The sequence below is a fragment of the Ectobacillus sp. OTK genome (genome assembly GCF_059698935.1).
The window spans coordinates 4,026,798-4,083,701 of sequence record NZ_AP048547.1 but is presented as its reverse complement, the minus strand read 5'-3'; the positions used below and the strand labels follow the sequence as shown (position 1 = coordinate 4,083,701).

63 protein-coding genes and 2 pseudogenes (1 of these 65 cut by a window edge) are annotated in these 56,904 nt (G+C 43.0%); 48 read left to right on the top strand and 17 right to left on the bottom strand.

What is annotated here, in order from left to right; translation table 11 throughout:
• Positions 1-50 precede the first annotated feature (50 nt).
• A complete protein-coding gene (locus AC6HZ4_RS20220; RefSeq protein WP_497491499.1) occupies positions 51-281 on the bottom strand; it encodes a hypothetical protein in 231 nt (76 codons plus the stop codon).
• Positions 282-524: 243 nt separating this feature from the next.
• Here AC6HZ4_RS20220 and AC6HZ4_RS20215 point away from each other — a divergent pair, with 243 nt between their 5' ends.
• The 9 genes and pseudogenes from AC6HZ4_RS20215 to AC6HZ4_RS20175 all read left to right on the top strand — a co-directional run.
• Entirely contained in the window at positions 525-980 is a 456-nt protein-coding gene (locus tag AC6HZ4_RS20215; RefSeq protein ID WP_497491497.1) for a ribbon-helix-helix domain-containing protein, read from the top strand.
• Positions 981-1,079: 99 nt separating this feature from the next.
• A complete protein-coding gene (locus AC6HZ4_RS20210; RefSeq protein ID WP_497491496.1) occupies positions 1,080-1,352 on the top strand; it encodes a YqkE family protein in 273 nt (90 codons plus the stop codon).
• A gap of 205 nt (positions 1,353-1,557) precedes the next feature.
• The gene (locus AC6HZ4_RS20205) at positions 1,558-2,379 is read left to right on the top strand and encodes an aldo/keto reductase (RefSeq protein ID WP_497491495.1); all 822 of its coding nucleotides are present in this window, start codon (positions 1,558-1,560) and stop codon (positions 2,377-2,379) included.
• A 77-nt stretch (positions 2,380-2,456) separates the two neighbouring features.
• Positions 2,457-2,609: pseudogene (locus AC6HZ4_RS20200) on the top strand (aldo/keto reductase); the annotation flags it as partial.
• Positions 2,610-2,884: 275 nt separating this feature from the next.
• Entirely contained in the window at positions 2,885-3,346 is a 462-nt protein-coding gene (locus tag AC6HZ4_RS20195; protein ID WP_497491494.1) for a MarR family winged helix-turn-helix transcriptional regulator, read from the top strand.
• 1 nt (position 3,347) lies between these two features.
• Entirely contained in the window at positions 3,348-4,967 is a 1,620-nt protein-coding gene (locus AC6HZ4_RS20190) for an MDR family MFS transporter (RefSeq protein ID WP_497491493.1), read from the top strand.
• A 468-nt stretch (positions 4,968-5,435) separates the two neighbouring features.
• On the top strand, positions 5,436-5,603 hold the full coding sequence (locus AC6HZ4_RS20185) for an FG-GAP repeat domain-containing protein (protein WP_497491492.1): 168 nt from the start codon (positions 5,436-5,438) through the stop codon (positions 5,601-5,603).
• Between the two features lie 87 nt (positions 5,604-5,690).
• Positions 5,691-7,847 (top strand): HYR domain-containing protein, encoded by a 2,157-nt coding sequence (locus tag AC6HZ4_RS20180; protein ID WP_497491491.1) that lies wholly within the window; start codon positions 5,691-5,693, stop codon positions 7,845-7,847.
• A gap of 235 nt (positions 7,848-8,082) precedes the next feature.
• A pseudogene (locus AC6HZ4_RS20175) lies at positions 8,083-8,478 on the top strand (MFS transporter); the annotation flags it as partial.
• Positions 8,479-8,737: 259 nt separating this feature from the next.
• On the opposite strand, the gene AC6HZ4_RS20170 reads toward AC6HZ4_RS20175, so the two are convergent.
• Entirely contained in the window at positions 8,738-9,106 is a 369-nt protein-coding gene (locus tag AC6HZ4_RS20170) for a hypothetical protein (protein ID WP_497491490.1), read from the bottom strand.
• 575 nt (positions 9,107-9,681) lie between these two features.
• Here AC6HZ4_RS20170 and AC6HZ4_RS20165 point away from each other — a divergent pair.
• The gene (locus AC6HZ4_RS20165; RefSeq protein ID WP_497491489.1) at positions 9,682-10,542 is read left to right on the top strand and encodes a sulfotransferase; all 861 of its coding nucleotides are present in this window, start codon (positions 9,682-9,684) and stop codon (positions 10,540-10,542) included.
• Positions 10,543-10,927: 385 nt separating this feature from the next.
• Here AC6HZ4_RS20165 and AC6HZ4_RS20160 read toward each other — a convergent pair whose 3' ends face one another.
• A complete protein-coding gene (locus AC6HZ4_RS20160) occupies positions 10,928-11,842 on the bottom strand; it encodes an aldo/keto reductase (protein ID WP_497491488.1) in 915 nt (304 codons plus the stop codon).
• A gap of 55 nt (positions 11,843-11,897) precedes the next feature.
• On the bottom strand, positions 11,898-12,026 hold the full coding sequence (gene mciZ, locus AC6HZ4_RS20155) for a Z-ring formation inhibitor MciZ (RefSeq protein ID WP_497491487.1): 129 nt from the start codon (positions 12,024-12,026) through the stop codon (positions 11,898-11,900).
• A 71-nt stretch (positions 12,027-12,097) separates the two neighbouring features.
• On the opposite strand from mciZ, the gene AC6HZ4_RS20150 reads away from it, so the two are divergent.
• The 11 genes from AC6HZ4_RS20150 (at position 12,098) to corA (ending at position 21,613) form a co-directional block, all read left to right on the top strand.
• Complete coding sequence (locus AC6HZ4_RS20150; protein WP_497491486.1) at positions 12,098-12,637, top strand: NUDIX domain-containing protein; 540 nt, start codon at positions 12,098-12,100, stop codon at positions 12,635-12,637.
• 107 nt (positions 12,638-12,744) lie between these two features.
• Complete coding sequence (gene spoIIM / locus AC6HZ4_RS20145) at positions 12,745-13,395, top strand: stage II sporulation protein M (RefSeq protein ID WP_497491485.1); 651 nt, start codon at positions 12,745-12,747, stop codon at positions 13,393-13,395.
• A 106-nt stretch (positions 13,396-13,501) separates the two neighbouring features.
• Positions 13,502-13,960, top strand: coding sequence for a ferric iron uptake transcriptional regulator (fur, locus tag AC6HZ4_RS20140; protein ID WP_497491484.1), 459 nt, complete (start codon positions 13,502-13,504; stop codon positions 13,958-13,960).
• Positions 13,961-14,221: 261 nt separating this feature from the next.
• Positions 14,222-14,452, top strand: coding sequence for a YqzK family protein (locus AC6HZ4_RS20135; protein ID WP_497491483.1), 231 nt, complete (start codon positions 14,222-14,224; stop codon positions 14,450-14,452).
• A gap of 6 nt (positions 14,453-14,458) precedes the next feature.
• Positions 14,459-15,349: a site-specific tyrosine recombinase XerD gene (xerD, locus tag AC6HZ4_RS20130; RefSeq protein ID WP_497491482.1), complete on the top strand. Its 891-nt coding sequence runs from the start codon at positions 14,459-14,461 to the stop codon at positions 15,347-15,349.
• A gap of 159 nt (positions 15,350-15,508) precedes the next feature.
• Positions 15,509-16,234 carry a FixH family protein gene (locus AC6HZ4_RS20125; protein WP_497491480.1) on the top strand — a complete coding sequence of 242 codons (726 nt, stop codon included), beginning with the start codon at positions 15,509-15,511 and terminating at the stop codon, positions 16,232-16,234.
• 83 nt (positions 16,235-16,317) lie between these two features.
• Positions 16,318-16,974, top strand: coding sequence for an N-acetylmuramoyl-L-alanine amidase family protein (locus AC6HZ4_RS20120; protein ID WP_497491479.1), 657 nt, complete (start codon positions 16,318-16,320; stop codon positions 16,972-16,974).
• 199 nt (positions 16,975-17,173) lie between these two features.
• Positions 17,174-18,355: a phosphopentomutase gene (gene deoB, locus AC6HZ4_RS20115; RefSeq protein WP_497495788.1), complete on the top strand. Its 1,182-nt coding sequence runs from the start codon at positions 17,174-17,176 to the stop codon at positions 18,353-18,355.
• A gap of 13 nt (positions 18,356-18,368) precedes the next feature.
• On the top strand, positions 18,369-19,187 hold the full coding sequence (locus AC6HZ4_RS20110; RefSeq protein ID WP_497491477.1) for a purine-nucleoside phosphorylase: 819 nt from the start codon (positions 18,369-18,371) through the stop codon (positions 19,185-19,187).
• Between the two features lie 14 nt (positions 19,188-19,201).
• Entirely contained in the window at positions 19,202-20,506 is a 1,305-nt protein-coding gene (locus tag AC6HZ4_RS20105) for a pyrimidine-nucleoside phosphorylase (RefSeq protein WP_497491476.1), read from the top strand.
• A 156-nt stretch (positions 20,507-20,662) separates the two neighbouring features.
• Positions 20,663-21,613, top strand: a complete 951-nt coding sequence (gene corA / locus AC6HZ4_RS20100) for a magnesium/cobalt transporter CorA (protein WP_497491475.1) — start codon at positions 20,663-20,665, stop codon at positions 21,611-21,613.
• Between the two features lie 169 nt (positions 21,614-21,782).
• Here the strand turns inward: corA and AC6HZ4_RS20095 are convergent, their stop codons facing one another.
• Positions 21,783-22,445 (bottom strand): SIMPL domain-containing protein, encoded by a 663-nt coding sequence (locus tag AC6HZ4_RS20095; protein WP_497491474.1) that lies wholly within the window; start codon positions 22,443-22,445, stop codon positions 21,783-21,785.
• A gap of 271 nt (positions 22,446-22,716) precedes the next feature.
• On the opposite strand from AC6HZ4_RS20095, the gene AC6HZ4_RS20090 reads away from it, so the two are divergent.
• Positions 22,717-23,136: a MarR family winged helix-turn-helix transcriptional regulator gene (locus AC6HZ4_RS20090; RefSeq protein WP_497491473.1), complete on the top strand. Its 420-nt coding sequence runs from the start codon at positions 22,717-22,719 to the stop codon at positions 23,134-23,136.
• A gap of 52 nt (positions 23,137-23,188) precedes the next feature.
• On the opposite strand, the gene AC6HZ4_RS20085 is transcribed toward AC6HZ4_RS20090, so the two are convergent.
• Genes AC6HZ4_RS20085 through AC6HZ4_RS20075 form a run of 3 tightly spaced genes read right to left on the bottom strand, consistent with a single transcriptional unit; the run spans position 23,189 to position 25,518 of the window.
• On the bottom strand, positions 23,189-24,262 hold the full coding sequence (locus tag AC6HZ4_RS20085) for an ABC transporter permease (RefSeq protein ID WP_497491472.1): 1,074 nt from the start codon (positions 24,260-24,262) through the stop codon (positions 23,189-23,191).
• Positions 24,252-25,133, bottom strand: a complete 882-nt coding sequence (locus AC6HZ4_RS20080) for an ABC transporter ATP-binding protein (RefSeq protein ID WP_497491471.1) — start codon at positions 25,131-25,133, stop codon at positions 24,252-24,254. Before AC6HZ4_RS20080 ends, AC6HZ4_RS20085 begins: the two co-directional genes overlap by 11 nt.
• Positions 25,099-25,518 carry a GntR family transcriptional regulator gene (locus AC6HZ4_RS20075; RefSeq protein ID WP_497491470.1) on the bottom strand — a complete coding sequence of 140 codons (420 nt, stop codon included), beginning with the start codon at positions 25,516-25,518 and terminating at the stop codon, positions 25,099-25,101. Before AC6HZ4_RS20075 ends, AC6HZ4_RS20080 begins: the two co-directional genes overlap by 35 nt.
• Positions 25,519-25,819: 301 nt before the next feature.
• Between AC6HZ4_RS20075 and AC6HZ4_RS20070 the strand changes: the two genes are divergently transcribed.
• The 11 genes from AC6HZ4_RS20070 (at position 25,820) to AC6HZ4_RS20020 (ending at position 34,228) form a co-directional block, all read left to right on the top strand.
• Positions 25,820-27,022, top strand: a complete 1,203-nt coding sequence (locus AC6HZ4_RS20070; RefSeq protein WP_497491469.1) for a D-alanyl-D-alanine carboxypeptidase family protein — start codon at positions 25,820-25,822, stop codon at positions 27,020-27,022.
• A gap of 366 nt (positions 27,023-27,388) precedes the next feature.
• Entirely contained in the window at positions 27,389-27,739 is a 351-nt protein-coding gene (gene spoIIAA / locus AC6HZ4_RS20065) for an anti-sigma F factor antagonist (protein WP_497491468.1), read from the top strand.
• Positions 27,740-28,180, top strand: a complete 441-nt coding sequence (gene spoIIAB / locus AC6HZ4_RS20060) for an anti-sigma F factor (RefSeq protein ID WP_497491467.1) — start codon at positions 27,740-27,742, stop codon at positions 28,178-28,180.
• A gap of 12 nt (positions 28,181-28,192) precedes the next feature.
• Positions 28,193-28,951, top strand: a complete 759-nt coding sequence (sigF, locus tag AC6HZ4_RS20055; RefSeq protein ID WP_497491466.1) for an RNA polymerase sporulation sigma factor SigF — start codon at positions 28,193-28,195, stop codon at positions 28,949-28,951.
• Positions 28,952-29,304: 353 nt separating this feature from the next.
• Positions 29,305-29,925, top strand: a complete 621-nt coding sequence (locus AC6HZ4_RS20050; RefSeq protein ID WP_497491465.1) for a stage V sporulation protein AA — start codon at positions 29,305-29,307, stop codon at positions 29,923-29,925.
• Positions 29,918-30,334: a stage V sporulation protein AB gene (locus tag AC6HZ4_RS20045; RefSeq protein ID WP_497495787.1), complete on the top strand. Its 417-nt coding sequence runs from the start codon at positions 29,918-29,920 to the stop codon at positions 30,332-30,334. Before AC6HZ4_RS20050 ends, AC6HZ4_RS20045 begins: the two co-directional genes overlap by 8 nt.
• 11 nt (positions 30,335-30,345) lie before the next feature.
• Positions 30,346-30,801 carry a stage V sporulation protein AC gene (gene spoVAC, locus AC6HZ4_RS20040; protein ID WP_497491464.1) on the top strand — a complete coding sequence of 152 codons (456 nt, stop codon included), beginning with the start codon at positions 30,346-30,348 and terminating at the stop codon, positions 30,799-30,801.
• Positions 30,802-30,816: 15 nt separating this feature from the next.
• On the top strand, positions 30,817-31,830 hold the full coding sequence (gene spoVAD, locus AC6HZ4_RS20035; protein WP_497491463.1) for a stage V sporulation protein AD: 1,014 nt from the start codon (positions 30,817-30,819) through the stop codon (positions 31,828-31,830).
• A gap of 7 nt (positions 31,831-31,837) precedes the next feature.
• Complete coding sequence (spoVAE, locus tag AC6HZ4_RS20030; RefSeq protein WP_497491462.1) at positions 31,838-32,188, top strand: stage V sporulation protein AE; 351 nt, start codon at positions 31,838-31,840, stop codon at positions 32,186-32,188.
• A gap of 5 nt (positions 32,189-32,193) precedes the next feature.
• Positions 32,194-32,778 (top strand): stage V sporulation protein SpoVABEA, encoded by a 585-nt coding sequence (spoVAEA, locus tag AC6HZ4_RS20025; protein WP_497491461.1) that lies wholly within the window; start codon positions 32,194-32,196, stop codon positions 32,776-32,778.
• Positions 32,750-34,228, top strand: coding sequence for a spore germination protein (locus AC6HZ4_RS20020; protein ID WP_497491460.1), 1,479 nt, complete (start codon positions 32,750-32,752; stop codon positions 34,226-34,228). The genes spoVAEA and AC6HZ4_RS20020 overlap by 29 nt, the downstream gene beginning before the upstream one ends.
• Before the next feature lie 499 nt (positions 34,229-34,727).
• On the opposite strand, the gene AC6HZ4_RS20015 is transcribed toward AC6HZ4_RS20020, so the two are convergent.
• Positions 34,728-35,594, bottom strand: coding sequence for a DUF1002 domain-containing protein (locus AC6HZ4_RS20015; RefSeq protein WP_497491459.1), 867 nt, complete (start codon positions 35,592-35,594; stop codon positions 34,728-34,730).
• 289 nt (positions 35,595-35,883) lie between these two features.
• Here AC6HZ4_RS20015 and AC6HZ4_RS20010 point away from each other — a divergent pair, with 289 nt between their 5' ends.
• A complete protein-coding gene (locus AC6HZ4_RS20010; RefSeq protein WP_497491458.1) occupies positions 35,884-36,318 on the top strand; it encodes a peptidylprolyl isomerase in 435 nt (144 codons plus the stop codon).
• Positions 36,319-36,376: 58 nt separating this feature from the next.
• On the opposite strand, the gene AC6HZ4_RS20005 is transcribed toward AC6HZ4_RS20010, so the two are convergent.
• Positions 36,377-38,200, bottom strand: coding sequence for an APC family permease (locus tag AC6HZ4_RS20005; protein WP_497491457.1), 1,824 nt, complete (start codon positions 38,198-38,200; stop codon positions 36,377-36,379).
• Between the two features lie 357 nt (positions 38,201-38,557).
• Between AC6HZ4_RS20005 and AC6HZ4_RS20000 the strand changes: the two genes are divergently transcribed.
• Positions 38,558-38,926, top strand: a complete 369-nt coding sequence (locus AC6HZ4_RS20000) for a GNAT family N-acetyltransferase (protein WP_497491456.1) — start codon at positions 38,558-38,560, stop codon at positions 38,924-38,926.
• A gap of 72 nt (positions 38,927-38,998) precedes the next feature.
• Here the strand turns inward: AC6HZ4_RS20000 and AC6HZ4_RS19995 are convergent, their stop codons facing one another.
• The gene (locus AC6HZ4_RS19995) at positions 38,999-39,517 is read right to left on the bottom strand and encodes a DUF309 domain-containing protein (protein ID WP_497491455.1); all 519 of its coding nucleotides are present in this window, start codon (positions 39,515-39,517) and stop codon (positions 38,999-39,001) included.
• Between the two features lie 134 nt (positions 39,518-39,651).
• Positions 39,652-39,747: a YjcZ family sporulation protein gene (locus tag AC6HZ4_RS19990; RefSeq protein ID WP_497491454.1), complete on the bottom strand. Its 96-nt coding sequence runs from the start codon at positions 39,745-39,747 to the stop codon at positions 39,652-39,654.
• Positions 39,748-39,973: 226 nt separating this feature from the next.
• Here AC6HZ4_RS19990 and AC6HZ4_RS19985 point away from each other — a divergent pair, with 226 nt between their 5' ends.
• The 3 genes from AC6HZ4_RS19985 (at position 39,974) to AC6HZ4_RS19975 (ending at position 42,340) form a co-directional block, all read left to right on the top strand.
• Entirely contained in the window at positions 39,974-40,708 is a 735-nt protein-coding gene (locus AC6HZ4_RS19985) for a segregation/condensation protein A (protein WP_497491452.1), read from the top strand.
• 14 nt (positions 40,709-40,722) lie between these two features.
• Complete coding sequence (scpB, locus tag AC6HZ4_RS19980; RefSeq protein ID WP_497491450.1) at positions 40,723-41,307, top strand: SMC-Scp complex subunit ScpB; 585 nt, start codon at positions 40,723-40,725, stop codon at positions 41,305-41,307.
• 133 nt (positions 41,308-41,440) lie between these two features.
• Entirely contained in the window at positions 41,441-42,340 is a 900-nt protein-coding gene (locus tag AC6HZ4_RS19975) for a ComEC/Rec2 family competence protein (RefSeq protein WP_497491449.1), read from the top strand.
• A gap of 260 nt (positions 42,341-42,600) precedes the next feature.
• Here AC6HZ4_RS19975 and AC6HZ4_RS19970 read toward each other — a convergent pair whose 3' ends face one another.
• The gene (locus tag AC6HZ4_RS19970; protein ID WP_497491448.1) at positions 42,601-43,398 is read right to left on the bottom strand and encodes a Cof-type HAD-IIB family hydrolase; all 798 of its coding nucleotides are present in this window, start codon (positions 43,396-43,398) and stop codon (positions 42,601-42,603) included.
• Positions 43,399-43,597: 199 nt separating this feature from the next.
• Between AC6HZ4_RS19970 and glcT the strand changes: the two genes are divergently transcribed.
• The 7 genes from glcT (at position 43,598) to AC6HZ4_RS19935 (ending at position 51,863) form a co-directional block, all read left to right on the top strand.
• On the top strand, positions 43,598-44,449 hold the full coding sequence (gene glcT, locus AC6HZ4_RS19965) for a glucose PTS transporter transcription antiterminator GlcT (protein ID WP_497491446.1): 852 nt from the start codon (positions 43,598-43,600) through the stop codon (positions 44,447-44,449).
• Positions 44,450-44,790: 341 nt separating this feature from the next.
• Positions 44,791-46,815 (top strand): glucose-specific PTS transporter subunit IIBC, encoded by a 2,025-nt coding sequence (gene ptsG, locus AC6HZ4_RS19960; protein WP_497491445.1) that lies wholly within the window; start codon positions 44,791-44,793, stop codon positions 46,813-46,815.
• 98 nt (positions 46,816-46,913) lie between these two features.
• On the top strand, positions 46,914-47,177 hold the full coding sequence (locus AC6HZ4_RS19955; RefSeq protein ID WP_497491444.1) for a phosphocarrier protein HPr: 264 nt from the start codon (positions 46,914-46,916) through the stop codon (positions 47,175-47,177).
• Positions 47,177-48,886, top strand: a complete 1,710-nt coding sequence (ptsP, locus tag AC6HZ4_RS19950) for a phosphoenolpyruvate--protein phosphotransferase (RefSeq protein WP_497491443.1) — start codon at positions 47,177-47,179, stop codon at positions 48,884-48,886. The genes AC6HZ4_RS19955 and ptsP overlap by 1 nt, the downstream gene beginning before the upstream one ends.
• A 209-nt stretch (positions 48,887-49,095) precedes the next feature.
• Positions 49,096-50,643 carry a beta-galactosidase small subunit-related protein gene (locus tag AC6HZ4_RS19945; protein WP_497491442.1) on the top strand — a complete coding sequence of 516 codons (1,548 nt, stop codon included), beginning with the start codon at positions 49,096-49,098 and terminating at the stop codon, positions 50,641-50,643.
• 495 nt (positions 50,644-51,138) lie between these two features.
• Complete coding sequence (locus tag AC6HZ4_RS19940) at positions 51,139-51,510, top strand: hypothetical protein (RefSeq protein WP_497491441.1); 372 nt, start codon at positions 51,139-51,141, stop codon at positions 51,508-51,510.
• A 74-nt stretch (positions 51,511-51,584) separates the two neighbouring features.
• Positions 51,585-51,863 carry a hypothetical protein gene (locus tag AC6HZ4_RS19935; protein WP_497491440.1) on the top strand — a complete coding sequence of 93 codons (279 nt, stop codon included), beginning with the start codon at positions 51,585-51,587 and terminating at the stop codon, positions 51,861-51,863.
• A gap of 498 nt (positions 51,864-52,361) precedes the next feature.
• On the opposite strand, the gene AC6HZ4_RS19930 is transcribed toward AC6HZ4_RS19935, so the two are convergent.
• From AC6HZ4_RS19930 to AC6HZ4_RS19920, 3 genes are all read right to left on the bottom strand, one after another.
• Positions 52,362-52,604: a hypothetical protein gene (locus AC6HZ4_RS19930; protein WP_497491439.1), complete on the bottom strand. Its 243-nt coding sequence runs from the start codon at positions 52,602-52,604 to the stop codon at positions 52,362-52,364.
• A gap of 73 nt (positions 52,605-52,677) precedes the next feature.
• On the bottom strand, positions 52,678-52,881 hold the full coding sequence (locus tag AC6HZ4_RS19925) for a hypothetical protein (RefSeq protein WP_497491438.1): 204 nt from the start codon (positions 52,879-52,881) through the stop codon (positions 52,678-52,680).
• Positions 52,882-52,945: 64 nt separating this feature from the next.
• Positions 52,946-53,404 carry an RNA helicase gene (locus AC6HZ4_RS19920; RefSeq protein WP_497491437.1) on the bottom strand — a complete coding sequence of 153 codons (459 nt, stop codon included), beginning with the start codon at positions 53,402-53,404 and terminating at the stop codon, positions 52,946-52,948.
• A gap of 82 nt (positions 53,405-53,486) precedes the next feature.
• Here AC6HZ4_RS19920 and AC6HZ4_RS19915 point away from each other — a divergent pair, with 82 nt between their 5' ends.
• Complete coding sequence (locus tag AC6HZ4_RS19915; RefSeq protein ID WP_497491436.1) at positions 53,487-53,792, top strand: aminotransferase yhxA; 306 nt, start codon at positions 53,487-53,489, stop codon at positions 53,790-53,792.
• Positions 53,789-55,009, top strand: coding sequence for a glutathionylspermidine synthase family protein (locus AC6HZ4_RS19910; RefSeq protein ID WP_497491434.1), 1,221 nt, complete (start codon positions 53,789-53,791; stop codon positions 55,007-55,009). The genes AC6HZ4_RS19915 and AC6HZ4_RS19910 overlap by 4 nt, the downstream gene beginning before the upstream one ends.
• Positions 55,010-55,243: 234 nt before the next feature.
• Here the strand turns inward: AC6HZ4_RS19910 and AC6HZ4_RS19905 are convergent, their stop codons facing one another.
• Positions 55,244-55,861 carry a nitroreductase family protein gene (locus tag AC6HZ4_RS19905; RefSeq protein WP_497495786.1) on the bottom strand — a complete coding sequence of 206 codons (618 nt, stop codon included), beginning with the start codon at positions 55,859-55,861 and terminating at the stop codon, positions 55,244-55,246.
• Positions 55,862-56,271: 410 nt separating this feature from the next.
• Here AC6HZ4_RS19905 and AC6HZ4_RS19900 point away from each other — a divergent pair, with 410 nt between their 5' ends.
• Positions 56,272-56,904, top strand: the beginning of a protein-coding gene (locus AC6HZ4_RS19900) for a diguanylate cyclase (RefSeq protein ID WP_497495785.1). The gene runs 666 nt beyond the window's last position; the window shows 633 of its 1,299 coding nt (coding positions 1-633); the start codon lies at positions 56,272-56,274; its stop codon lies beyond the right edge, outside the window.

Here is a 56,904-nt window from a genome sequence, read left to right as displayed (position 1 = left end):
CAAAGGGTCTGCCTCACAAGCAGACCTTTTGCTATAGGAGAGAATGTAGTTTAATCTGTCTCCAAATCCATAATACCCATTCCCACAATCTCAATCGCGGCAATTTCACTTGAGCGGATGAGTCGGTGTCCGAAGCGGTTGAAGTTATATTCGGAAATCCGAAAATGCAAGTCACTTAAAGCCTCGTCCCAATCGGAATGGGAAGATGCCTCGTATACTTCAAACTCTTTTCCGCCTTTTAGTGTAATCAGGAGCTGGTACACATATTTAGCTTCTGTCATGGCCTTTTCCTCTGCTCTTTTTATTTTCTTTTATTGTACTGTGAAAATAGGAAATATGTCATCCATATTGGTTATGAAAAGGTCGGAATGATAAAGTAATCGGAACTGGAGTATGTATAGAAATAGAGAGCTGAACAGTTGATTTTATGTTATATAAAGTTTAAAAACAATAGCTGGCCTGATGCAGGTTTAGTATTGTCTGTTCCTTTCTTGCAAGCTCAATTGTGTTAGGGGGTGCGGGTCATGAAGGTAGGAGACATTATTGACCGTTTAAATAGGAGAGAATCGCTCGTCATATTGGCAAAGCAGCTTGGTATGATGCCGCACACATTATCAAAAAAGCTGCGGTTATTTGGATATGAGTATGATAGCAAAAAGAAAGAGAGAGTGTTTATCGGCGAGGGGGAGGAGCCCAGGGAGCAGAGTATTTTTGGAGAAGTGTCTCCGCCTGCAGTAAAGGAGGTATATGATTATCAAAAGCTTATGTACGAAGAATTACGTCATATTCGATCCTTGCTTGAAAACCGTCATATATACACCTCACTGCCCCAAGAGGAAGAACAACGGATGCGAAGAACCTTTACGCTTCCTGTATCACTGTTACATCATTTGGATGCAGCTTCTTCTAAACGGGGCGTTCAAAAATCAAGAATAGTAGAAGAGGCACTGCGGCTATTTTTTGGAGAGAATAAACAATGAGGGCCTCGCGGCCTGTATACTGGAAAGAAGGTAGGGCATTTGCTACAATAGTTAAAAAATAAAGCCGTAATTTAGGGGAACAACAAGGAGAGAGAGCGTATGGCGAAAAAACAAAACCAGCAAAGACAACCCGTTCGCAAAGCTGAAACTGAAAAGGAAAGCGTGCGCCTGGGAGATTTTTTAAATAACGATGTACTGCAGCAACTGAAACAAAAGCAAAAGGCGCTGCAGGAGGAGCAGGAAAAACAGCAGGAAAAGCAGCGTGCTGAGGAGTTGGAACGGAAAAAGCGCGAGCAGCGAGAACGCGAAAAAAATAAGACATTTGAAGATTTGCTTAAAGAAAGTAATTTATCTTGGAAGGATTTCAAATAGGCAAATATAAGCTATAGGAGCGGCCAAGCAAGCTGAATTTCTACAAATAGGTGCAGGGTAATAGCCCCGGAAGGATTTACTCCTTCTGGGGCTATTATTTCTATTGTTTATGTTCAAACTGTAGCTAAAAGCACTTTCATTGACAACTCCACTTCCGTATTGATTAAATGAAAAGGAAGAGATTTCTAAAACGGAGGGGAAACCTATGATTCCAACAAAAAAGCTTCATAATGGTGTGGACATGCCTGTTCTTGGTCTAGGCGTATGGCAAACAAAAGAAGGCGAAGAAGTACGAACAGCAGTGAAGGCAGCTTTATCTGCCGGCTACCGCAGCATTGACACAGCTGCTGTGTACGGCAACGAAGCAGGCGTTGGGGAAGCAATCCGTGAATCCGGTATAGCGCGTGAAGAGCTGTTTATTACAACAAAGGTGTGGAATAGCGACCAAGGCTATGAATCTACATTAAAAGCCTTTGAGACAAGCCTCGACAAGCTTGGCTTAGAGTATGTAGATTTATATTTAATCCACTGGCCTGTAAGCGGCAAATATGTTGATACATACCGTGCGTTAGAAACATTGTATGAGCAAGGAAAGGTGCGCGCAATCGGCGTATCGAACTTTCATATTCACCACCTAGAGGATGTGCTTGCAAGCTGTAAGATCAAGCCAATGGTGAACCAGATAGAGCTTCATCCGCGTCTGTCACAGGTAGAAATTCGTGAGTTTTGTAAAAAGCACGATATTGCTGTTGAGGCATGGAGCCCGCTTATGCAGGGCGGCGAGATTTTCGAAAACGAAACAATCGCGGAGCTTGCTGAAAAACATGGTAAAACACCAGCTCAAATCGTATTACGCTGGGACATTCAAAGCGATATCATAACAATTCCAAAGTCTATCACACCATCTCGCATTGAACAAAATGCGAATGTGTTTGATTTTGAATTGTCTCCTGAGGATATGGCTAAAATCGATGCATTAAATGAAAATCGCCGTCTCGGTCCAGATCCGGATAATTTTGATTTTTAATATGCGGATAAACAAAAAAACGAAAGTGCGGGATAAGCACTTTCGTTTTTTCTTATGTTATAAAAGAGGTGATGGATATGTATCATATTCGTTCTGCAGCAAAGCTTAGCAATGGAGTAGACATGCCATGGCTGGGTCTTGGCGTTTGGAAGGTTGAAGAAGGAGAGGAAGTCAAGCGTGCCGTACGAACGGCGTTAGAAACAGGCTATCGCAGTGTTGATACGGCTGCAATTCGGGGTTGGAAGCAATCCGGAGAAATTTGATACGATGTAATTATGATGTGCTCCTCGAGGATAGCAACGCTGCCGCCGAGGAGCATTTTTTTGTATGCCTGATGGTTATCTATTGAGCACGAAATACAAAAGATATGAAAGCTGCTATTCGGATTGCTTTTACGCGAAAAAAATAACAAAACTAATAGTTGCTTAAAGTAAATATTTAATGTATATTAAATATCGTTGTTGTTATATATTTATCCAGATTAAAAATTAAGGAGTGTTACACTTTGGGTGAGGCAGGATATTATATTGAACGAATTCAAACAGCAATGCATGCTGTTTTCCAAAAAATGCATCCTGAAATGCTAGAAAGCCTACAGAGCTATGAATTGACCCCGACACAATTTTTTGTACTGATGTATGTCAGTAAGCAGGGGAGCTGCAAGGTTTCACAGCTAGCCGAGCATCTGGATGTAAAGCCAAGTGCGGTAACGCTTATGATAGACCGTTTAGAGCAGAATGCGTTTGTGGAACGCGAGCATGACAAGAAGGATCGACGTGTTGTAAACATTCGTCTGACTGGGCTTGGAGAGGAAAAACTAAAGCAAGTGCTTCAGGCGAGAAAAGCTATTGTGCAGCGTTATTTATCGCATTTGACCGAGGAAGAGCTATCAGCAATGGCAGCAATTGCAGAGAAGCTCGCGCAGATAACGGTTTTTGATAAAAATAAAGAAAAAGAGGGGAAATAAGATGGCGAAACAAGAAAAGGATAGTAAACGCACCTTATTGCTGATTGGACTCATTATTGCGATGTTCTTTTCCGCGCTTGAAGGTACGATTGTCGGAACAGCAATGCCGCGAATTGTTGGGGATTTAGGCGGATTAAGCATGATGACATGGCTGACAACAGCTTACTTACTCACATCTACAACCGTTGTGCCGATTGCAGGAAAATTGGCGGATTTAGTAGGGCGCCGGGTTGTATACGTAACAGGGCTTATTGTTTTTATGGTTGCTTCCGCTTTATGCGGCATGGCTGAGAATATGACGCAGCTTATTATCTATCGCGGCATTCAAGGAATTGGCGGCGGCGTGATGATGCCAATGGCGATGATTGTTATTGGAGATCTATTTACAGGCGCGCAGCGTGCCAAATTTCAAGGTGTGTTTGGCGCGATTTTCGGTCTTGCGTCTGTCATCGGACCGCAAATCGGCGGCTGGATTGTTGATGCTTGGAATTGGAAATGGGTATTTTATATTAACCTCCCAGTTGGGATTATCGCAACGATTTTAATTGCATTGGGCCTACAGGGCCGCAAGCATACAGGGCCGATTCAGTTTGACTTTGCCGGCATGTTTACGATGATTGTTGGGGTTGTGAGCCTATTGCTTGCACTAAGCCTTGGCGGCAAGGACTATGCTTGGGATTCTTGGCAAATTATCGGCTTATTCGCACTTGCTCTTATTGGGCTGGCAAGCTTTGTCATTGCTGAGACAAAGGCACAAGAACCAATTTTGCCGATGTATCTATTTAAAAATAGAATCTTTACATCTTTGAACTTAATTGGCTTTTTCATGAGCATCGGGATGTTTGGTGCGATCACATTCGTACCGTTCTTTATGCAAGGCATTGTTGGCGTAAGTGCAACGGAATCTGGAGCGATTATGACACCGATGATGGTTTCCATGATCATTACAAGCATTGTTGGGGGTCAGCTTGTTTATAAAATTGGAGTTAAAATTCAAATCATTATTGGGATGCTTGTCATGGCAGGAGGCTTTGGGCTGCTCACAACGTTAGATATGGATACAACAAAGCTTGTTGCAACATCCTATATGGCGATTATCGGCTTCGGAATGGGCTTAGTCATGCCGCTGCTCACACTTGCACTGCAGGAGAGCTTTTCGAAGGAGGAGCTTGGCGTTGTTACATCCTCCAGTCAGTTCTTCCGCTCCATCGGCGGTACGTTTGGTATTACCATTTTGGGTGCGGTGATGAACAGCCGGGCAGGTACGGCGCTAAATGATAAGCTTGTACCGTTCTTAAATACATTACCAGCACAGGCTGGCGGAATGGTAACCAAGTTTAAAGAGATGATTGCAACAAATCCCGAGGGGCTATTGCAATCGTTGTTCAGTCCGGAAGCATTGAAGCAGCTGCCGGCAGCATTAGCTGAAAAGATGGTTCCGATTTTAAAAACATCGTTAATGGACTCACTGCATAGCGTATTCCTAGCGGGATTATTCATCATTGTCATCGGGGCAGTATTTACGCTGCTTCTGCCGCAAATTAAGCTGTCTGACAGAAAGGCAGGAAGAAAAACTGAGGAGGAAGAGGAAGGAGCAAAGACTTTCGCTTCGTCTCACTAAAGGAAAATAAGAAAGAGGCTGACTAAAAAGCAGCCTCTTTCTTATACTTTAAGAACTAATAGATCTCCAGCCGGGGCAGCAAGCTGCTGCTCCGGCTTTTTTGTATGAGTATAGTGTGGAAATCAGAAGCCGGCATGCAGGATCTTGTGCATTGTTAAGGCTGGCATAATATCCGGAAAATATTGTTGTATTAAAGATGTATATCGCAGAAAAGCAGCAAGAAAGAAGACTCCTTGCCTTTGCTGTATTTAGGAGGAATTAGCGCTCCCTTTTAATGAGATGCTATGCGAACCCCGCCTATATATGATAGACAAACTGCCCTTGGAGCGAATGTTTTTAGCTCGCATAAAATTCTATCGAACAACCAACGCGCAAGTTCCATATAATGGTATCGTGAACTTTAAAAGGGGGTAAGCGTACATGTCAATCGCAAAGGAAGTCTCAAAATAATAAAAGGGAGTTTTTATTTTGCCTTCTCCATCTTTTCAAACATCTGCGTTTTCTAGCGACGGTAATGACCCTCTCGATATTACTGTTGCAGATTTTAATGGAGATGGAAGAGCTGGCTTTGCTCATTGTTGGGAGAGGCAATGGCAGCCGCCTGCTAGATCGGAGAAAGCTTCTATACTAAAGTGAACTTTGTAAAAAGAAAGGACAAGAATCCCTAACGTTTACACAAACACAGGAACCCCCGTCCTGATTGGATAACACGTAAATAGAAAGGTGAAATATGAAACAATGTCTAAACCAGAGAGAAAAAGACTCATTAAAATGAAAATGCAATCAAAAAGTGAAGACATTACAGTAGAAAATGTAAACGCGCTCGCAAATGGAACTGATATACCACTCCCTGGCACTGATTTACCGGAGAATGAACCGAGTGTAGCAGTTAATCCAATGAATCCCTCAACCATTATCGCTGTTTCACATGATTATACAGTGGATGGATTCGCTCTTTTCCAATCTTTTGATGGGGGTGATACATTCGGTAGTTCGATTTTACCTGTTACTACCGGTTTTGATTTTTTGTCAGATCCGATTGTAGATTTCGGTTTAAACAACATATCCTTAATAGCGGGCATTGCGGTTAACGATACGGCAGGTGAGGCATCTATAATCGTCTTTCGTTCAGTAGATGGTGGACAAAACTACTCTAATTCGACCATAGTTTCTACTGAAATGGGTAATGGGATCTTTGATGACAAGGAATACCTGGCCATCGACAAGTTCCCTACAAGCCCTTTTGAGGGGAATGCTTATATTAGCTATACCCGGTTTACAAATGATGCGGCCAATTCACAAATTTTGCTTCAAAGATCAGTGGATGGCGGAGTAACATGGTTAGCACCAGTTCCCATCACCCCGGTACTCACTACATTTCCTTTTGCGCAGGGGTCAAATGTTCAGGTAGGTCCGAATGGAGAAGTGTATGTTGCTTGGATTGAGGGGAATTTTAGTAATGCCTTGTTTAAAATTCGCCGTTCGGATGATGGCGGGGTTACATTCGGGCCCACTATCACTGTGAGTAATATCGTTCGAGTTCCCTCTACTTTGAATTCCAGGGTCCCTCAATGGGGGTTTCGTACTCCTACCTTTGCGTTTCTTGCGGTAGATACTTCAGGGTGTTTTGGTTCTGCGGAGTTTGCAAGAGTTTATGCAGTATGGCAGGATTTCCGTTCTGGAAATGCCCACATCCTCTTGTCTTTTTCCGATGATGGCGGAGCCACCTGGTCTGCTCCTATACGAGTTGATAACAGTCCAGAGGGTACCCAAAACTTTTTCCCGTTTGTTACGGCTTCGCCGTGCAGTGGTACAGTAAACGTGATTTACTATACAAACCGGGTATCTACTGCTCTTCTAGATGTTTTTGTAGCAAGATCCACTGATGGAGGGCTTTCATTTACAAGCAATTCGCGAATCACAGACGTTTCTTCTAACCCTAATGCCGATCCTTCTTTTGGTGAACCGAGCTCCTTTGTCGGTGACTATATTTTTGCGGCCGTCATTCCACCGAATTTGCCAGAACCGGAAAAGTTGATCTCAGTATGGACGGACACTCGAACCGGAAGTCAAGATATCTTTGCTAATATCGATGAACAAACCAGCGCCCTTATCATCAGCTGCCCTGCCAACATCACTCAGAATAATGACCCCGGTGCATGCGGAGCGGTAGTGACCTTTCCACCGCCTACTGTAAGCAATAACTGTTCTGGCGCTACTGTTGTATGTACACCAGCATCGGGCTTTTTCTTTCCTGTTGGTACAACAACGGTCACCTGCACTGCTACCGACCCTTGTGGAGGATCGGCACAATGCTCTTTTACAGTTACAGTGAACGATATTGAACCCCCGATTATTAGCTGTCCTGCCAACATCACTCAGAATAATGACCCTGGTGCATGCGGGGCAGTAGTGACCTTTCCGCCGCCTGCTGTAAGCGATAACTGTCCTGGCGTTACTGCTGTCTGTACACCAGCATCAGGCTCTTTCTTTCCTATCGGGACGACGACGGTGACCTGTACAGCAACCGATGCTGCCGGAAATACAGCTTCGTGCTCATTTACCGTGACAGTCAATGATACAGAACCTCCTACTATTGCTTGCCCTGCCAATATTATTCGAGGGATTGACCCAGGTCAGCCTGGAGCTACTGTTAACTACCCATCGCCTATAGTTTCTGATAACTGTCCTGGCGCTACCGCTGTTTGTACACCAGCATCAGGCTCTTTCTTTCCTATTGGGACGACAACGGTGACTTGTACAGCAACCGATGCTGCCGGGAATACAGCTTCATGCTCATTTACTGTAACAGTTATTGAAGCAGCTGAACTTGAAATTAGTGTTGTATCGGCTTTTTTAACAATAAGAAAAATCCTTTGACGAAAGAAATGCATTATTGTATTTCTATTTTAAGAAAACATTTCGTACTGCTGATAAGCTTGATTATTGTAACTGATGCAGCCGTCTGTTCAACCAACAGACGGCTTTTTCGTGTACATGTAAACTTTTAGGTTATTCGTTTGCATTGACTTCTGCTTGGTATTTTTCCTTAGAACCCCAAGTAATCTTTCATTGCGAATCGCCTTTTTGACAATTTTTTCGTTTAAGCCGTAGTATTGCTGAAACAAAGACAAAAGAACCGATTTTGCCAGTGTATCTGTTTAAAAATAGAACCTTTACATCTTTGAACTTAATTGGCTTTTTCATGAGCATCGGGATGTTTGGCGCAATCACATTCGTACTGTTCTTTATGTAAGGCATTGTTGGTGTGAGTACAACGGAATCTGGAACGATTATGACACCAATGATGGTTTCCATGATTATTACGAGCGTGATCGGCGGCCAGCTTGTTTATAAAATTGGAGTTAAAATTCAAATCATTATTGGGATGCTTTTCATGGCAGGAGGCTTTGGGCTGCTCACAACGTTAGATATGGATACAACAAAGCTTGCTGCAACATCCTATATGGCGATAATCGATTTCGGAATGGGCTTAGTCATACCGTTGCTGCAGAAAACCTCCCGCGGCAACAATTTACTACTGTAATGACCACGAGAGGGCTTGACCAAAATTACGGGAGAACTATTTTACAATCGCTGATTACACTCGGACAATGGTATTGTATTAAGAGTGTATAAAACTGTGCATACCATTAGCAAATAAAAAGAGTAGTAATTATTTCTATTACTGTGTTTGAAGTATATATTTAATAATAAAGCGTCATGCTAATTTTTGTGTATATGGTATACAATACAAAGATCTAGGCTTGTCACAATGTTGTGCTTACTGAATCTATCATTCTAAAGAAATCACCAGATTTAAATGTTGCGTTAAGATCAAGAGTTCCTATAATACCAGCTGTTCCAGTCATAAATGGCACTATATTGGGAGTAAATGATCGTATTACAACTTCAAATTGACTAGGAAATACCAAAGGAGTAAAGGTCCGAAAAGCACCACTGGCTGCGGGAATTTCAAAAGTCTCATCAAATGCGATAACTTTTGGTGATACAGCTGTATTAAAAATTATAAGCCGAACCATTTGCGGCGCATCTGGGGTCTTATTCATAAGATCGATACGAAGGGTGCTAAGATTTAATAATCCACCTACTGCTCCTGTTGAAGTAATAAAAATCATAAGATATAAACCTCCTTTCTAAAATGTCATAAAATTATATTCGAATTCTTAGATTTTGATTGTGTACTTGTCCAACAATAATTTGTTATTAAATCACTCGTAACTCAAAATGGGCATTTTGAATCGAAAATATTACCAGTTAAATAGACGTGACAGGTATATCGCAAGCACGTATGTAAACTGAACAATTATCCAGCGGCATCGAATGGCTGTTTCACTTCGGATTTGGCAGCCTTGAAAACCGATCGTTCCCTTGACTTGTTTGAAGTACGTTCAATCCCAAAGTGTTAACTGTAATGGGACAGGATTTAATCTTAGACAAGCAGGCACGGGCTATTTTGTTTTGAGCATCCATAAGGCTAAGTAGCTACAAAATTTTCATATAACATTTCTAACAGATTTTAAAATGTATTGAAATTATAACAATCCTCAATCACTTCCTGTGTTTTATTCATATACATACATTATTATGACTATGCTATTTATTATTTATGGATGAATTACAAATAATCTGTACAAAAAACAACTTATAATAGGTTAGGTCATAAGATAATATCGAAGCAGGAGGAGAAATATTGAACCAATTCAAGAATAATGGTCCTATCGTTATAGGAGGAGTTGGCGGGAGTGGAACAAGAGTAATAGCAAAGATATTAAAGGACTTAGGCTTTTATCTTGGCAGTACATTGAATGATGCCTATGATAATTTGTTTTTTACTTTATTATTTAAAAGGCCGCAATGGTTTGTTGAAGTATCAAACAAAAACAAATATGAGATTTATAAAGGACTAGAAATTTTTGAAAAGAAGATGACAACACATTATAAACCTGAACCTAATGAGATTGAATTTATAATGAATGCTGCTCATAATTTTATTCATGGACAAGATTTAGCGGAAAATATAGCAGATGCTATGTTGAAAACCCAAACATTAGATTACTCTTCCTATATAGGTTGGGGATGGAAAGAACCAAATTCACATATTTATCTTCAATATATGGATAAGTATTTTAAAAACTTGAAATATATTCACGTAATACGTAATGGTTTAAGCATGGCCTATAGTAACAATCAACAACAAGTTCATAATTGGGGTCAATTATTTGATATACAAATACCAAATAACCCTGAAATACTTCCTAAAGCATCATTAAACTATTGGATTAAATCAAATGAAATAGTTCTTTTATATGGAAAACAAAATTTGAAGGATAAATTTTTAGCTATTAACTTTGATGAATTGTGTTTAAATCCACAAATAGAATTGACAAAACTAGCAAATTTTTTAAACATAGATCAATCTCAAATGAATGTATTTATTAAAGATATTATGCCACCTAAAACATTAACTAATTATAGGGATAAAGATTTAAGTATCTTTGATAAAGAAGAAATAAACTTTGTTAAAGCACTTGGTTTTCAAATCGAGGTTTAAAGTGCATAGCTCAGTTTGGCATAAAAATAATTCGCTAGAAACGATAGCGGTATCTTGTTAATTTAGAGCTTCGTTCATATATTATCTGAACATTAAACTAGACAGGTAAACAAAAAACGCTTACTTAGTTGTAAATTTGTTTAGTTGCATCAATTTCATAACCCAGCAATGGATTTTATTTGGTTGAAAGGCGTTCGTTTGAGTATTTTTGCGCATTTTTACGTTCACCAAAAAGCAGAACAGCAGATATGAATGCTTGTTCTTTTCATGTCGCTTTTAGAAATGAGGTTTTATGGAGCAAAAAAGGGATGACAGAAAAAGGATATGAGGTGTTTTTCTGTCATCCCTAGAATAAAGTAAAAAGAAATGGAAAACGTTAATTTTTTTAGCGATGCAGTTCGTACAAGTCTTGCTTTGCAGCTTTTTGAATGCGTTCATATTCCTCAGCTGTAAGAGGCGCAGCTTGTCCAGCCTTTGCGTTTGCACGGAGCTGCTCTATAGAGCTTGCACCAGGGATAATGGAAGCGACAACAGGATCGTGCAGGCAATATTGCACTGCAATTTCCTCAAGCGGGCGGTCTGATGCAGCAGCTTGCACCAACTGCAGCGTACGCTCAAGCTCTTCGTAGCTATAGGATAAATAGCCTTTTTCTCTTGCATTTTCAAGCTTGCCTGCGTTGTTTGCAGTAAGTAAGCCTTTGGCAACCGGACCGCGTGCGATGACGCTTATGTTATGCTCCTTTAGAAGAGGAAACCATTCCTCCGGGCGGCGGTTTAAGATGCTGTATTCCATTAAAATGCTGACAATGCGAGAATGTTTCACGTATTCTCGAATCACATTCGGGCGGATGGAGGAAATTCCGTAATAGCGAATGACGCCTTCCTTTTGCAGTTCATCAAATGCTTCAATCGTTTCCGCGATGTTATCCTCAGCGGTTCCGCCGTGAAGCTGATACAAATCGATATAGTCCGTACCCAGTCGGCGCAAGCTTTCCTTTACTTCTTCCTTTATGTACGCTTTGGACGGATCCCAAAACCAGCCGTTCTTCTCCTCCGTCCAGCGGTTGCCAACCTTTGTGGCAAGCACCACATCAGCTCGTCTATTGCGAATCGCCTTTCCGACAATTTCTTCGTTTAATCCGTAGTGATACAAATCCGCTGTGTCGAGAAAATTGATTCCTTCTGCAAAGGCAGCGTCAAGAATACGGAGCGCCTCCGCTTCGTTTGTACCGAGTGACATGCAGCCCAATCCTACCTCGCTGACAAATAAATCCGAATTTCCTAATTGACGTTTTTTCATATACACCCCTCCTTGCTTCTATTGTAAGCGAGGGGGGAATGCGGATACAAACAGTTTACCTTTTCATTTCGTCCAGCCATTCGGAAACAGTTGTATATTGCTTGCTATATTCCTTGAGCTTGTTGCGAATCTCCCATGCTTTGCCGACGAGCATAATTCTATTTTCTAATACATATACTTTCATTTTTTTCCTCCTTACTAGTTGTGATAGAATGTATGAAGAAAGCCTAGTGAATAGAACAAGGAGATGACACTGTGCACAAGTTTGAAGAAAAAACAACAGCAACCCAGCCAATTTATGATGGCCGCATTATTCAAGTACGTGTTGATGATGTAGTATTGCCAAATGGAGCCTCCAGTAAACGCGAGCTTATTAAGCATCCGGGAGCAGTTGCCGTCATTGCCGTGACAGATGAGGGGAAAATTGTTCTTGTTGAGCAATATAGAAAAGCGATGGAAAAGGCACTCGTAGAAATTCCTGCAGGCAAGCTGGAAAAAGGGGAAGCTCCGCTTGCAACAGCGATGCGGGAGCTGGAAGAGGAAACAGGCTACATATGTGAAGATATGAAGCTGCTTTATTCGTTTTACACATCACCGGGCTTTGCGGATGAAATCATCTATTTATACGAGGCGACAGGCTTAACGAAAAAGGAAGATAAAGCTGATTTGGATGAGGATGAATTTGTTGATTTGCTTGAGGTAACATTAGAAGAAGCATGGGAATTAATTCAGGAGCAGCGCATTCATGATGCGAAAACAATTCTTGCGATGCAATATTTGCAGCTAAAAAAATAAGACAGTAGAGAAGAGACAACCGATAAGGATGTCTCTTTTCCATTCTTATAGTCATACTCTCTCTTTTCTCTCATACAATCTACTAGAAGAGAAATGGAGGGAAAGAGATGGTCAGAAAGCAATCATGGCGGGAGAGTGTAATGTCTCATATACAAGCTCATTCCTCGCTTTATTTATTTGTCTCCGTCCTGCTGCTGATGGGCGTCATTTTCGGAGCAATTCTCGTAAACAGCTTGCAAGCGAGCCAAAAGCAGGATTTATACTTTTATTTAAACCGTTTTTTTGGACAAGTCTCGCAGGGGGAATTTGCGCAGCCGACCGAAATGTTTCAAGAAAGCTATTTTTCTCATTTGAAATATATCGGCTTTATTTGGCTGCTTGGCATTTCTATGATCGGTTTACCTCTTATTTTTGTGCTGCTGTTTTTAAAGGGGGTTGTTGTCGGATTTACAGTTGGCTTTCTCGTGAACCAACTTGGCTGGAGCGGTTTTTTATTATCAGCTGTCGCCATTATGCCGCAAAATTTTATTATAATTCCTACTTTTATCATAACGACAGTGATTGCGGTGAGCTTTTCGCTGCGGCTGATCCGCCATCAGTTCGTACGAAAGCTGCATGAGCCAATCCTTCCGTTATTTACGAAGTATACCGTGTTTTTTCTTATCATTGGCATCGTGCTTGCAGGTGCTTCTGCGGTGGAATCATATGTATCACCTGCCTTCATGAAAAGTGTCATTGAAACCATTAATAAAAAATAATTATTATATAATAACAAGCATTAGCTAATTTTTAGTATTTCCTTTTGACAGCATCCCTTCTTCTGATATAATGGTGTAAGAATGGCGAGGGAGGGAGTAGGCCAAAATGGAAGACAGAATCGAACGAATTAAGAAGCAATTGCATGCAGCAAGCTATAAATTGACACCACAGCGGGAAGCAACTGTGCGCGTTCTGCTTGAAAACGAAGAAGACCATTTGAGTGCGGAAGATGTGTACCTCCTCGTAAAAGAAAAATCGCCGGAAATCGGACTTGCGACTGTGTATCGCACTTTGGAATTATTAACAGAGTTAAAAATTGTTGATAAAATCAACTTTGGCGATGGTGTGTCACGCTATGACTTACGTCAAGAGGGTGCAACTCGTTTTCACCACCATCTGATTTGTACGGAATGCGGTGCTGTGGAAGAAATTCAAGAGGATCTGCTCGGCGAAGTAGAGAAACAAGTGGAAAAAACGTGGAACTTTAAGGTGAAGGATCACCGTTTAAGTTTTTATGGCATGTGTCATGCGTGTCAAGAAAAGAGCGTACAACAGGAAGCGTAACCTCTTCCCTTTTTGGGGAAGGGGTTTTTTTGCACTTTAAAAAATTATAAATTTCCAGCTAAAAGCAAATTCGACGCAGCAGGAAATTTTAGGAATAAAGTATACGCGCAGCTGCGCCTCTGTCTGCGCCTAACGGCTTGCCAATCGGCGAGTTTTCTTTATAGAAAACGTATAAATTTTTATAGGCTTGGCATATGTTGTAGTAAGGGTTCGTGCTAACCGCTTCAGGTTAGGGCCAAAACTTATCACTGGAGGAACAAAATGCGCCAAGCAATGAAGGTTATATTTGATGTTGTGAAAGTATTTGTATTGTTTGTAGGTTGTACGGTTTTGTTTTATTTCGCTATACTATGGGTAAATGAAGAATATCAAAACTATCATCGCTACGATAAGCCGACAGGAGAATCGGTAGAGGAAGTATCGGGCATGCATGATTCCGTTGCGGATAACTGGATGGACCGGGTGATTTTCTTCTATGAAAACGGGGAGTAGGAAAACGTGGAAGATCATTTGAAAGATTATATGCATTATATGATGGTAGAAAAGGGGCTTTCGCAAAATACGATTGTTTCGTATGAAAGGGACTTAAAAAGCTATATCAAGTATTTGCAAAAGGTAGAGCAGCTTTCATCGCTAGCTGAGGTTACACGTTTGCACATTCTTGGCTTTTTACAAGGCTTAAAGGATGCAAATAAATCGTCTAAAACGCTTGCTCGTCATATTGCATCAATCCGCTCATTTCATCAATTTTTGCTGCGCGAGCGCGTGCTAGAGCGGGATCCGTCGATACATATTGAGACGCCGCAGGGAGAGCGGAAGCTGCCGAAGGTGCTTTCCGTTGCCGAGGTAGAGGCGCTTCTTGATGCACCGAAGCTAGGCGGAGCATTTGGCCTGCGTGACAAGGCGATGCTGGAGCTTTTATATGCAACCGGCCTGCGCGTCTCAGAGCTTATTCAGCTTGATGTATCTGATGTTCATTTAACGATGGGCTTTGTACGCTGCCTTGGAAAAGGGAGGAAGGAGCGCATCATTCCTCTTGGCAATCTAGCAATTGAGGCAGTGCGGCGCTATATTGAGAGAGGGAGAAGAGAGCTGCTTGGAAAGAAATCGACAGATGCCCTATTTTTGAATCTCCGGGGGGAACGTCTGTCGCGGCAAGGCTTCTGGAAGATTTTAAAGGGGCTGGCTAAGGAAGCACGTATTGAGAAGGAGTTAACTCCTCATACACTGCGGCATTCGTTTGCGACGCATTTGCTAGAAAATGGGGCAGATTTGCGTGCAGTGCAGGAAATGCTTGGACATGCCGACATTTCTACCACGCAAATTTATACGCATGTGTCAAAAGCGAGATTGAAGGATGTATATAAGCAGTTTCATCCGAGGGCATAGCGATATGCCCTGTTTTTTTGCAGATGATGGGAATGCAGTGATATCCTTTATATCCCTCCTTTTCACAAATATTTCACAAATGTTTCTCATATTCTTTTCTACCCGTTCGGTGGACGCCTCAGCAGCGGTAGTCTATACTGAAACACAGAGGTGACAAGGATGAGAAAATATTGGATGATGATCGCTCTTTTCCTGCTTGTGCTGGCGGGCTGCAGCAGCGGACATGAAGATCATGAGAGCGAAACATCGAATAAATTGCCAAAAGAAGTGAAGGTCGAAGTGAAAACAAAGCCGGAAGCAGTAAAAGCGCATGAGCATACAGAAATACAAGCGATCGTAACGCAGGACGGAAAAGCGGTAAACGATGCGGATGATGTAAAGTTTGAAATTTGGAAGGACGGCGACGAGAAGCACGAAATGCTTACAGCAAAGGCAATGGGAGACGGCGTGTATGCAGTTGATAAAACGTTTCCTGAAGATGGCGTGTATCATATTACTGCGCATACGAACGCAAGGGAGATGCATGTCATGCCAACGGTGCAAATTACGGTCGGTACGGGCCAGGCAGCGGCGCATGTACAAGAAGAGCAGGAGCATCACCATAGCGATACTGCCATTCAGCTGGATGTCGATAAAGTTCATGCCGGTGGAACGTCTCCTGTACAGGCCCAGATACAGCAAAGCGGCGGGGCGCTTACAGGAGCGGAAGTAGAATTTGAAGTCTGGAAGGACGGCGCCAAGCACGAGTACGTTCCAGCCAAGGAAAGTGCAAACGGGCAATACGAGGCTTCGGCTGCTTTTGAAGCAGGGACGTATCATATAACAGTGCATGTGAGAAAGGGAGACCTTCACGAGCATAAGGAGCAAATAATAGAAGTCAAATGATAAAGCCTCTACTTTTATGGAGGTTTTTTCCATTTCTTCCCGAATAATTACATATATACAATCAGGAATAGGGACAGATGGCTATGAAAAAAATCTTGGTGACGCTCAGCGTCGTAATCGCCTGCTTGCTCGCGCTGCTATTTTGTTGGAATGTGTATGAGTTGAAAAAAAAGCAAGCGGAGAAGATTGTTGTTCTTGATCCGGGGCATGGCGGTAAATATCCTGGCTTTGAGTTGAACGGTCTTGTGGAAAAGGATATCGTGCTGCAGGTTTCTCGTTATACGAAGACGCTGCTTGAAGAAAAAGGCTACAAAGTCTATTTGACAAGGCAAAAGGACGAGGAGTGCAGCGAGGAAAGTTATATAAGAGATTTGAGCTGTCGTCCCGCTCTGGCAAATAAGGTGGATGCTGATTTATTCGTAAGCATTCACGCGAATGCATTTCCACAAAACTCAACGGTACGCGGTGTAGAAGCTTATTATTTTACACCGTTTCGAGATAAGGAGGCAGCTGAAGCGCTTGGTTCGGCGATTACAGCTGAAACAGGTTTGCCGCTTCGGTCCTCGAAATTTGGTAATTTTAAAGTGCTGCGCGATTCACACGTGCCTAGTACACTCGTTGAAGTTGGCTATTTAACGAATCAGGAGGATGCAAAGCTGCTCGCATCCGCTGAATTTCAGAAAAAGCTGGCAGCAGGCATCGTGAACGGAATTATGAATTATTTTGCGGTAAACAGCTAACGGCAGGGCTGTTTACTGCAAAATAGGAATTGTCCACTTATTATTCTTATAGAAGGAGTATATTTTTTATGTAAATACGAAAAAACATGGTATGATATTCGTATAAGACGTCTGACATCTGACTAAGAGAGAGGATGCGGCGTTTTCCACATTTTCGTACATACTAAGAACAGCATACATACAGATTTGGGAGGGAAGCATTGTGAAATATAAACGGATCTTTCTTATCGTCATGGACTCAGTCGGCATCGGTGAAGCACCTGATGCAGAAAAGTATGACGATATAGGAGCAGATACGCTTGGACATATCGCAGAGCATATGAATGGGCTTCATATGCCGAATATGCAAAGTCTTGGGCTCGGTAACATACGCGAGATAAAGGGAATACAAAAAGTAGAAACGCCGCTTGCCTACTATACAAAAATGCAGGAGCAGTCTGCTGGTAAGGATACGATGACAGGCCACTGGGAGATTATGGGCCTTTACATCGATAAGCCCTTTCGCGTATTTCCAGATGGGTTTCCGAAAGAGCTGTTAGATGAATTACAGCAACGCACAGGCAGGGCTATTATTGGAAATAAGCCAGCGTCCGGAACAGCCATTTTAGATGAGCTTGGCAAGGAGCATATGGAGACCGGTGCTTTGATTGTATATACATCAGCTGACAGCGTGCTGCAAATTGCGGCGCATGAAGAGGTTGTGCCGCTTGATGAGCTGTATAGTATTTGTAAGATTGCGCGCGAGCTGACCTTAGATGATCCGTATATGATTGGCCGCATCATTGCTCGTCCGTTTGTCGGACAGCCGGGCAGTTTCAAGCGGACGCCGAATCGTCATGACTATGCGCTTAAGCCGTTTGGACGCACTGTTATGAATGAATTAAAGGATAGTGGATTAGACGTGATTGCCATTGGGAAAATTGCGGATATTTATGATGGGGAAGGAGTCACACAGTCGCTGCGCACAGCTTCAAACATGGATGGTATGGATAAGCTAATAGACACGACCGGTATGTCTTTTACGGGGCTTAGCTTTGTGAATCTTGTCGATTTCGATGCGTTATATGGTCATAGACGTGATCCAAAAGGTTACGGTCAAGCGTTAGAGGAATATGATGCGCGTTTGACAGAGCTTCTCCCTATGCTAAAGGAGGATGATTTGCTTATTATTACAGCGGATCATGGCAATGATCCTGTTCATCATGGGACAGATCATACGCGTGAATATGTTCCTCTGTTAGTCTATAGCAAGGGCATGAAGAACGGCGGACAGGAGCTTCCGCTTCGCCAAACGTTTGCAGATATTGGGGCGACGGTTGCCGAAAACTTCGGTGTGAAGCTGCCGCAGCACGGTACGAGTTTTTTAAAAGAGCTACAATAAGGAGAGAACATAAATGAATCGTGAATCTATTCAAAAAGCAGCATCCTATTTACAAAGCAAGTTTGCAGTTACTCCAAAAATCGGACTCATTCTCGGCTCCGGACTTGGCATATTAGCTGATGAAATTGAACAGGCGGTAAAGGTTCCATACAATGAAATTCCAGAGTTCCCGGTATCGACGGTGGAAGGGCATGCTGGACAGCTTGTGTTCGGAACGCTTCATGGCGTTCCAGTTGCAGCGATGCAGGGGCGTTTTCATTATTATGAAGGCTATGACATGCAGAAGGTAACGTTTCCTGTGCGCGTGATGAAGGAGCTTGGTATTGAAACGGTGATCGTAACAAATGCAGCCGGAGGTGTAAACATGTCCTTTGAGCCCGGTGATTTAATGCTGATTTCCGATCACATTAATTTTATTGGAAATAACCCGCTTATCGGTCCGAACGATGCTGAGCTTGGCGTTCGTTTTCCGGATATGTCTGAAGCATATTGCAAGCAGCTGCGCCGCATGGCAAAGGATGTTGCGGAGCGATTGAATATTAAAGTGCAGGAGGGCATCTATGTTGCCATGTCAGGACCGACATACGAAACGCCGGCTGAAATTCGGATGCTGCGTACACTCGGCGGAGACGCGGTCGGCATGTCTACTGTTCCAGAGGTCATTGTGGCCCGTCATGCTGGTTTAAAGGTTCTCGGTATTTCCTGCATTTCGAATATGGCCGCCGGTATTCTTGATCAGCCTTTGAACCATGAGGAGGTTATCGAAACAACAGAGCGCGTGAAAGCAAATTTCTTATCTCTTGTAAAAGAAATTGTAAATGAAATGAGATAAAAGGGTGATATGCGATGAGAATGGTTGATTTGATTGCGAAAAAACGAGACGGACAAGCATTATCTACAGAGGAAATTCAATTCATTATTAATGGATACACAGATGGGACGATTCCTGATTATCAAATGAGTGCTTTTGCAATGGCGGTATTTTTCCGCGATATGAATGATGGGGAGCGCGCAGATTTAACAATGGCGATGGTACATAGCGGAGATACGATTGATTTATCAGCCATTGAAGGCATCAAGGTTGATAAGCACTCTACAGGAGGCGTAGGCGACACAACAACGCTTGTGCTGGGACCCCTCGTCGCATCCCTCGGCGTACCAGTTGCAAAAATGTCAGGCCGCGGCTTAGGTCACACGGGAGGTACGATTGATAAGCTAGAAGCGGTTCCCGGCTTTCACGTTGAGATTGAAAATGAAGAGTTTACTCGTCTCGTGAATACAAATAAGATTGCGGTAATCGGGCAGAGCGGCAATTTAACGCCAGCTGATAAAAAGCTCTATGCACTTCGTGACGTAACTGCAACTGTAAATTCCATTCCTCTCATCGCCAGTTCGATTATGAGCAAAAAAATCGCTGCAGGTGCTGATGCGATTGTGCTTGATGTGAAAACAGGTGCAGGTGCGTTTATGAAAACCGTAGAGGAGGCGCGTGCGTTAGCAGAGGCAATGGTGCGCATCGGGAATAATGTCGGACGAAAAACGATGGCAGTGATCTCTGACATGAGCCAGCCGCTTGGCTTTGCGATTGGCAACGCACTTGAGGTGCAGGAGGCAATCGATACATTACGGGGACAGGGGCCAAAGGATTTAGAGGAGCTCTGCTTAACGCTTGGCAGTCAAATGGTCTATTTAGCAGGAAAAGCGCCGTCTATAGAAGAAGCTCGTACGAAGCTGCAGGAAGCTATTCAGAACGGAACGGCACTTGAGACATTTAAGGTATTCCTTGCTGCGCAGGGCGGTGATGCTTCAGTTGTCGACGATCCGTCCAAGCTGCCGCAGGCGAAATATGTCTTCGACTTGGAAGCGCAGCAGGATGGACATGTTGTGGAAATCGTTGCTGATGAAATCGGCACAGCGGCGATGCTGCTCGGGGCAGGGCGTGCAACGAAGGAATCGGCCATTGACTTGGCTGTCGGTTTGATGCTGCGCAAAAAGGTGGGAGACAGCGTCAAAAAAGGCGAGCCGCTCGTTACGGTGTATGCAAACAGTGAACGGGTGGAAGAAGTGAAGCGGAAAATCTACGAAAGTATTCGCATTTCCAAAGAGGATGTTGCCGCTCCGGTGCTTGTCTATGACGTTGTAGGAAAATAGAGAGGCGTTTGAAGAGATGTAAAAGCTAAGGAGGTCTTCCTTAGCTTTTTTACTGAGTCATACAGCATAGCTTTTAGACGGAAAACCTAACCAGCACGGTTTCATTACTTACATAATTTGTTTTTACTACGTTGTAATAGGATGGGGTGATTAGTTATGATTCGAATTTGCGCAATCTATCATACGGGAGAAGTTGTATATGATGTGACACTGGAGGAAGCAAGGCAAGAGAACGTTGCGTGGTATTGGGTTGATTTGTCAGAGCCGACAGAGGAAGAATATACATATATGCTCCGGGATACCTTCCGCTTCCATCCTTTAGCGATTGAAGATTGCTTAGAGTACGTGCAGCGCCCGAAGGTTGATTTCTATGAAGGCTATCACTTTCTTGTACTGCATTCGCTGTCAAGAGAGGACCTGGACCCTCGCGAAATTGACTTGTTTATTAGTGAGAACTATGTTGTGTCATTTCATTTTCATGAAGATAAAGCGTTGCAGCGCGCGTGGGAAAAGCTATCAGATCGAACGCGCATGCAGCAAAGCCCGCTTCATTTAACACATATGATTATTGACCAAATAGTTGATAATTATTTTTCACCGGTTTACTTTTTGGAGGATCGGTTAAATGATATTGATGACAGCCTAACCCGGGAATCATCAGGTGACGTACTCGAAGAGGTGTTTGACATACGGGCAGATTTATCGAAGCTGCGCAGAACAATTGTACCGATGCGGGATTTGTTGTACCGCATTTTAAATTCGGAACGGTTTTATGATGTAAGCGACCATGAAATATATTTTAAAGACATTCATGATCATTTGCTGAAGTTAGCAGAAATGATTGAAATGAGCCGGGAGCTAACGGCCGATATACGCGATAGCTGCTTTTCGCTCAACTCAAACTACATGAATACGATTATGAAAACACTTACCGTTTTCTCGACCATTTTTATGCCTCTTACCTTTATTGCCGGTGTATATGGAATGAACTTTCAATTTATGCCTGAACTTGGATGGAGATATGGCTATTATGGATGCCTTCTGCTGATGGGTGCCATTTTTGTGGCGATGATGCTTTGGTTTCGAAAGAAGGGCTGGTTTAAGTAGAAAAAGTAGACATGGTCCGCCTTTACTTCTATAGACAAACACCCCTCACACAAAACGAGCAGTTCGGACGGGAGCTGGACAGGTCTCACAAAGTTATATGTCTTTATCATGTTCCGAAAGAAGCCCCGCTTGAAGGAGCTTTACTCCTAAGCGGGGGCAGTTTAATACATTACATATACATAAAAACCCCCTGCACCCGTACTGTAACTGTCAGCTCTCCAGGCTCAATTGGCGTCGCAGCTTTCGGGGAGGCAGCTGCGTATCCAATCAGCGGCTGCTGCGCTGCGCTTCCCTCTTCTGCGAGAGAAGCAGGAATAGGGTTTACGCTCACATGCAGTGCTTCGGCAATCGTTTTTGCTTTTGCCTGCGCATTCAACACGGCCCGCGTTAAAGCCTGCTCGTAATACAAGCTTGGGTCGGAAACGCGGAAGGCTAGATTGCGAGCGATATTACCGCCTGCCTGAATCGCTGCATCATACACCTCACCTGCTTTTTGCACGTTCAATACAGTTACCTCGTATAAATGCTCCACACGATATCCGCGCAAAGAGGAGACGCCGTCTTTGTAATCATATTCTGGCGTAATTGTATACGAAAGAGTTTGTATATCCTTTTCTTGAATACCAAGCGCTTGTAACGCTGTTAAAAGGGCATTGGAACGAAGGGCATTTTCCTCCTGTGCTGCCTTTACATTGTTGTCCTCAGTCATCACGCCGAGTGTCAAAACAACTACATCGGGCTTTGCTGTTGCACTTCCTTCTCCTTGTACGGTTATAGAGCCCTCTCTTGCGGGACGATAGTCCGCATATGGATATGAGTTCATATGGTACATCGTTAGCACCCTCTCTCCGCTTTTTCTCTAAAAATATATGAATGGAGCGCAGGAAAAATTTACAGGAGCATTCATCCTTTTTACCTGTGAAACGTGTTACAGAATGGTATATATTCCCTTATAATTAACAGGATTTTCAAATTAACGAAATTTTTAGAAAAATATAAAAAAAAACATGACATAATCATGTAAAAATCTCAGAAAAAGTGTACAACAAGAATCGACATACATTATAATGAATGAAAAATACGAAGATAAAGGGTCGAGACTAGTGAGAGAAGAACGAGAAACACTCATTTTAAATTTATCTATGTCATTTCGAAAAATGATCCGTATGCTGCAAAATGATATTAACGAATTGTTTTCTGAATATATGCCGTGGAATGAATTTTCAGTTTTACGTGCATTATACGCAAAAAGTCCGCAAATGGCTTCCCAAATCGCACAAGAGGTCAATGTAACATCAAGTCATATTACGGCCGTTACAGACCGTCTCGTACGAAAGGAGCTTGTTAGGCGTAAACGCTCCGACTCTGACAGACGGATTGTCTATTTAGAAATTACCGAAAAAGGACAGAGTGTTGCTGAAAAGCTGGAGAATGTGCGTAAAGAATATTATCGGGAAAAGTTTGCCGATTTGAGCAATGAGGAAATGCAGGTTATGATTGAATTAATTGATCGGGTGTTATAAAAGGGGAAGCTGGCCTTAACTGGCATAGAAATGCCTGCTGAGGCCAGCTTTTTTAATGCTTTTCGTTCCAAGCGAGCTTAATGCTCATGAGCCTTTTCATGATGAAATACGCGATGGCTCCGACAATGATCGCTGCTGTATAAAAAGAAATAAGGGAACTAGATGTCTCCGTAGCGCCAGGTGATGTCTCCATAGGGTTAGAGAATAGAACGCCGCCCAGCAAGCTGCAGCACACAATCACACAAGGCACAAATATTTTAGAAAGCGCTGGGAACAATAGGATTTTTCCATTCGCTTCGTTTGGCGTTTTCATATAGAGCTTTACTCCAAGCCATAAGCTGCCGATTGTATACAGCACAGGAGCAATTAACATATACAAAGAACGCATGTGCATGCCATTTTGTATATTATCGGGAAGCTGGTTATAACTCATATTAATCTCTTGCAGTTGTATTGGCAATGAAGCGGCAATCATCAATTTATAGAATGTTCCTTCAGAAGGAAAAGCTCCACTGTTATGTATAGTGGCAACATGATTGATAAGTTCATACAAGCCCATTGGTAAATACAAGAAACTAAATCCAAGAATCATTTGCGATACAACACTGCCAGCAATTGTTCCAACGAACAAGCAGAAGGTGTATACCCCTGTTAATACCAAATAGGAAACGAGAAAGTATTTGCTAAAATACGTAAAATCTTGGTATTGGTCATGAATTGTTGTTTTCTTAATCCAATACATAAGTCCGTAGCAAACAGCATGCAATGCGGTAATGTTAACAAAACCAAACAGCCATTTTGCTAGAAAAATATCTTTTCGTTGAAACGGCATCGAAAAGAGAAAATCAATCGATCCGCTGCTTCGCTCCCAGCCGATGAAAGAAGCTGCTAGGAAAAGAAGTACTGCAATCTGAAGGATGATGAATCCTTGAGCATTAAAATAATAGCTGTAGTAGTATGGACCATCTCCCATAAATAAAACACCCCAGTTTTGCCGCATATATTCCTGCTCAGCTGCACCCTGATAATAGGTAAACGGCAAATAGAAAAGCGTAATCGACCAAAGCGCAAGCATCGCCCATTTTCCCTGCTTATAATTGCGCATCCATAACGCCTTATGAAACATGGCTTTCACCTCCGAGTATGGTTACAAAAATATCCTCAAGCGACAGCGGCAATATTTCTAGTAAAAGCGGCTGTTCTTTTTTAAACTTCTCGACCGTCGCAGCTACATTCCCTTTTATGAGAAATGTATACACCTTTCCTGTTTTGTTTACCAGCACCACATGATGCAGGTTTTCTAATTTTTGCGGCAGGGAGCGCTCAAAGGCAACCTGAATTTTGGCGTAATGCTGCTGGGCAGTCTCAAGAGAGGTAATGGAAGCAATTTTGCTATCCTTGATCATAATAATCGTATCTGCAATTTTTTCGACCTCATCTAGATGATGCGTCGAAATGAGCACAGCAATGTCGCGCTCTGCAGCCTCTTCAATGATAAACTGCAGGAGCTGCCGTTTTACAATCGGATCAAGCCCGTTCGTCGGTTCATCGAGAATGATATATTCCGCTTTTACCGAAAACGCAAGAATCATCGCAAGCAGCGCCTTCATGCCGCGCGAGTAGCTGCGGATACGGCGGCTTGGCAGATTGAAGCGGTCCAAAAGAGCATAAAAGTATGCTTCATCGAAACGCTCGTACGTCGCTTGGTAAAACGCAGCAAGCTCCTTCACCGTGTAGCTGTTTAGTAGATTTGTAGAGTCAGGAACATACACAATCTTTTGTTTGGCCTCAGGCTGCTGATGAATGTCCGTGCCATCATATGTTACCGTTCCTTCATCCGGGTTAAGAATGCCGACAAGCGTGCGAATCAGCGTTGTTTTCCCTGCGCCGTTGCGTCCAAGGAGCGCAGTAATGCTTCCTTTCTCAAGTGTAAATGAAATCTCCTCTAATACTGCTCTTCCGTCAATCGTTTTCGTCACGCGCTCCGCCTTCAGCACGAATCATTCCCCCTAACGCTTTCGATTCTTCCTGCACCCACTCGCAAATCGTTTCCGGTGAAATACCGAGATAGGATGCATCTAATAATATTTGCTTGAGCTGCTGCTTCAAAGCGATCACCTTCTGTTCATCGTGTTTTGGTGCGATCGCTGCGGCTACAAATGTCCCTCGTCCCCGCAGCGTTTCAATAATGCCTTGTCTTTCAAGTTCCTGATACGCCTTGCTAACTGTATTTGGATTGATGACGAGGAGGGAAGCAAGCTCGCGGACAGAGGGAAGCTTATCTCCGGGCGAAAGCATATTTCGCAGTACGAGCTCCTTCATGCCGGAGACGATTTGCTCCCAAATCGGGGTACTGCTTCTTGGATCAAGCTGAATAAGCAAAGGAGAACCCCTCTCTTTCTGTATATTGTGTACTACTACATATAATACACTTAATACAGTATCTATTTTTACACTAATTGTCAATAGGATTTCATTAAGTTAATAAGAAAGTATAACTTTTGGGACGTTGTCCAGCTCCACCAGCCTGCCCCCTGCGAGGTCAGCCCTTCTGCCCATGAGGCAAAAAGCGTCTCATGGATCAGAGAATTATCCATTTTGCTCAACTATTTTTAGAAAAAAATGGTATAAACAATTTTTTGCTGGAAACAATAGATATGATACTGATATGGAGGGTGTGGACATGAGACGATTCATCGGAATATTGGCTTGTTTCACATTATTATGTTCCGCAGCTCCGGTTGGCTTTGCGCAATCTGAAGTAACGCCCAAGCAGCCGGTGCAAAAGCAAGCGGAAGCTTCACAGCCGAAGCTGGTGGAAAACGCTTCATCTGCCGTTTTGCTCGAGCAGGATACAGGAAAAGTGTTATTTGATAAAAACAGCAATGAAAAGCTGCCCCCAGCGAGCATGACGAAAATTATGACGATGCTGCTCATCATGGAGCAAATCGACAAAGGAAAGCTTAAGCTTACTGATAAGGTGCGTACGAGCGAGTATGCGGCTTCCATGGGAGGGTCACAAATTTTCTTGGAGCCGGGTGAAGAAATGACAGTGGATGAGATGCTAAAAGGCATCGCGATTGCCTCTGGAAATGATGCTTCCGTTGCGGTTGCTGAGCATATTGCCGGTTCGGAGGAAGGCTTTGTTACGATGATGAATAACAGAGCAAAGGAATTGGGACTAAAAAATACGCAGTTCCAAAATCCAACAGGCCTGCCTGCGGAAAATCATTACTCTACCGCATACGATATGGCAGTGATGGCGAGAGAATTAATGAAATATCCGCTCATCCGCGAGTATACAGGGAAATATGAGGGCTATTTACGGGAAAATACGGACAAGCGATTTTGGCTTGTAAATACGAATAAGCTTGTTCGTTTTTACCCAGGTGTTGACGGCGTGAAAACCGGCTTTACGACAGAGGCGCGTTATTGCTTAACAGCTTCTGCGCAAAAAAACGGCATGCGTGTTATTGCTGTTGTGATGGGAGCGCCAACCTCAAAGGAGCGTAATGCGCAGGTTACAAAGCTGCTTGATTACGCATTTAGTCAATATACGACAAAGCTGCTTTATAAAAAGGATCAGACAATCGCAACAATCAAGGTGAGCCGCGGCCAGCGAAAAGAAGTGAAGCTTGTCGCCGCTGACAACGTATCGGTACTGCTGAAAAGAGGAGAAAGCGCCGATAAGGTGACGAAGGAAATCGTCATGGATAAGAAGGTAAAGGCACCTGTGAAGAAAGGTGATGCACTTGGCACCCTCGTTATAAAAAATGAAAATGAAGTCATTTCAAAGCAGCCGATTGTAGCGAGTGAGGATATTGATGCAGCGAGCTGGTGGGAGCTGTTTAAACAGAGCTTTGGGGTGTTTTCAAAATCGAAGTAAGAAAAGTGTAATTGATCCGTTTGCTCCCGGAGTAAAACAATCGCTCGCAAAACGCACGGTTCGGGCGGAGCCGATTCACAAAATTATTCCGTGTGTTTTACCAAGAAAGGCGCTTTTTGCCTTTTATCGGGGAAGTTATTTTACGGAAGGGAGCAGGGCGGTATCTAAAAAGCTATACTTTTATTCTCGAAGTAAATCGTGAGAGCGGCTGTGAGCCGCTTCCCCTTTTGACGGCGGCTCTGCTTCCTGGGTGCGAAAATACACTTCTTTTGTCAGATGGAAGGAATCACTAATCAATAAAGCGAAAGATGTTATATACGTTCCGCGCGAATGCGCACGAAGCCTATAAACAAGGGGGAAGGAAACGTGAGTCTTTCGATAAGTTTAGAAGTGAAGCAAGATGTGCTTTGCATTCGGTTGGAGGGAGAGCTCGACCATCATACAGCTGAAGAGCTGCGTACAAAAGTAACAACGATGCTAGAAAAGAAGCAGATTCACCATATTATTTTGAACCTTGAGTCTTTGAGTTTTATGGATAGCTCCGGTCTTGGGGTTATTTTGGGAAGGTATAAGCATATTAAAAGCTTAGGCGGAGAAATGGTTGTTTGTGCAATTTCTCCTGCTGTGAAACGGTTATTTGAAATGTCTGGCTTGTTCAAAATTATCCGTTTGGAAGAAAGTGAACAAAACGCACTTGCGACATTGGGGGTGGCATAAATGAGAAATGAAATGCATTTGCAGTTTTCTGCTCTCAGCCAAAACGAATCGTTCGCGCGCGTAACAGTTGCTTCTTTTATCGCACAGCTTGATCCAACGCTAGACGAGTTAACGGAAATTAAGACCGTTGTCTCGGAGGCCGTAACAAACGCGATTATTCACGGATATGAACAGAGGCCGGATGGTATTGTATATATTACAGTTACATTAGAGGACGGGGCTGTCAAAATGACAATCCGTGATGAAGGAATCGGTATTGCAGATTTAGATGAAGCAAGACAGCCGCTATTTACGACAAAACCTGAACTAGAGCGTTCCGGCATGGGCTTTACAATCATGGAAAATTTTATGGACGAAGTCGAAGTTATTTCCAGCCAAAATTTCGGAACAACGATTCATCTTACGAAGTATTTGTCAAAAAGCAACGCTCTATGCAATTAAGGAGACAAGCCTATGGACATAGAGGTAAAAAACGAAAATGGAAAAGTGCAATTAAAGGACCATGAGCTGAAGGAACTGATTCAAAGAAGCCAAGCTGGCGATCAAACCGCACGAGATACGATTGTAGAAACAAATATGCGCCTTGTTTGGTCCGTTGTACAGCGCTTTTTAAACCGAGGCTATGAGCCGGAGGATTTATTTCAAATTGGGTGCATTGGGCTGCTAAAATCGGTTGATAAATTTGATTTGTCGTTTGATGTTAAGTTTTCGACGTATGCCGTTCCGATGATTATTGGAGAAATCCAACGCTTTTTGCGCGACGATGGCACAGTGAAGGTAAGTCGTTCCTTGAAGGAAACGGGAAATAAAATTCGTAAGATGAAGGACGAGCTCTCGAAAACATTAGGACGGGCTCCAACGATTAATGAAGTAGCGGAAGCGCTTGAGCTTACGCCAGAGGAGGTTGTGCTGGCGCAGGAGGCAAGCCGTACGCCGTCTTCTATCCACGAAACAGTATACGAAAACGATGGAGATCCTATTACGATTTTAGATCAAATTGCTGACCAAACCCAAACGAAATGGTTTGATCAAATTGCTTTGAAAGAGGCAATCCGCGAGCTTGATGAACGCGAGCGTCTTATTGTGTATTTACGATATTATAAAGACCAAACGCAATCTGAAGTAGCGGAACGGCTCAGTATTTCTCAGGTGCAGGTTTCACGCTTAGAAAAGAAAATATTGCAGCAAATGAAGGACCGAATAGGTGAATAGCCTGTTCGGTTTTTTATTTTTGTATAACAATTTTGTGTGTAAAAGTCCAAATGTAATTCATGCTGCACATACACTATATAAAGGTGTGAAGGAACAGGCACAACCCCTCTATACTTCTCTTTTGAATATTTTAGCGATCTATCCTGTCGAAATTCGATAGTCACATCGTGTTTTGTAACGTATTTTTAGCATAACCACTTTTTTCCTCATTAAACATCTTTCACTCGAATGTTCTATTCTAATATAATACATCCCGAAATCGTGTCTGCTTTTCTTTTTATCAAAAATTCGTATTAGATAATTTTGCATCAAGCATACTACAACTACGAGGAATTGTGGAGGAGATGGTGGCAATGAGCAACCTTGTCTATGTGAAAATGCGTCAGCGTTTGCAGGTGTCGCCGGATTATGAAATCAAGATAGGAGATGTTGCGCAAATTACGGCGGATAAAACGATTGTCAAACACCTGAGGCAGTGTCCCGTGTATCAAATTACAAAGCAAGATAAAACGCATGTAGTAATCGACGCAATGAAGGTAATTGAGGCAATCAGACAATGCGACGACCGATTAGAGCTCAATCTATTAGGACCAGCACAAACGATTGTGGAAATCGTTTATGAACGAAAACATGTAAATCCATTTTTCTTCACCGTCGTTTGGCTGCTTTTATTTGTCGGAGCTGGCCTCGCTATCATTTACTTTCATGAAGACGTAAGTATGCAGCAGGTGCATCAACGTATGTATTACATGGTAACAGGAGAAACGGTCAAAAAGCCGCTTTTATTTCAAATCCCATATTCACTCGGACTTGGAATTGGTATGATTTTGTTTTTTAATCATGTGTTTAAAAAGCGTATTAACGAAGAGCCGAGCCCGCTTGAGGTTGAAATTTTTCAGTATCAGCAGTCATTAGACCAATACGTGGTTATGAATGAAAACAAAGAAAGCATGAAACGGCTTGAAAATCGTTGAATACGGCTCGGTTATGTTTATTGGCTTTGCGGGCGGCATTGCGGTTGGAGGAGGATTTGTGGCTTTTCTAGCGGTGCTTGGCATTATTCCAAGGCTGGTGCAGCTGACAAAAAGTGTACATTATGTGCAGGCCTATGAATGGGCGGTTATAACAGGCGCATTAGTCGGCGGCTGGTGCAGCTTGCGAGATACGGTGCTATCAGCTTCTCCTTTTTGGGTTGTACCGCTCGGTTTGCTATGCGGCGTTTTCGTTGGTATGCTGTCGGCTGCTTTAACGGAAGTGCTAAATGTGCTTCCAGTATTAGCAAAACGAATCGGCGTAGACGGGAAAATTATTGTGCTGCTAATGGCTCTTGTACTTGGAAAGGTGTTGGGTTCCTTGTTTCATTGGCTGTATTTGATTAAATAGGAGGGATACAGATGGGGCAGAAAAAGTTAAAGGATGATTATAAAAATAATATTAAGCCATACCAGCCAAAACCGAATTATGTCGTGAATTGCGTGAGAGCGTTTATCGTCGGCGGCATCATTTGTACGATTGGAGAAGCGTTAATGAAGTTTTACATGACAGTTTTCCATTTTTCCGATAAGGATGCAGGTAATCCTACGGTAGCAACACTTGTGATCCTCTCCGCACTTCTAACGGGGCTTGGTATGTACGACAAGATCGGACAATACGGCGGCGCCGGATCGGCTGTGCCTGTAACGGGATTTGCCAATTCCATGACAAGTGCAGCCATGGAGCATCGAAGCGAGGGGATTGTACTCGGTGTGGCAACAAACATGTTTAAGCTAGCGGGAAGCGTTATTGTGTTTGGTGTAGTCGGAGCTTATGTTGTGGGGCTTATCCGCTATACATTAACACTGATTATGTAAACAAGGAGGGACAGCATGAGGCTGACAGGAAAACAAACGTGGGTGTTTCAAAATGATGTGTATGTCAATGCAACAGGCACGGCAGTTGGACCGCTGGAAGCGAACGGTCTGCTCGGTGAATATTTTGATGTAAAGTATGATGATCTCCACTGCAACGAAGACAATTGGGAGCTTGCTGAAAGACGGCTCATGAGCGATTCCATTGAACAAGTGCTGACAAAAACGGGACTTAGACATGAAGATATTAATTTTTTACTTGCTGGAGATTTACTCAATCAAATTGTAACAGCGAGCTACTCGGCACGTCATCTAGGGATTCCATACTTAGGAATGTTTGGCGCCTGCTCAACGTCTATGGAAACATTGGCGGTCGGTTCGGCATTAGTTGACGGAGGCTTTGCCAGTCGGGTTTTGGCAAGCGTTAGCAGTCATAACGCTACAGCGGAGCGGCAGTTCCGTTATCCGACTGAATATGGGGGACAAAAGCCAGGTTCGGCAACATGGACGGTAACAGGAGCGGGAACGGCTTTAGTTAGCCGAGATCCGGGACCGATTAAAATCACAGCTGCCACGATTGGAACAGTGGAGGATCTTGGTATTACAGATCCGTTTGATATGGGCTCTGCGATGGCGCCGGCAGCGGCGCGAACCATTCAACAGCATTTTGAGGATTTAGGACGCAGCGCAAGTGATTACGATTTAATTGTAACGGGCGACTTGTCTGCAGTTGGAACACCGATTTGCCGGCAAATGCTGCTAGATGAAGGTTATGATATGGGGAATGTATACAATGATTGCGGTTTAATGCTTTACGGACCGGATCAAGAAGTATTTGCCGGCGGCAGCGGCTGTGCATGCTCAGCTGTTGTTACATACGGACATTTACTGCAGGAAATGCGCTTAGGAAACTTAAATCGTTTGATGGTAGTAGCTACTGGTGCCCTGCTAAACCCAATAATGATTCAACAAAAGGAAAGCATCCCGACAATTGCGCATGGCGTTGTGTTTGAACGCGTAAAAGGAGTGTAGTGAAGGTATGGAGTTTATATATGCTTTTTTAGTTGGCGGAGCCATCTGTGTAATAGGACAACTGTTTTTAGATATTACAAAGCTAACCCCGGCCCATCTTATGGCAAGCTTCGTGATACTTGGGGCAATACTGGATGGGTTTGGCATTTATGACAACTTAATTCGCTTTGCCGGTGCCGGTGCCACTGTTCCGATTACAAGCTTTGGTCACTCCCTCATGCATGGAGCAATGGCGGAAGCGAAGCAGCACGGTTATCTAGGCCTTGGAATGGGGATGTTTTCGCTCACGTCTGTTGGGATTTCAGCCGCTATTTTGTTTGCATTTATCACTGCTCTTATTTTTAAACCGAAAGGATAAGATCTATGAAAAGAAGGGTTATTTTGGTGACGGACGGAGATGAATACGCGCTGCGCACAATCGAATATGCAGCAAAAGAGTTTGGCGGGCGCTGCATTTCGGCATCCCAAAGCAATCCGACAAGAATGACAGGAGAACAAGTAGTAAAGCTCATTCTTCAGACACCGCACGATCCTGTTTTTGTATTGTTTGACGACAGTGGTTACATAGGAGAAGGGCCAGGAGAGCAAGCCTTAAAATATGTGGCGAACCATCAACAAATTGATGTTCTTGGCGTGCTAGCCGTTGCATCTAACACACACCATCACGAGTGGACGCGCGTGGATGTTAGTATTGATCGAAATGGCCAATTAACGGAATACGGTGTTGATAAATCTGGCCTCGCTGATACGGAAATCGGGCGCATTAACGGTGACACCGTATACTGTCTTGACGAGTTAAATGTACCGATCATTATCGGGATTGGTGATATTGGAAAAATGTATGGAAACGATGATGTAAAGCGAGGCTCCCCTGTAACGAAGCAGGCAATTGGGCTGATTTTAGAAAGGAGCGGATACTATGAAAGCAACGGAGCAGCAAAAGGTTAGCATTCCCATTTCTTCGTTCTTGAGCGATAATGAAAACTATTTAAAGCAAACAGTCGGACTCGGTGTAACGTTTGATATCGGCTTGCGAAAGTTTAATTTTTTAGGAACACAGATCGGTCTGCTATTTGTAAACGGATTAAGTGATTCTAATTTCATCATGCATCTTTTAGATGAAGTTATTGATACAAATGATGTAGAAAGCCAGCGCGGCAATGTGACAGCGATTTTAGAAAACCGCCTGATCCATCAGCAGGTAAGTAAAGTGAAGACGATGGAGGAAGTGCTGTCGTCCGTTTTATCAGGGCTCATTATTATATTTGTTGAAGGAGAGGAAGAGGCGTTTGTCATTGACGTTCGCAGTTATCCAGGACGGACGCCGATGGAGCCTGATACAGAGAAGGTTGTACGCGGCGCCCATGATGGATTTGTTGAGAATATCATTATCAACACCAGCCTGATTCGCCGCAGAATCCGGGATTCACGTCTTCGCCATGAGATTCTAAAGGTTGGCGAGCGCTCAAAAACAGACATTTGTATTTCCTATATACAGGACATTGCAGACCCGGATTTAGTAAAAATTATTAAACAAGAGCTAACGAGCATCAAAATTGATGGTCTCACAATGGCTGATAAAGTAATTGAAGAATTTTTAGTGAAGCAAAGCTTTAATCCGTATCCGCTTGTACGATATACGGAGCGGCCCGACGTTGCTGCCAATCATATTTTGGAGGGGCATGTTCTCATTATCGTCGATACCTCTCCTAGTGTCCTGATTACGCCGACAACGTTTTTCCATCATGTGCAGCATGCAGAGGAATTCCGGCAAAATCCGGCGGTCGGCACGTTTTTACGCTGGATTCGGTTTATCGGGATTTTTTTCTCGCTCTTTTTATTGCCGTTTTGGCTGGCGTTTGTGTTCGACCCGAGCCTTTTACCGGATCGGCTTGGGTTTATTGGACCGAATAAAACGACGAATCTGCCGATATTCCTGCAAATTATTTTGGCTGAGGTCGGCCTTGAATTTTTACGAATGGCATCTATTCACACGCCAACAGCGTTATCGACCTCGCTTGGTTTAATAGCTGCCGTGCTTGTCGGACAAATCGCGATCGAGGTTGGCCTATTTGTTCCCGAGGTTATTTTATATTCAGCTATCTCCGTAATTGGAACATATGCGACACCGAGCTATGAGCTTGGGCTTGCGAATAAAATCGCAAAGATTTTCATTATTTTACTTACGGCATGGCTTCATGAAATAGGCTTTATTATCAGTGTAACGGTACTGATTCTCTATCTTGCATCAGTTAAAAGTCTGCAGACTCCGTACCTATGGCCATTTTTGCCATTTGACGGAGGCGCGCTTATGAAAATTTTCGTACGCCCGAAATTTTCCAGTATGAAAGCAAGACCAAGCATCGTCCATCCGCAAAACACAAACCGCTTGCCGTAAAGAAAACTCGCCGATTGGCGAGTCTTTAGGCGAAGACAGAGGCGTAGTTGCACTTACACTTTGTTCCTAAAATTTCCTACTACGTCGAATTCGCTTCTAGCTGGAAATTTATACTTTCCTAAAGTGTAAAGAACAGCGGGCATGAACCGGTTTGCTTGCGAAGAGGATGGTTCTCTGCCGGGCGGGCAGGGGTTTTTCCCTACAGCAAGCAGGTCATGGGAGCTGGACAGTATTCCGATGAAAAGTTATACTTTCTTACCTTTTAAACAAACTGTTTTCGCAGATATTGCTGCTTTTGCTTCTTGCCCGGCAGTATGTATACAACACTGTGGGGAAAGACGGGAAGTCAGAAATGAGAGACCGGTTGCAGAGACGAATAGCCTCTATTCTTCTATTCCTGCAGCAACAATTGTTTAGAAAAGAACTTTTAAAAAAGACGGCCGAAATGAGGAGAAATGTCTCCTGTTCGGCCGTCTCATTCATTTGATATGATATCCTTTTACTTAAATAATGACTTCACAAAATCAATAAAGCTTGCAAAAACCTCTTTTAGCTGCTCCAAAAAGGTTTGGCCCTCCTCTGAACTCAAGAACGCCGTTACTTTTTCCTTGGCTTGATTCAATTGATCGCCGACTTGATTCCAGTCAATATTTAAGCTTTGCATTTTCTGAAATAAGGTAACGAGATTGTTGAATTGCTCGTCAGTTAATTGAATACCAAGCTCATCTGCATATTTTTTAATAAGGGCTTGCAGCTCCTCTACTGTTTGCGGCGGATTGTCCGCAATGGCTTCCTTTATCTTTGCGACAAGTGCTACTGCCTGATCGGAGCCAATTTGGTCACCAAGCTGTGCGGTTGTTACCATTTCCTGATTTGCGACCTGCTTGACCTCTTCGGAGATCGGCTGGTTTGTCGCCACCTCATACGCCTTCATTAAGCCTGTAAGCGCAGCTGTACCGGAAACGGTGAACGGCGCTGTAATATAAATATTTGCGTCTTTTACACCCGCTGTAATAAGCGCGTTCGTGTACATCGCATCTGTTACCCAGCTAATATTTTTTGTTTGTACGATTAAGCCGGAGCCGGCCTTTGTGTACGTAATCATTGAGGACGAAATTGCTTTTGTGCCAATTTGTGCCTTCGGTACATATTTATCCAAATATTTGTGCTCTTCCGCATTAGAAACGGTAATAATTTGTGCATCGCTTGGCGCCTTCATTTCCTCTAACATTTGAGTTTTTTGTTGTTCCGTTAAGTTTTCTCCTAACGTTACGATACTGTCTCCTTCTGCTACATCTGCCAATGCAGAAACAGGCATAAGCAGTACAGATAAGGCGAGAAGCCACGATAAGAGCTTCGTTTTCACGAAAATCGCTCCTTTCCTTCTTTCCGATAATTTTAGGGCAACAAGCCCATTATAGTACATTTCTATGCTTTGTCATCAGTCTTAAGTTGGATTTTTGAAAAGTTGTCTTGTTATATTTTGGGAAGAAAAAAACATATAACCAATCAATTGGATGAGAAACGCTTTATTACATAAGGCCGTTAGTAAAGCGTTTTGCATAAATACTATTTCTCCATAAGGTCCTTGCTTTGTATCCGGCACGCAATATGATATGATAGAGGCTGAGATTGAATAAAGGAGAGATTTTCCAATGAAAAAAGGTCATATCATTATGGAAAACGGTGAGAAGATTGAATTCGAACTGTTCCATGAAGCAGCACCGATTACAGTTGATAACTTTGCAAAATTAGCTAAAGAAGGATTTTATGATGGTGTAACATTCCATCGTGTAATTCCAGGCTTCGTAAGCCAAGGCGGAGATCCAACTGGCACAGGAGCAGGCGGTCCTGGCTATTCCATTCCATGTGAAACAGCAGGCAACCCGCATAAGCATACAGCAGGAGCACTTTCAATGGCGCACCGCGGAAAAGATACAGGCGGAAGCCAATTCTTTATCGTGCATGAGCCGCAGCCTCATTTAGACGGTGTACATACTGTGTTTGGAAAAGTCATCGAAGGTATGGAAACAGTGCTGAATATGAAGCAAGGCGCTGTTATGAAGGAAGTTAGAGTTTGGGAAGATTAATTTCCCTTAGAAAAAAGCGAAAACCCCAGCCTGAAAGGGCCAAGGGTTTTCGCTTTTCTTATTTCCAAAAATGATACGGCACCGTTGCTACGACAACATCCTTTTTGTACAACAAATAGGTGCGCAGTAAAATACTTGATTGGTTATGCAAAATATTATGCCAGTTTTTCTTTGGGATAAACTGCGGAATAAGCACGGTCACAGTATGATGATTTTCCTTCGCCTTTGCATCAATTGTGTCAATGAGCTTAAATAGCGGCCGTGTTAAGCTGCGATAGGCAGTGAACACAGTAATAAGCCTTATTTCAGGCTTCCATTCTTCCCACTTTTTCTTCATTCGGATTTCATCCTCACGATCGAAGGCAACGTATACTGCAAATACGCGGTCGCCAATTGACTCTGCATAGTTAATGGATTGCTCCACAACCTTTGTGATACCAGCTATAGGCACGATTACGACATTTCCTTCAATCGTTTCCGCTTTCCCAATCGTATCGATTCGCAATTGTTCGCCAACCGCATCGTAATGGCTGCGGATTCGGTGGAATACGAACACGATGATTGGCAAAAAGACAAGGACGGACCACACTTGCCCGAACTTTGTCAGAAACAGGATGCTCAACACGGTAAAGGTAATAATCGCTCCAAGCAGGTTTGTGAGCATTTTTGCAATCCAGCCTGCAGGCTTTTCTCGGAGCCATTTTAATGTCATACCGGTTTGTGATAAGGTAAACGGGATAAATACCCCAACCGCATAGAGCGGGATCAGCTGCTCTGTTTGCCCTTTAAATGCAACAATTAAAAGAATAGACGCGAGACCAAGTGTAAGAATACCATTTGAGTAGCCTAAACGGTCTCCGCGCATTAAATACATACGCGGCATATACTTATCCGCTGCTAAATTGTACGCAAGCAAAGGAAATGCTGAAAACCCGGTATTGGCAGCAAGAACAAGAATCAGGGCCGTTGTTCCCTGTATAAAGTAATACATGAAGTTTCTTCCAAATATGTTAGAAGCAATTTGCGACACAACCGTTTCTTCCGGATTTGGCGTAATGCCATACCAATATGCAAGTACTGTGATGCCAGAAAACAACACAGCTAAAATTCCGCCCATCATTATGAGCGTGATAACTGCATTTTTGGGAGCTGGGTCTTTAAAATTTGGGATTGCGTTAGAAATTGCTTCAACACCTGTTAATGCAGAACAGCCAGAGGCAAATGCGCGAAGCAACAGAAATAATGTGATACCTGACACAGCCGTTCCGACCGGTGCATGTGCGTCAGCCGGAGCTTGTCCTGTTACAATGTTGCAGAGCCCTGCTCCAATTAAAACAACGAGGGCGAGGACAAACAAATAGACAGGATAAGCGAGTACGGAAGCGGACTCTGTGACTCCTCTTAAATTTAGAATTGTAATAAAAATAACAAGTACGATTGCGATAATTACCGTATAATCGTGAAGAGCCGGAAATGCTGATGTGATTGCATCTGTTCCGGCAGAAACGCTTACCGCAACTGTTAAAATGTAATCGACAAGCAGCGAACCCCCGGCAATTAAACCTGCATTTTCACCCAAATTTCTTTTGGAAACGACATAGGCGCCGCCCCCATGCGGATAAGAGTAAATAATTTGCCTGTACGACAGGATAAGAGCGAGCAGTAAAATAAGAACACCTAAGGCAATCGGGAGGGAATACCAAAAGGCAATCGTTCCAAGTGCGACCAAAACAAGCAAAATTTGCTCCGTTCCGTATGCGACAGACGAAAGCGCATCAGAAGATAAGATGGCCAACGCCTTTAGTTTATTAAGCTTTTGCTCCCCAAGTTCAGTTGATTTCAGCGGCTTTCCAATAAGGAAACGCTTTAGAGACGAAATCATAAATTCACCACCGTTATGTAAAATCTCCTGTGAATTGTACCATTTTTTTCATGACTTCGTATATGAAAAGTACAATTAAATGTGAAATTAGTATGTGCCTATTACGAAGTTTATAAAAGATTATTTGGGATTCCCAAACAATGGGTACGATTACTGCATATGAATAATAAATACTTCTCACCTCAAAAAAAATGGTGTAAAATAAACATATCTTTGAACATATTAATGTGTGCAAATTTGAGCCATAATAAGGGGAAGAAGCAGGGAAGGCGTTAGTGCGCGGCGTATTGTTTGTGGCGGTCGTATATTTGTTATCGTAAATTGGAAAGTTTTTTCAATAAGAAGGGATACGTTTGTATGTTGATTCGTTTCAAAAAGAGCTATGAAAAAATTGCGATGGGTCTTCTTTCTTTTATGCCAACAGAAAAAGAACTGAAAAAGCTGCAGGCTACAGTAAAGGAATACGAAACAAACGAAAATTGGCAGCTGTATTTATGGAAAGAGGATGATGATGTTCTTGGAATTATCGGAACCGTAAAGAAAGGGGAAGGCGTTGTGCAGGTTCAGCATATTTGCGTGAATCCATCACATCGTCATGCTGGTATGGGCAAGAAAATGGTGCAGGAGCTATGTGCCATGATGCCTGGGGTCACGATATATGGCAATGAGCATACTGCGGTTTTTTGCGAGAAATGCAAGGACGTATCGCATCAAGTTAGCTTATAAAAAATCGTATGATACATTGCTTTTTTCTTTAACTCTAAAAACAGAAAGAAGCACCAAAAGAAAGCAGAGCTGTTATCTCTGCTTTCTTTTTTGCAGCTGCCGCTGCCGTTCTGCGATTATATCGCTTCGGTCGCGCAGCGTGTGCCTATGAAGGAGGGACAAGTCCGTCATATTACTTTCGCTCCCAAATTGAATTCCCATTTCCTCGCATCGTTTGATGCATGCCTCTGTAAGCTTGGCGTCAGCAATCGGAAGCATGATGCTTGTATAGGCTCTTTGCTGCGTTATGTCATCCAGCCGGTCGTTTAGCAGACGCAGCAATGCTTCATAATCGAGGCCAAGCTCACAAATGGCCTGTTCCTCCTTCTTTAAAATGGAAATAGCATGCTTCATCATGCGCTCTGCGCCTTTCCAATTGCCGCGGCGCTGATGATACAAGGAAACAGCAATTTGAATAAGCCCGACCCAATGCGGCTTCCGCCTGCCCCGCGGCTCCTCCTTCCAATATTCCTCCAGAATTTCATGACACTCGAAGTAATCGCGGTCTCCATGAAAATGAACTAAGTATTGTATGTATGCATTTGGATACATGTTTAGGGCCCCTTTTTTAAGAGTTAAGAAAATTTCACTTTTCACACGAGGAATGAAACGCTAAACGGTATTTGTGTCCCATTTTAACATAAAAAAAGAATGAGCGGCCGGAAGAAAATCCGGCCGCCTTCGGGTTACCAGCAGATGCAGGCTGCGCCAACGATGATTAACAAAATAAACAACACCACAATTAAAGCAAATCCGTTATAATATCCGCATACATCACCCATAGTTTTTGAACCTCCTACATAATTGTTTGCTTCTTTACAGTGCTATCATATGTAGGACATAAGCCCCGTTGTGTGGGCAAATGTCTAGTTCCAAATAAAAGAATTTCTGACTTTTTCTAAGTGGGGTTGGATAGTTCATCTGTATGCTCTATACTTAATACTGTTCTAATGTTTGGTCTTCTAGAGGAGAAGCCCTAGCGGTATTAAGAAATTGGTGGGATGTATTGTGCAATACAATGTTAAAATTGACGCCTTTGAAGGTCCTTTAGATTTGCTTTTGCATTTAATCAATCGTTACGAAATCGATATATACGATATCCCTGTTGCGACCATTACTGAGCAATATGTGTCGTACATACATGCGATGCAGGAGCTTCAGCTTGATGTGGCAAGCGAGTTTTTAGTCATGGCGGCGACGCTGCTGGCTATGAAAAGCAAAATGCTCCTTCCTAAGCATGAGGAGGAATGGTCCGAGGCTGGAGAAGAGCTTACGGAAGATCCGCGTCAGGAGCTAATGGAGCGTTTAATAGAATATAAGAAATATAAAGAGGCGGCAACGGAATTAAAGGAACGGGAGGGAGAGCGCGCCCAGCTGTTTACACGTCCTCCAGTCGATTTGAGTCCGTTTCAAAGGCATGATAGCGATGAACGCCTGCCGATTGATGTTACGCTCTATGACATGCTTGCTGCCTTTCAGAAACTGATGCGGCGTAAAACGCTCCAACGGCCCGTCACGACGACGATTGCGCGTCAGGAAATTTCCATTGAAGCGCAGATGGATGAGGTGATGAAGCGGGTGAGATTAAGCGGAGGCCGGCAGCGTTTTTTTGATTTGTTTGTGCAAGATGACAGGGAAGCGATTGTCGTTACCTTTTTAGCTGTTTTAGAACTGATGAAGAAAAAGCTGATCACTATTGAGCAGGAGCGCAATTTCGATGAGATTTATGTGTTTCAAGCATAGAGGAGGGGAGTATAGTGAAGCGCGCAGAACAGAAAGCAATCATCGAGGGGCTTCTTTTCGTCTCCGGGGATGAAGGAATTTATCTTGAACAGATTGCAAGTGTACTAGAGATAGATAAGGGAGAGGTGCAAGTACTATTGCAAGAGCTGCAGGAGGACTACCAAGGACCAAGCAGCGGCTTGCAAATTGTTCAATATGCGCATGCATATCGTCTGACGACAAAAAAGGAGCATGCCTCCTACTATAAGAAGCTTGTTGAGACACCCACATCTGCTTCCTTATCGCAGGCGGCACTTGAAACGCTTGCTATTATTGCGTACCGCCAGCCCATTACAAGGACAGAAATTGAAGAAATTCGCGGCGTGAAGACGGAAAAACCGCTGCAAACACTCATATCCCGATTGTTAATTAAAGAGGTTGGAAGAGCCGAAGGAACGGGGCGTCCGATTTTATATGGTACAACAAAGGAATTTTTAGATACGTTCGGACTGAAAACATTGAAAGAGCTTCCTCCGCTGCCAGAGGAGGTACAGGATGTGAATGAGGCGGATTTATTTTTTGATTCCCTCCGTGAGCTTCCTGTAGAGCAAGATGCCTGACACCTGTCGGGCTTTTTTTTATGTCTAGCTCCCGCGGCCTGCTCGCTGCGAGGAAACCGGGCCGTATCCGCTTTCCTTGTATACATGAAAATTAGGCAAACGTCTTATACTAAGCAGAAAAAGGAGGCCATCTATGAAGTGTATACGGATTGTCTGTTTCTGCTTGTCCCTTCTTTTTTGCCTCCAGTTGTCCGGTGTTTCGTATGCTACATATGATTTCTCTATACAGACGAGTCAGCTCTTTTCCGAGCAGGAGCAGTCTAACAAGCTAAAGCTTACATTTTTACAGGTTGGACAAGGTGATGCAACGCTGCTTATTCTGCCAAATAAAAAGACGGTTCTTATTGATGGAGGACCGCATGAGGCTGGGGAAGTGATTATGAATAAGCTTATTGAAAAGGGGATTAAGCGTCTTGATTTGGTTGTGAGCACGCATCCAGACATGGATCATATTGGCGGGTTAATCCCTATTATTCAGCAGGTACCGGTAGCTATGGTGCTAGATAGCGGTAAACCATATGGTACACTCACCTATCATATGTACGTACGCAGTGTGAAAAAACGCCGCATTCCCTTTATCCCTGCAGAAAAAGGAAAATTTTTGCAAATAGATCCAGATGTATCCATCCAAATACTGAATAATGGAAAAGGAAAGCTGCAAAATAATGAGTCCTCCGTTGTGCTGAAAATTAGATATAAAAAAGCGGATTTTTTGCTTATGGCAGATGCGGATGTTAGAACGGAGAAGGAGATTATTCAAACATATAATGTTCATGCGGATGTGCTGAAAATTGGGCATCATGGCTCGTATACGTCAACAGGACGGACGCTTTTAGAGCATGTTTATCCGCAGTTTGCCGTCATTTCTTATGAAAAAGGAAATCCGTACGGTCATCCGCATCGGAGCGTAATGAAGCGGATTCGGAAGTTTGGCATTCAAGTATATACGACCGCCAATGGTGATGTAGAAATGGAGACGGACGGAAACAGTTTGAAGATACAAGGAGGCACACCGCTGCCGCTGTTGCGATAAGATAAGCTTATCTTATATAGGCTTGGCTTATGAAGCCAGCATATGCAGCAAAAACACACTGCTTATCGTGCTAATACAGCAGTGTGTTTTTTGCATAGTTAATCATGAATCATGCAGTAAGAAAAGATTTTTAACTTTCTAGAAGCTCCTTCTCCGCCAGATACTGCTTTAAATAGAAATGGTATTTGACAGGATAGGAACGTATAGCTTCTTGAGACATTGTCCAGCTCCCGCGGCCTGCTCCCATCTTCCCGCTGTTCTTACACTGTTTGTCGATTATACATGCGAACGTATTCTGCAGCTTCCTTTACGGAGGAGACTACATGTCCAGCATGTCGTTTCACCTCTTCGTCTGCATCCTTCATCGCAAAGCTGTGCGGCGTGAGCTGAAACATAGGAATATCATTATAGGAATCGCCGATGCACGCCATTTGATCAGCTTGTACGCCGTGCTGCTCAAGCAGTACGGAAACGGCCGCTCCCTTGCTTACGCCAGCTGGCATAACGTCAAGACATTCCTTCGCTGAGATAAAGGTACTCACTTTTCCTGCAAAGCGATCTTCAATTTTCTGCTGCAGCTCCAGTAAATCCTCCTCTTTGCCGCCGATCGTAATTTTGTGGGGAAATATTGTTTTTCCAACCTTGTGCAGCAGCTCTGGTTCCTCAACAGAATTTAGCTTCGCTTTTTCTTCTAACTCTATAATGAAAGGGGTTTTTTTCTCAATATAATAATCGTGCTCATCGCTTATATAGCGGATAAACTTTTCATCGCTTGATATTGTAAGCAGCTCAGGCAAAATATCCGGTTCGAAGGAGGCGTCCAACAACTGTTCGTTGTCATGCGTGTAGACAAACACGCCGTTTACGCTAATACGGTGAAAGTTTGTACCGATATCCTTCATCAACGCGGCAATTTCGTTGTCTAACCGGCCTGATGCGAAGCAAAGAATGACGCCCTCTTCAGCTATCGTACGAAGCGCCTTCACATCCTCTTTATCAATGATTCCCCCATGCTGCATCATTGTGCCATCGATATCGCTCACAAACATTTTAATCATAAATAACCGCTCCTTTTCGTTTGATGAAATGCTATGCTGGAAACATAGTTATAACCATTCTGTTCCATTATAGCTATAGGGACAGCGGATGTCTAAAATGAAGGATCTGTGTGCATTGTCAGTTGTTTTGCATTGACGACAACGCACTGGTTTTGTAACATGAAGACAGACTGTTTTTTCGAATAAAGGTGGAGGATATATGAGAGAAGGGCTTGAGGTACAAAAAGTGCTTAACAATAACGTCATCATCGCCTCCCATCCGGAGCATGAAGAGGTTGTCGTGATCGGCAAAGGAATCGGATTCGGAAAGAAGATGGGAGATCAGCTATCTGCAGAGACAATAGAGAAAATGTTTATTTTGACAAATGAGCGGGAACGCGAGCAATATAAAACACTTGTTCCGCATGTAAGTGAACGATTGATTGAGCTTATGAACGATATTATGCTTTACATTCAGGAACGGGTCAGTGAGCCGTTAAATGAGCATATTCATATCGCACTTACCGATCATATTGCATTTGCAATTAAGCGCTTAAAGCAAGGATTTGCGATGGACAACCCATTTTTGCTAGAGACGAAAGCTCTGTATCCTCGGGAATATGAAATCGCCAAAGGCGTTATCAAATTGCTGAACGAAAGATTAAATATTTCTCTTCCAGAAGGAGAAATCGGGTTTATTGCGCTGCATATTTACAGCTCGGTGACAAACTCGGAAGTATCATCCGTCAATCAAAACTCCCGTTTAATCTCGCACCTCATTTCTCTGACTGAAGAGCATCTGCAGATCGTACTCGACCGCGACAGCGTTCATTATCTTCGCCTGATTCGACATTTGCATTATACAATTGAGCGTGTAAAGAACGGAGAGCAAGTAGAGGAGCCAAAACGGTTTGCAGAAATTTTGAAGGAGGAGTATCCAGAGGCTTATGATTTAGCATGGAAGCTGGTGAAGGTGATGCAAAAGCAATTGCAGCTCCCGGTATATGAAGCAGAAACGGTTTACCTCACGATGCACCTGCAGCGTCTCGCGCAAGGAAAAACGACGAACTAATGTCTGTTGCTAAAAAAAATATAAAAAATAAAAGTAAAAAGTATTGAATCGCTTACATGTCCTGTGTATAATTCTTCTCATAAGTACTATGTTTCGACAAATACCGCATGGTTTTGAAAGAAACCGTTTGCGACTTGTAACAGTTGAATTATGCTATTATTTATCTCATTCGACACGTGTTACTGATTCGATCAGGCATGAGTGAAGAAGGGCTTGGAATGATAGCTGCTCATAGGGGTATACTACCCTTGAACAGTTATTTTCCGCCTTTTTCCTCATGCCTTTTTGTGTTTGTCGGACATGAACAAATAAAAAAATTTTTAAAAGGAGGAAGAGTCCAAATGTTTAAAAAATTATTTGGTGTTCTTCAAAAAGTCGGTAAGGCGCTTATGCTCCCTGTTGCGATTTTGCCTGCTGCAGGTATTTTACTTGCTCTTGGTAATGCATTTCAAAACCCGGCACTTACAACTCGTATTCCCGCATTAACGACTGACTGGTTCGTTATGATTGCAAAAGTTATGGAGCAATCAGGCGGCGTTGTCTTTGATAATCTGCCTCTTTTATTCGCGGTAGGGGTAGCGGTAGGACTAGCAGGCGGTGAAGGCGTTGCCGGCTTAGCAGCTATCGTAGGCTACCTGATTATGAATAAAACACTTAGCGTAATTGCAGGTGTAACAGCTGACAAAATTGGCACTGACCCTTCATTTGCAAACGTTCTTGGTATTCCAACGCTGCAAACAGGCGTATTCGGCGGTATCCTTGTCGGTATTTTGGCAGCATATTGCTATAACAAATACTTTAACATTGAACTAGCTTCTTATTTAGGATTCTTCGCAGGTAAGCGTTTCGTTCCAATTGCGACTGCGGCATTTTCATTACTTTTAGGCTTAGTGCTGTTCTTTATCTGGCCTCCAGTACAGCACGCGCTAAACGCGTTCTCCCATAACGTAATCGATGCAAACAGAACGGTAGCGGCATTTGTTTTCGGATTAGTAGAACGTTCTTTAATTCCATTCGGATTGCACCACGTGTTCTACACACCAATTTGGTATGAATTTGGTCAATACACAAATGCGGCGGGCGAAATTGTTCGCGGGGACCAAAAGATCTTCTTTGCTCAATTAAAAGATGGTGCAGAATTAACAGCTGGTACGTTCATGACAGGTAAATATCCATTCATGATGTTCGGTCTTCCAGCAGCTGCATTAGCAATGTATCATGAAGCACGTCCTGAAAATAAAACAATGGCAGCAGGTATCTTAGGTTCTGCCGCATTAACATCGTTCTTAACAGGTATCACTGAGCCAATCGAATTCTCATTCTTGTTCTTGGCTCCTGTATTATTCGCAGTTCACGCTGTGTTTGCTGGTCTCTCTTTCATGATTATGGAGATTTTAAATGTAAAAATTGGTATGACATTCTCCGGCGGTTTAATCGACTACCTATTGTTCGGGGTTCTTCCAAACCGTACAGCATGGTGGTTAGTAATTCCAGTTGGTCTAGTATTCGCAGTTATTTACTACTTCGGCTTCCGCTTTGCAATCCGCAAATGGGATTTGAAAACACCAGGCCGTGAAGTAGTAGAAGAAAGTGATGACGCTCCAGCGGTTGAAGCAGGCGAGCTTCCGCATGAAATCCTGGCAGCGCTTGGCGGTAAAGAAAACATCGCTTCCTTAGATGCTTGTATCACTCGTTTACGCGTACAAGTTGCAGATCAAAAGAATGTAGATAAAGCACGCTTAAAAGCACTTGGTGCAGCAGGCGTATTAGAAGTAGGAAACAACATTCAAGCTATTTTCGGACCAAAATCTGATACGTTAAAGTCTCAAATTCATGACATCATGAAGGGTCGTACACCGCAAATCGTGAAGGAAGTACAACCAGCGAAAGCAGAGCAAGCAGCAACAGCTGGTGCAGAAGTAATCGCGGCGCCAATCGAAGGAAAGATTGTGCCAATTACAGAAGTTCCAGACCAAGTATTCGCAGGTAAAATGATGGGTGACGGCTTTGCGGTTGAGCCGGCGGAAGGTACAGTTGTATCTCCAGTAAACGGTGAGATCATTAATGCATTCCCAACAAAGCATGCAATCGGTATTTTATCTGAAGGCGGAAAAGAAATTTTAATCCACTTCGGTATTGATACAGTAAAATTAAACGGTCAAGGCTTTGAACTTCTTGTGAGCCAAGGCGATAAAGTAACACAAGGACAACCATTGTTGAAGGTAGACTTAGATTTTGTGAAAGCAAATGCGCCGTCTATCATGACGCCTGTCGTATTCACAAACCTGCAAGAAGGACAAGAAATTGTCATTAAAAAGCAAGGCAACGTAACAAAAGGTGAAAAAGACGTTGTAACAATTAAGTAAATTCATTACAATAGCTTATGATTCATAGTAAGCGATGCGAGTGCACCGCTTACTATGATTTTTTGATTACAACTACACAGAAAAAGGGGACAATCACTATGGAAAAAACGTTTAAAGTGACTAGCGATGCTGGTATTCATGCTCGCCCTGCGACGCTTCTTGTAAACACTGCAAGCAAATTCAATGCTGATATCCAATTAGCATATTCCGGAAAAACTGTAAACCTAAAGTCTATTATGGGTGTAATGTCTTTAGGGATTCAACAAGGAAGCACAATCACAATTACTGCCAACGGTGAAGATGCGGCTCAAGCCTTAGCAGCTATTGAAGATACAATGAAAAATGAAGGTCTTGGGGAATAATGACGCTTCATATTCAAGGGATTGCCGCATCCAATGGAATCGCAATTGCAAAGGCATTTCGTTTGGAAAATCCTGATTTCACAATCGAAAAAAAATCTGTTGCTGATGCAGCAGCTGAAGTAGCACGCTTAGAAGCAGCACTTGAAACATCAAAGAGCGAACTTACCGCAATCAAAGACCGTGCATTGACGGAGCTTGGTGCAGATAAGGCTGCAATCTTTGAGGCGCACCTTCTTGTACTTAATGATCCAGAGCTTGTTAACCCGGTAAAAGACCGCATCAATAGCGAAGCTGTAAATGCTGAGTTTGCGATGAATGAGGTTGCCAACATGTTCATCGGCTTGTTCGAGGGCATGGACAATGAGTATATGAAAGAGCGTGCTGCTGATATTCGTGACGTAACGAAGCGCGTGCTGGCACACCTGCTAGGAATCAACTTCTCAAATCCAAGTACAATTTCCGAAGAAGTTATCATTATCGCTGAGGATTTAACGCCTTCTGATACAGCACAGCTTAACCGCACATATGCAAAAGGCTTTACAACTGATATCGGAGGACGTACGTCTCACTCTGCGATTATGGCACGTTCTATGGAAATTCCAGCTGTTGTTGGTACAAAGGTTGTTATGGAACAAATCCAAAACGGCGATCTTGTTATCGTAGACGGCTTAGACGGAAATGTAATTGTAAATCCATCTGCTGAAGAGCTTCGCGCTTATGAGGAGAAAAAAGCGAATTATGAAGCACAAAAAGCAGAATGGGCTAAATTAAAAAATGAACATACAGTAACCGCTGACGGACATCAAGTCGAGCTCGTTGCCAATATCGGAACACCAAAGGATGTAAAAGGTGTACTGGATAACGGTGGTGAAGGTGTTGGCTTATACCGTACAGAATTCCTATACATGGGCCGCGACAATCTTCCAACAGAAGAAGAGCAGTTTGATGCATACAAAACAGTTCTTGAAAGCATGGAAGGCAAACCTGTCGTTGTTCGTACATTAGATATCGGCGGTGACAAAGAGCTTCCATACTTACATCTCCCTAAGGAAATGAATCCGTTCCTTGGCTATCGTGCAATCCGTCTTTGCTTAGATGAGCAAGACGTGTTCCGTACACAGCTTCGCGCATTGCTTCGCGCAAGTGTATACGGCAACCTAAAAATCATGTTCCCAATGATCGCAACTGTGGATGAGTTCCGTCAAGCAAAGGCTGTGCTTCTTGAAGAGAAGGACAAGCTTGTACAAAGCGGTGTCCAAGTATCTGACAGCATTGAAGTCGGTATGATGGTAGAAATCCCTGCATCTGCAGTGCTTGCTGATGTATTCGCGAAGGAAGTTGACTTCTTCTCAATCGGAACAAACGACTTAATCCAATACACAATGGCAGCAGACCGTATGAACGAGCGCGTAGCGTACTTGTACCAACCGTACAATCCGTCTATTTTGCGTCTTGTAAAAATGGTTATCGATGCAGCGCATAAAGAAGGAAAATGGGCTGGTATGTGCGGTGAAATGGCGGGCGACGCGCTTGCAATTCCGCTTCTTATCGGCTTAGGACTAGACGAGTTCAGTATGAGTGCAACGTCTATTCTTCCAGCAAGAACACAAATTCGCAAGCTTTCCAAACCTCAAATGGAAGAACTTGCACAAAAAGCATTAAACATGGCAACTGCTGAAGAAGTAGTTGAGCTTGTAAAGAGCATTTAATATAGGAAACGACCTTGTCTTTGGGCAAGGTCGTTTTTATATTGACACTGTAAGAAGGTATAAATTTCTAGCTAGAAATGAATTCGAAGCAGTCGGAAATTTTAGAAATAAGGTGTAAGTGCAACTACGTTTCTGCCTTCGCCAATCGGCGAGTTTTCTGTATAAAAATTTAGAAAAATGATTATGAAAAGTGCAGAAAAGTTAAAATTGTGCCATATAGTAAAATAGTTTTGCGTTTACAATATAGCGGATTTGTATGGGAATGGCTAGATCACGGCATTCGTCAATATACAGAAGACGGAGAGGAATATTTTGCATATGGCGGCGATTTCGGTGAACAGCCGCATGATTCTAACTTTGTCATCGATGGTTTAGTCATGCCGGACCGCACACCATCACCAGCTTTACTAGAATACAAAAAAGTCATTGAGCCTGTAATGGTAGAGGCTGTGGACTTAGAAAAAGGGGAGGTGCAGATCACAAACCGCTATGACTTTATTTCCTTAGATCATCTCAATCTATCATGGTCTATTGCAGCTGATGGAATAGTAGTCGACCAAGGAATTCTATCACTGCAAAATATCGCAGCAGGTGATAGCCGGGCAATTTCTGTTCCGCATATCCTGCCTGCTATGATAAAGCCTGGAACAGATTATTGGTTAAATCTGAACTTTACTTTAGCCGCCGATACATTATGGGCACAAGCCGGACATGAGGTAGCATGGGCTCAATTTGAATTGCCGGTTCACCCTGCAATTGCTGCAGAAGATTCATTTGCCGTGATGTGTCCTTTACATGTCACTGACACCGATCAGCATCTTATTATTCAAGGACAGGATTTTGAGCTTACCTTTCATAAGGTATATGCAGCAATTAAATCATGGACATATGAGGGAATGAAGCTATTAGAAGAAGGGCCTAAGGTACATCTATGGCGCGCTCCGACTGATAATGATCTTCTTGCGAATGACAATTGGAAGAAGCGGTCCTCTGTGGAGGATTGGAAGCAATATGGTCTGCATAGGCTGCAGCATCGCGTAGATTCTGTAAGCTATACAGTGTCCACAGACAATAAAAAGATAGAGATTGTAGCTAATATTCGCATTGCACCGCCTGTACTTGGCTGGGGAATGGTAACTACCTATACGTACACGATTTACGGAAGCGGAGAGCTTATACTGGATGTGAAGGGAAGCCCTAAGGGAGATGCACCGGAAACATTGCCGCGCATCGGTCTGCAAATGAAGATTCCGAAAAACTTAGATTGTGCTCTCTGGTACGGCCGCGGACCGGGAGAAGCGTATGCCGACAGCAAGTTAGCCAATCGCGTTGGAATTTGGTCTAAAAAGGTGGAAGACTTGTATACCCCTTATGTGTTTCCGCAGGAAAACGGCAATCGTCACGATGTAAGATGGGTGTCGCTCACAAATGAGCGCGGTGTTGGATTGCTAGCAGTTGGAAAACCAAAGCTTGACTTTAGTGCGCACTATTATACAACAGAAAACTTGGAACAGGCCCGCCACACATATGATTTAAAAAAAGAGGATTACATTATATGGAATCTAGATTATAAGCAGCATGGCCTCGGTTCTGCCAGCTGTGGTCCGGATGTATTGGAACCGTATCAGCTAAAAAATGAAGATTTCCATTTCCAAATTCGTTTAAAGCCGTATGCAAAGGATTTTATTTCACCGATGGAGCTTAGCAAATGGAAGATAGAGGAAATACACAAGAAGACAGCAGCTAGCTTTATATAAATCTTGCAGACCGTAGATTCCATTTGGATGTATAGCGCAAGGAGGAATAACGTAACGATGGAAAAATGCGAACACCAGCAAGTGCGAATGATACAACAACAGCCAGGTCCTATTTTAGTTATGTGTACAAAGTGCAGTCAGATTCTTAGGATATTAAAAAGGTAGTGTTTAGAGCTCCAATCATTTTGTGCTGCAGGTAAAAATTTAAAATACATGATATACTGCCGCCTTGAAAAAGTGCGTGTCTATCATAGTTCATGAATAGGAGAGGAAAGGACGTATCTATTTTCCTTTCTTCTCTTTCATCCTCATCTTCCGTCTTGTCTGTTAGAGAAGAGAAGCAGAATAAGACTATACCCCTACATTTACAACGACATCGCGAAGAAAAGGTGCATAACTGCAATTATGAATGAATTGAAATTCCACAAAAGCCTGTACACCTCGTCCTATTTCCTTGCATATCATGTATCAATGATATAAAGGAGGTGAAATAGGATGAGTTATAACGGTAACCATGGATACAATGGCAACGTGGCAGGTGCTTATGACAATGGCGGCTTCTGGGGATGCGGCAGCTGTAAAAAACACAATCATAACCAGCATAACAATTACACCAATGTAGCAGGTGTAAACGATCTTACTCCGTTTATTAAACAATTAAGCCCCGGTACAAGAGTAACAGTGCAATACGATTGCCAGCCTCCAGCAACTGGAACTTTCCAAGGCTTCCAAAACGGCTTTGTTTTGTTAGATAATTTTAACGGCTTTCCAGGCTTGACTCGTCTATTGCCAAGTAGAATCAATGCGATTTCTCCTTTCGCTGGAGGTCGTCGCCATCACCATGACGATGACGATTACGATTACTAATTCCTCAGCAATAATCTCCTTTTCCAATGCGGCTGATTTCGTTTATGAACATGATTATATGGGAGGTGAATAGGATGAGTAACTATAACGGTAACAATAACTACGTAGCAGGGGCGAATGACTTAACTCCATTTATCCGCCAATTAAGCCCTGGTACAAGAGTAAGAGTACAGTACGATTGCCAGCCTCCAGCAACTGGAATTTTCCAAGGCTTCCAAAATGGTTTTGTTTTGTTAGATAACTTTAATGGCTTCCCAGGCTTAACTCGTTTATTACCAAGAAAAATTAATGCAATTGCACCGTTCATATCTGGTGGTCGTCACCACGACGATGACGATTGTGACGAAGATTAATTACGAATAAAAAGAGCCGGCTATATAGGGCTGTTGACAAACTAAATGGCTCTACTTCAAAACACAGAAGATAGTAAATAAAAAAGAAGGCAAACGCTACATATTGTAGGGGTTTGCCTTCTTTGTTGTTATGAACAGGGATTTGTCAACAGCCCCTATATGTTAGCTCTTTTTATTATTTGGCTGCTTTCGCAGATATTGTTGCTTTTGCATCTCTTCCCACAGTACGGTATACCGCACTGTGAGAGGAGATGGGAGGCCAGAAATGAGAGATCGGGAGCAAGAGGCGAATAGCCTCTTGCTGGTATCCGAAACACGTTCTTTGATTCCTACAGCAACACCCGTTTAGAAAAGAGCCTATTATTTTTTATGATAATAAGGAATACCGAGGTCGTCATACTGAGAAGCTAGTATCACTAGATAGAGAATATGAAAGGATTGCCGCTAAAATAAATAGAGCACAGGATATCCCCGTGCCCAGTTATAATTCTTACATGTTTACAAAATAGCAACAGCCTGAATCGCACTGATGCGAATACGCATTACATTGTCTTTCACTAAAAATAAGGCATAGCTCCTTTGAAAGCCTTCAAAATGTCCCTTAATGAAGCCGGATTCATGAAACCAAACCGCGACCCGCTGTCCTGGAGAAATATCCTGCAAAATATCAGCTTCCGGGTTTCCTGAACGAACAAAGCTATCCTCAGTCTCGTATCGCCTTGGAAATTCAAATGCCCACATGGCGGCACCTCCTTATTCATAGCATATTCAGCTTGTTTTTTGGAGGTGCGCTGCTTGTTTTCTATTTTCCAATTTATATCCGTCTTGTTTTAAAACGGATAATGATATACACAGGAATAGCAAAGGCAAGAGGCAAAAGTGAATGTATCGGCGTTCCGGCAAGACTTCCTTTTGCGAACTGCAGCCATGGAATATTAAAAACATCGCCAATTAAATAAAGAAGCAAAACGGTTACAAAATAGCAAAGAACCGCCATAAAGCTTCCATGCAATTTCAAATTCATCGTCCCCCGTTTATGTTCTTTTTCTACTATTATACCATAGTTAAAAGAAACATGTCCGCTAGAGCGTTCTTGTTACGTATAGGACGTAGCAGCGGCGATCTTCATCCAGTTCTGCCGAATCGCGTTTGCAAATACCGATTGTTGGGACGTCGATATAATCCTTCAATAAATACCGAATCACTTCCCAATGTCCCCGTCCGTACGGATTGATATGTAATGTATACAAAAGGGGCATATGAGAAGAGGAGACATATTCACGAAATTCAAGACAAATGCCTTCATTTTTGTAAAATGTTTCTCCTGGCAGCGCAGCCGCAGGTCCTAGATGCTCGACGATCAGCATCTCTTCGTCTCCGTCCATTTCATTCGAAAGCAGACGATACTGCGAACCGTTCACAATAAAATATTCGCATAGCTGTCTTGCATAAATTTCATTTGCATCAATAGACCCTTCCTTATATGTATAGAATGCTTGATAGCTCTGGTCATCCTGCTGTAGATAATAGGTAAGATGCATGGAAATTTTCTCCTTTCATCTTTTTCTTTTTCATCATATCATGAAACATAGGGGAAACTACATAAGAAAGAGGGGGCTATCTATGAATAAAACAACAAATATGATGATTGGCGTGCTTGCAGTCCTTGGAACAGCTGGCTGCGGCAATGATGAGACACTTCCCCCTAAGCCCAATGACTTAAATTGCGGGGAGTATGAATTTGATTATGATGACGGAGTATGGGAATGTGACGACCGAGACTCTCGCTACTATGGTCATTATTTCTACGGCGGGACGTGGTTCAATTCACGTCATGCGCTGCATTCTTACGCTCCCTATCAGCAGTATAAACAAAGTCCGGAATTTAAAAAAGGCTTCGGGTCCGGTTCGGCGGTGAGCGGCTCATGATGAAACGAAGTTCCTTTTATGCCGCGATTTCCGACTTCTGGCCGGACTTGTACGGTATGCCATATGCTCTATATGATATTTCTCTTATTTCGAGAGAAAAAACCTCTCAATTGCGAGAGGCATCCGCACGTGCTGGTCATATTTTTTTTAAAATGGCTTCGCTCCTTCGCCGTCTTGATGAAGAAACGCTGATCGCTATGTATTATCCGAAGGAAGCTATCCCATTTCTGCGCCTAACCTCTCCGCTTTCGGAAAGCGTCATTGCCCGTTTAGATTTTGTAGAAAGCAACGGAATCTTTAAGGTGATGGAATTGAATGCTGATACACCGACCTTTATTAAGGAGCTGTTTTCTATAAATGAACAGGTATGCGCCCACTTTGGATTTGCAAATGTAAATGAAGGAGAAGAGTATGAGCTGCAGAGCGCAGTACAAGGGGCAATTGCTGCAGCGGCAGAAGAAGGTGATGCGCACATTGTATTTACCGCTCATGAAGATAATGAGGAGGATCGCTTAACGGTTCTGTATTTGCAGCAGCTGTACGGAAAAACGTCGCGGTTTGTGCCGCTCGATAAGCTGCAAATTATTCCTAATGAGGGGCTGTATGACGAGGAAGGAAAAAAAATAGATGTACTGTATCGACAAACGTTTCCAATCGAAAGTCTGCTGCTCGATCATGATGAAGCAGGAGCCCCGATTGGCCAAATGCTTTTATCTTTAGTATGCGATGGGAAGCTGAAGATTATTAATCCTCCATCAGCCTTTCTGCTGCAAAATAAAGCCGTTCAGGCTGTTATTTGGGGGCTTCATGAGGAGCGAAATGCATTTTTTACAGACGAGGAACATGAATGGATTGCTAATTATTTTTTACCGACCTATTTAGAAGAAGACATATTTTTAATGCAGCGCATGCCGTATGTCAAGAAGCCTGTATTCGGTCGTGAAGGTGATACGGTAGAGCTGTATGACGGTACAGGAAGCAAGACAATGGAAGAGAGCCAGAAATCATATGAAGCATACGGCTTTGTGTATCAGCAGTATGTTGATTTGCCAATGCTGCAAATAGATGTGAACGGATGGAAGCAGGATGCTCATGTTATGTACGGGAGTTTTTTGTTAAACGGACGTGCGAGCAGCATCGGCTGCCGCGCTGGCGGGAAGATTACGAATAATGTATCGTATTATTTACCTCTTGGTATACAAAAGGAAGATGGATGAAAATGAATCCTCGTCCTTTGTTCCACTTTAAGAAAGTATAAGTGCAACTATGCCTCTGTCTTCGCCTAACGGCGAGTTTTCTTTAAAGATTAAGAAAGCATTTTGAGGCAGGGGATCTAGCTCCCACGGTTTGCTCCCTGTGGGGGCAAGGCCCTCCGCCCGCTGAGGCCAAAAGCGCCTCAGGATGCGGAAAACCATCTCCTTTGGGAGCAAGGCAAACCGTGTAAGCTTTTCTTATTCCATCCATTCCGCAATACGGGAAATATCCATGCGGGAGGAAGGGTGCCCTTTTACAGTTGCTTCTCCTAAAGTAATCAGCATAATCGGCAGATAGCGCGCAGAAACTTGGAATTCTTCAACAAGTGCCTTCGCATTATAGCCGCCAATCGGACATGTGTCCCAGCCTTTTGCTTTTGCTGCAAGCATAAACTGCATCGCTGCAAGAGATGCGTTACAAATAGCAGCATCGCGTGCGTATTGCGTATTGTTATGAGCGCTTGCGACGTTTTGAGCCAAACGGTCAAATGCCTCTTGCGTCATATACCCTTCCTTTACAAGAGGCCCAAATACATCCTCTACATTTTGATCTGCTTCTAAGTCGCCCAATACGGCGATTACCGCTGAAGCATCTACGACCTGCTGTTGTCCATACGCGATGGAAAGCAAGCGCTGCTGTACATCTTTTCCATGGAACACAAGAAATTTCCAGTGCTGCAGGTTCCAAGCAGATGGCGCTTTGCCAGCTGCGCTTAGCAGTTCTGTTAACTCTTCTTTTGTGATCTCTTTTTCTGGGTTGTATGCTCGTGTAGATGTACGCTCATTAAGTACTGTGAAAAAATCTGCCATTGATATATCCTCCATGCCAATCCTTTACTGAAATTGTTTTAACTCCAAAAAGTCCTTAACTAACTATTTGTAAGTATTAGCTATATTAGAATATAATACCCGCTTGTTAGGAGTCAAGTATTTTGCATATTCTGCGTATAGTATACCCAAATATAAGATTTTTTTAGAAAAAGGACATTCACACAGACAGTCTGTATTTCATGTTCATACAATAAAAAGATGGAACTTCCATAGTTTTTGTCCAAAGTAAGGATAGATTTTTGGGAGCTTTTTTAGCTTCCACGGTCCGCTCCCACAGTAAAATAGTCCTATCTGCCAAAAAACATATGGCCTTCGCGGCGAAGACAGTTTTACTGCGGAAGCAAAAACAGGCCGTATCCGCTTTTCTTAAAAACGAAGTGAGTGACGAGCGTGTGATTAGATTATTGCATTTTCTGTTAACAAACACGATTTTTCAAGATTTGTTGAAGGATCTGGAAGTTAATGTGTTGTATGTAGAAGAAGGCTGTCAGATACAGGAAGTGACAGAGAACTGGCAGCCGAAATGCTTATTTCCGGCAAACGGGATTGAGGACGGTTGGCGCATCTTTCAGCGTGTACAGCCACATGTTGTGATTTTACATGTCTCTGGAGACGATGCGTGCTCATTTGTAGAAAGAATGGAGTATGACCAAACGCAGGTTATGGTTATATGTGAGAATGTTGATTCCGACTCAATTATGAAGCTCCTCTCTTTAGGCGTGAAGCATTTTGTCATGCCGCCCATTACCCCGCAGGCTGTGCTAGAAACTCTTCATGAAAGCTTATATAGAATATCGCTTGAAAAAGAAATTGAACTGCAGAAATGTATGCTGCGTACACTGATGGAATTTCAGAGCGATTTGCTGTTTATTGTGGAGGATGATGAGGTTACCGACTGTAACACAACCTTTCTTCATTTTTTTGGCTATGAGGATCTGCCATCGTATCAAGAAGAGTATATTACCTTTGCTGATGCCTTTTTAGAAGAGAAAGGCTATTATGTTCCATTTAATAAACTTGCCTGGATC

Excerpts from the sequence above, each read along its gene's own strand:
- AC6HZ4_RS20220 (WP_497491499.1), bottom strand. The coding sequence starts at position 281 with ATGACAGAAGCTAAATATGTGTACCAGCTCCTGATTACACTAAAAGGC.
- AC6HZ4_RS20215 (WP_497491497.1), top strand. The coding sequence starts at position 525 with ATGAAGGTAGGAGACATTATTGACCGTTTAAATAGGAGAGAATCGCTC.
- AC6HZ4_RS20210 (WP_497491496.1), top strand. The coding sequence starts at position 1,080 with ATGGCGAAAAAACAAAACCAGCAAAGACAACCCGTTCGCAAAGCTGAA.
- AC6HZ4_RS20205 (WP_497491495.1), top strand. The coding sequence starts at position 1,558 with ATGATTCCAACAAAAAAGCTTCATAATGGTGTGGACATGCCTGTTCTT.
- AC6HZ4_RS20190 (WP_497491493.1), top strand. The coding sequence starts at position 3,348 with ATGGCGAAACAAGAAAAGGATAGTAAACGCACCTTATTGCTGATTGGA.
- AC6HZ4_RS20170 (WP_497491490.1), bottom strand. The coding sequence starts at position 9,106 with ATGATTTTTATTACTTCAACAGGAGCAGTAGGTGGATTATTAAATCTT.
- AC6HZ4_RS20160 (WP_497491488.1), bottom strand. The coding sequence starts at position 11,842 with ATGAAAAAACGTCAATTAGGAAATTCGGATTTATTTGTCAGCGAGGTA.
- mciZ (WP_497491487.1), bottom strand. The coding sequence starts at position 12,026 with ATGAAAGTATATGTATTAGAAAATAGAATTATGCTCGTCGGCAAAGCA.
- spoIIM (WP_497491485.1), top strand. The coding sequence starts at position 12,745 with ATGGTCAGAAAGCAATCATGGCGGGAGAGTGTAATGTCTCATATACAA.
- fur (WP_497491484.1), top strand. The coding sequence starts at position 13,502 with ATGGAAGACAGAATCGAACGAATTAAGAAGCAATTGCATGCAGCAAGC.
- AC6HZ4_RS20135 (WP_497491483.1), top strand. The coding sequence starts at position 14,222 with ATGCGCCAAGCAATGAAGGTTATATTTGATGTTGTGAAAGTATTTGTA.
- AC6HZ4_RS20125 (WP_497491480.1), top strand. The coding sequence starts at position 15,509 with ATGAGAAAATATTGGATGATGATCGCTCTTTTCCTGCTTGTGCTGGCG.
- AC6HZ4_RS20120 (WP_497491479.1), top strand. The coding sequence starts at position 16,318 with ATGAAAAAAATCTTGGTGACGCTCAGCGTCGTAATCGCCTGCTTGCTC.
- AC6HZ4_RS20110 (WP_497491477.1), top strand. The coding sequence starts at position 18,369 with ATGAATCGTGAATCTATTCAAAAAGCAGCATCCTATTTACAAAGCAAG.
- AC6HZ4_RS20105 (WP_497491476.1), top strand. The coding sequence starts at position 19,202 with ATGAGAATGGTTGATTTGATTGCGAAAAAACGAGACGGACAAGCATTA.
- corA (WP_497491475.1), top strand. The coding sequence starts at position 20,663 with ATGATTCGAATTTGCGCAATCTATCATACGGGAGAAGTTGTATATGAT.
- AC6HZ4_RS20095 (WP_497491474.1), bottom strand. The coding sequence starts at position 22,445 with ATGTACCATATGAACTCATATCCATATGCGGACTATCGTCCCGCAAGA.
- AC6HZ4_RS20085 (WP_497491472.1), bottom strand. The coding sequence starts at position 24,262 with ATGTTTCATAAGGCGTTATGGATGCGCAATTATAAGCAGGGAAAATGG.
- AC6HZ4_RS20070 (WP_497491469.1), top strand. The coding sequence starts at position 25,820 with ATGAGACGATTCATCGGAATATTGGCTTGTTTCACATTATTATGTTCC.
- spoIIAB (WP_497491467.1), top strand. The coding sequence starts at position 27,740 with ATGAGAAATGAAATGCATTTGCAGTTTTCTGCTCTCAGCCAAAACGAA.
- sigF (WP_497491466.1), top strand. The coding sequence starts at position 28,193 with ATGGACATAGAGGTAAAAAACGAAAATGGAAAAGTGCAATTAAAGGAC.
- AC6HZ4_RS20050 (WP_497491465.1), top strand. The coding sequence starts at position 29,305 with ATGAGCAACCTTGTCTATGTGAAAATGCGTCAGCGTTTGCAGGTGTCG.
- spoVAC (WP_497491464.1), top strand. The coding sequence starts at position 30,346 with ATGGGGCAGAAAAAGTTAAAGGATGATTATAAAAATAATATTAAGCCA.
- spoVAD (WP_497491463.1), top strand. The coding sequence starts at position 30,817 with ATGAGGCTGACAGGAAAACAAACGTGGGTGTTTCAAAATGATGTGTAT.
- spoVAE (WP_497491462.1), top strand. The coding sequence starts at position 31,838 with ATGGAGTTTATATATGCTTTTTTAGTTGGCGGAGCCATCTGTGTAATA.
- spoVAEA (WP_497491461.1), top strand. The coding sequence starts at position 32,194 with ATGAAAAGAAGGGTTATTTTGGTGACGGACGGAGATGAATACGCGCTG.
- AC6HZ4_RS20020 (WP_497491460.1), top strand. The coding sequence starts at position 32,750 with ATGAAAGCAACGGAGCAGCAAAAGGTTAGCATTCCCATTTCTTCGTTC.
- AC6HZ4_RS20010 (WP_497491458.1), top strand. The coding sequence starts at position 35,884 with ATGAAAAAAGGTCATATCATTATGGAAAACGGTGAGAAGATTGAATTC.
- AC6HZ4_RS20005 (WP_497491457.1), bottom strand. The coding sequence starts at position 38,200 with ATGATTTCGTCTCTAAAGCGTTTCCTTATTGGAAAGCCGCTGAAATCA.
- AC6HZ4_RS20000 (WP_497491456.1), top strand. The coding sequence starts at position 38,558 with ATGTTGATTCGTTTCAAAAAGAGCTATGAAAAAATTGCGATGGGTCTT.
- AC6HZ4_RS19995 (WP_497491455.1), bottom strand. The coding sequence starts at position 39,517 with ATGTATCCAAATGCATACATACAATACTTAGTTCATTTTCATGGAGAC.
- AC6HZ4_RS19990 (WP_497491454.1), bottom strand. The coding sequence starts at position 39,747 with ATGGGTGATGTATGCGGATATTATAACGGATTTGCTTTAATTGTGGTG.
- AC6HZ4_RS19975 (WP_497491449.1), top strand. The coding sequence starts at position 41,441 with ATGAAGTGTATACGGATTGTCTGTTTCTGCTTGTCCCTTCTTTTTTGC.
- AC6HZ4_RS19970 (WP_497491448.1), bottom strand. The coding sequence starts at position 43,398 with ATGATTAAAATGTTTGTGAGCGATATCGATGGCACAATGATGCAGCAT.
- glcT (WP_497491446.1), top strand. The coding sequence starts at position 43,598 with ATGAGAGAAGGGCTTGAGGTACAAAAAGTGCTTAACAATAACGTCATC.
- ptsG (WP_497491445.1), top strand. The coding sequence starts at position 44,791 with ATGTTTAAAAAATTATTTGGTGTTCTTCAAAAAGTCGGTAAGGCGCTT.
- AC6HZ4_RS19955 (WP_497491444.1), top strand. The coding sequence starts at position 46,914 with ATGGAAAAAACGTTTAAAGTGACTAGCGATGCTGGTATTCATGCTCGC.
- ptsP (WP_497491443.1), top strand. The coding sequence starts at position 47,177 with ATGACGCTTCATATTCAAGGGATTGCCGCATCCAATGGAATCGCAATT.
- AC6HZ4_RS19940 (WP_497491441.1), top strand. The coding sequence starts at position 51,139 with ATGAGTTATAACGGTAACCATGGATACAATGGCAACGTGGCAGGTGCT.
- AC6HZ4_RS19935 (WP_497491440.1), top strand. The coding sequence starts at position 51,585 with ATGAGTAACTATAACGGTAACAATAACTACGTAGCAGGGGCGAATGAC.
- AC6HZ4_RS19930 (WP_497491439.1), bottom strand. The coding sequence starts at position 52,604 with ATGTGGGCATTTGAATTTCCAAGGCGATACGAGACTGAGGATAGCTTT.
- AC6HZ4_RS19920 (WP_497491437.1), bottom strand. The coding sequence starts at position 53,404 with ATGCATCTTACCTATTATCTACAGCAGGATGACCAGAGCTATCAAGCA.
- AC6HZ4_RS19915 (WP_497491436.1), top strand. The coding sequence starts at position 53,487 with ATGAATAAAACAACAAATATGATGATTGGCGTGCTTGCAGTCCTTGGA.
- AC6HZ4_RS19910 (WP_497491434.1), top strand. The coding sequence starts at position 53,789 with ATGATGAAACGAAGTTCCTTTTATGCCGCGATTTCCGACTTCTGGCCG.